Genomic DNA, 56,313 nt, shown 5'->3' with positions numbered 1-56,313 from the left:
GCGTGGATGTTCGTCGACACGAACGGCTCGGGCCCCACCACCTCGAACTTGTGCGGCGTGAAGGCCGGCACCACGAGGACCTGACCGCCGGATGCCTCGAGCCGTTCGTCGCCGACGGTGAACACCGCGCGGCCGCGTCGCACCACGAACGTCTCGGTGTACGGATGCCGGTGGAGCCGCGGTCCCGCGCCAGCCCGCGACTGGTACACCAGGATCACCGAGACCTGCGAGCCGATCGGCTCGCCCTCGATGGACTCGTTCCAGTCCACGTCGTCGGTCGCGGCATCCGCTCGCCCGTGCATGAGCACCATGAAATCCCTCCCGTCGTCCTGCCGGATGCGCGACACGATACGCCGATGCCGCGCGCCGTCGTAGTGTCGAGCCCATGACCCTCGGCGTGCGACGAATCTCGGCCTGGCTGATCGACTGGGCGTGCATCCTCGGTTGGGTGGCGCTCACGGCGGCGATCGGGGTTCCGCTGTATCTGGCCGGGGTGACCTCGCCGATGGGCGTCGGCACCCTGAACGTGATCAGCGCCCTGGTGGTCGTGGTGCCGGTGGTCGTCGGTGCGGCCTGGTTCGAGTCGCGACCGCGCTCGGCGACGCCCGGCAAGCGGGTGCTGGGACTCGAGGTGCGCACGGATGCCGGGCGCCCACGGTTTCCGCTCGCGCTGCTGCGGAACGCGCTGAAGATCGGGGTGCCGTGGCTCATCGGCCACGCCGCCGTCTTCGCCATCACGACGAGCAGCGCCGACGGCGGTTCGGTTGCGGTCGGAGTCTGGGTGCTCGTGGCCGCTGCCTACGTCATCCCGATCGTCTGGATCGTGTCGCTGTTCGTCGCCGGTGGACGCACGCCCTACGACCGGTTGAGCGGCACGACCGTCGAGCGTCACGAGGAGCCGCCTGTGCAATAATCTGCGTATGAATGCAGATATGCATGGAGACCTGACGCCCGAGAGCCAGTACGTGGAGCTTGCGGTCGAGGTGTTCTCGATGCTCGCGGATTCGACGAGGGTGCGCATCATCCTCGCCCTGCGTGATGACGAGCTCTCGGTGAACCACCTGGCGGGTCTCGTGCACAAGTCCCCGGCTGCGGTGTCGCAGCACCTGGCGAAGTTGCGCCTGGCGCGCATCGTCGCCACCCGCCAGGAGGGGACGAGGGTGTTCTACCGTCTCGCGAACGAGCACGCCCGCCAACTCGTGACGGACGCGATCTTCCAGGCGCAGCACGCGCTGGATGCCCATCCGGCGCATCACCGGGGCCGGGATTCCATGACGGACACCATGACGGACCCCATCAGGGGCGCCGGCGGTGCGTGAGGTCCTCCGGAACCGGTCGTACGCGAAGCTGTTCGCCGCGCAGGTCGTGGCGCTGCTCGGCACGGGGTTGCTGACCGTCGCGCTCGGGTTGCTGGCGTTCGATCTCGCCGGCGGCGACGCGGGGCTGGTGCTCGGTACGGCCCTCACGATCAAGATGCTCGCCTACGTGGGGGTGGCCCCCGTCATCGCGGCGGTGACCGGCCGCGTTCCCCGCAAGCTCCTCCTGGTCTCGTCGGACGCACTGCGCGCGGCGGTGGCGATCAGCTTGCCGTTCGTCACCGAGGCGTGGCAGATCTACCTGCTGATCTTCGCGTTGCAGGCGGCGTCGGCGACGTTCACTCCGGCGTTCCAGGCCGTGATCCCCGAGGTGCTGCCGGACGAACGGCAGTACACCAGGGCGCTGTCGCTGTCGAGACTCGCGTACGACCTCGAGTCACTGGTCAGCCCGGCGATCGCCGCGGCGCTGCTCACCGTGATCGGCTACCACGACCTGTTCGTGGGCACCTTCGTCGGATTCGTCGGGTCTGCTCTGCTGGTGCTCTCGACCGCGTTCCCGAAGATGGTGATCGCCCCACCGGCGCCGTTCGTCGAACGGCTCACCCGGGGCGCGCGAGTGTTCCTGCGGACGCCGGAGTTGCGCAGCCTGCTGGCATTGAACCTGGTCGTCGCGACGTCGACCGCGATGGTCGTCGTGAACACGGTGGTGCTGGTGCAGGGCGAACTCGGCCGCCCGCAGGCGGATGTCGCGCTGCTGCTGGCCGCGTACGGTGCCGGGTCGATGCTCGTCGCGCTGGTCCTGCCGAAGCTGCTGGACCGGTGGCCGGACCGGCCATTCATGCTCGCCGGTGCGTCGGTGCTGCCGGTCGGGCTCGTGGCTTCGGGGCTGCTGATCGCGCAGCCGCCCCTTCCCGCCACGTGGCCGGGGTTCCTGGCGCTCTGGTTCCTGCTCGGGGCGGCGACCTCGCTGATCCTGACCCCCTCGGCACGGCTGCTTCGACGCTCCTCCGATGCGCCCGACCGGCCGGCGGTGTTCGCGGCGCAGTTCTCGCTCTCGCACGCGTGCTTCATCGTCACGTACCCGGCCGCCGGAACGCTCGGCGCCCTGCTCGGCCTCCCGGCCGCGGCGACGATCCTCGCCGCGGTCGGCCTGCTCGCCGCGGTGGTCGCCCGCTTCGCATGGCGGACCCGGGTGTCGAGCCCTGATCCGGTCGCGAGCGCCCGGAACTGACACCATGGTGCTATGTCCCCGACCGCGCTCGGCCCGGAGCACAACCGATGAACGAGTTCTGGATCAACATCGTCCTCGTCGCGCTGTTCATCGTGATCGGCGGCGTGTTCGCCGCGACGGAACTCGCCCTCGTCTCCCTCCGCGAGAGCCAGCTCACCGAACTCGAACGACGTAGCGTTCGCGGCGCGAAGGTCGCCGCTCTCGCACGGGACCCGAACACGTTCCTCGCCGCGGTGCAGATCGGCGTCACGGTATCGGGATTCCTCTCGGCGGCCTACGGCGCCACCACGCTGGCCCCCTACCTCTCTCGCGGGCTGCAATCGCTCGGCCTCGACGAGCCCGTCGCGGCCACCATCGCGGTCATCACCATGACGCTCCTGGTCGCCTACGCCTCGCTCGTCTTCGGCGAAATCGCGCCCAAGCGACTGGCGCTCCAACGGGCGGAGGCCTTCGCGCTGGTCGTCGCACCGCCGCTCGCGGCCTTCTCCCGACTCCTTCGACCGGTCATCTGGTTGCTCGGAAAATCCACCGACCTGGTGGTCCGCCTGCTCGGCGGCGACCCCGCACGCCGCGGCGAGACGATGAGCGAAGAGGAACTCCGCGCCCTCGTCGAGTCCCACGAAGCTCTCGGCGACGAGGAACGCGAGATCGTCAGCGACGTCATGCACGCCGCCGACCGCACCGTCGTGGAGGTGATGCGACCGCGCGGCGACATCGTCAGCCTCCGTGCCGACATGACCGTGGCCGAAGCACACGCGTTCGTACGATCCCAGCCGTTCTCCCGCTACCCCGTCATCCACGAAAGCGCCGACGACATCGAGGGTTTCGTCCATGTCCGCGATCTCGCATGGGAAGACGACGTTCGCCGCCTCGTGCACGAGCTGCAGCGACCGATCGCGCTGGTGCCCGGATCGGCGCGGATACTGCCGACGCTCGCATCGATGCGCGGCCGCGGCGCCCACGTCGCGCTCGTCGTCGACGAGTACGGCGGCACGGACGGCCTCGTCACGCTCGAGGACCTCGTCGAGGAACTCATCGGCGAGGTGTACGACGAATACGACCCCGCCGATCGGTTCCTCGCTCGGGCGGCTCGAGTGTCGAGTCCGACGACGATCCCCGGCGACACGACGATCGAGCGCTTCACGGAACTGACCGGCATCGAGATCGAAGACGGTCCCTACGAGACCGTCGCAGGGTACGTCAACGCCCGCCTCGGGCGGCTCGCCGCCGAGGGCGACGCCATCGGCGTCGGCGACGCACACCTGACCGTGCGACTCGTGCGTCGACGACGCATCCTCGAGCTTCGAGTGGAGCCCGGGTCGGATGTCGCTCCCGACGCGCACGGGCGACCACCGACCTGAGCGGGCCGCGGCTCGACCCTCCGAACGGCCGCTTGCGACGGGAAGACGGCGACCCGATCGGGCTCCCTCCGCTACGCTGAGCGACACCGCCCATCGCCCAACCCCGCCGCGCGGGCCTCCGCCGCGCTCCCGATCCGAAGGATGAGCCGTGCCCCGTTTCGATCTGCCCGTCGATGAGCTTCGCGTCTACCGGCCCGACGTCGCCGAGCCGGCCGATTTCGATGCGTTCTGGGCCGACACCCTCGCCGAGTCCCGCGCGCTCGCGCAGCCGCCGAAGCTCACCCGGGTGGATTCGCCGATCACGGCGTTCGAGGTCTTCGACGTGTCGTTCAGCGGCTTCGCCGGCGATCCGATCGGTGGCTGGTTCGTCGTGCCGGCCGGCACGGATGGTCCGCTCCCGACGATCGTCGAGTACAACGGCTACGGCGGCGGACGCGGCCTCCCGCACGAGCGACTCGCGTGGGCGGCATCCGGGTACGCGTACTTCTTCATGGACACGCGCGGCCAGGGCGGCGGCTGGGGGACCGGCGGCACGACGCCCGACCCGCACGGCACCGGGCCGTCGGCGCCCGGCTTCATGACGCGCGGCATCGAATCGCCCGCGACGTACTACTACCGACGCGTCTTCACCGACGCGGTGCTCGCGGTCGATGCGGTGCGCACGCTCGAGCGGGTCGACGCCGCCCGCGTCACGGTGTGCGGCGGCAGCCAGGGCGGCGGCATCGCGATCGCCGCGGCGGGGCTCTCGGAGGGGCTCGTGGCGGCGATGCCCGAGGTGCCGTTCCTCTGCCATTTCGAGCGGTCGGTCGGCCTCACCGACAAGTTCCCCTACCAGGAGATCGTCAAGTTCCTGAGCGTGCAGCGGGATGCCGCGACGCGCGTGTTCGAGACGCTCGCGTACTTCGACGGCGTGAACCTCGCCAAGCGGGCCACGGCGCCCGCGTTGTTCTCGGTAGGGCTCCTCGACCCCGTGTGCCCGCCGTCGACGGTGTATGCCGCGCGCAACCACTGGGGCGCGGCATCCGGATCCTCGGCCGCCCCGACCGCCGACATCGTCGAGTACGCGTTCAACGAGCACGAGGGCGGCGCCGCCGCGCACTGGTCGCGGCAGTCGGCCTGGCTCGCCGAGCGCCTCGCCTGAGGCGCCCGGCTCGGCTGAGGTGCTGGGCGCCGCTCAGGCGGGCGGCTCGGGCCTCCGAATGCACGAAACGGCGGATATACGATCCGACACCCCGACCGATCCGGTGGCCGGGCCGGTGCGTCGGATCGTATATCCGCAGGAATGGACCGGAACGGATGTCGCGGCTCCACGCCGGGCTGAGCCGCCGCGCGGCGCTCAGGCGGGCGGCGGGATCTCGCCCGACCCGCGCTGCACGAGACGGGTCGGGATCTCGACGAGGCGCGTGAACCCCGTCGGGTCGTCGAGGCGCTCGAGCGCGAGGCGCGCCGCGGCGCGCCCGAGCTCCATGGTGTCGTAGGCGACCACCGAGATGCCGAGCATGTCGGCGAGCTCGAAGTCGTCGAAGCCGATGAGCGCGACGTCGATGCCGAGCTCGCGGATGACGCGCATCGCGCCCGTGGTCGCGCGGTTGTTGCCGGCGACGATCGCCGTCGGGGGATCATCGCCCTCGAGGAGGGCGCGCACGGCCTCCTCGGCCGAGATCGACGGGTCGTTGTCGAGTCGCTCCCATCGTGCGGTGTCGTCGACCCCGACCTCGCGGAGGGCCTCGCGGTACCCCGCGAGCCGCTCCTGCAGCGTGTACATCTCCGACGGGTTGCTCACGAAGCCGATCCGGCGATGCCCGATCGCGGTGAGCGAGCGGACGGCCTCCGCCATGCCGGAGCGGTTCGCGAGCACCACGGCATCGGCGACGAGGTCGCGGGCCGGGCGATCGACGCTGATCACGGGGGTGCCCAGTTGTCGCTCGCCCTCCAGGTACGACTGGTCGTCGGCGATGGGGATGAGCAGCAGCGCCCGCACGCGCTGCGAGATGAGCGCGTCGACGACCACGGCCTCGCTGTCGGGGGTGTCGTCGGTCGTGGCGAGGATCATCGTGAGCCCGCGTTCGGCCAACTCGCGCTCGATGCCGGCGGCGACGTGGAAGTAGAACGGGTTCTGCAGGTCGCCGATCACGAACGCGACGGTGTTCGTGACGCCGCCGCGACGGAGGCTCCGCGCGAGCGTGTTCGGCCGGAACCGGAGACGCTTGGCGGCGCTCAGCACGCGCTCCCGGGTCTCGGGGGAGACGCTCGCGCCGCCGCCGAACACCCGCGACACCGTCTTCGAGCTCACGCCGGCGAGGCGCCCGACGTCCTCGAGGGTGGCTCTGGTCTGCAGGGTCATCGGCGATCGACTCCTTCGAGCTCGTCCAACGGGGTTGAAATGTCAGCGTAGGACATCTCGCGGACATCAGGATTACAGTGTGGGTGATCTGTCGGGAGATATGCCAGATCAAGCACGAGAAATCGATACCGCGGTCGACGTGGACATGACCGGACAACGTTGACATCCCTCGTTTGACGCAGATACTCGCGCGCTCCTAGCATGGCCCGGACGTCGCACCGGCACCCCGCCCGCGTAACCGCGACCTGACCTCCGGAGCCACCAAGTGACCCGCACCACCCGCATCACCCGCCGCGCTCGCGGCATCCGCACCCCCCTCGCCGACGGCTGGACCCTCTCGCTGCTCGCCGGGCCGGCGCCCGAGCACCTGCGCTCCGCGACGGTGCCGGCCACCGTGCCCGGCTCGGTGCACACCGACCTGCTCGCGGCGGGCCTCATCCCCGACCCGTACCTCGACGACCACGAGGCGCTGCTCGCCTGGATCGGCCGCTGCGACTGGCGGTACGCGACGAGCTTCGAGTGGCGGTCGTCGAACGCATCGGATGCCGCGGAGCTGGTGTTCGAGGGCCTCGACACCGTCGCCACGGTGCGCCTCAACGGCACCGTCATCGCCGAGACCCGCAACATGCACCGCTCCTACCGCCTCGACGTGCGGGCACTGCTGCGCGACGGACGCAACGACCTCGAGGTCGACTTCGCGTCGGCGATCCGGGCGGCGGATGCGGCGAGCGTCGAGCTCGGCTACCGGCCGCACGTGAACCACCACCCCTTCAACGCGCTGCGCAAGATGGCGTGCAGCTTCGGCTGGGACTGGGGCATCGACACGTCGACCGCGGGCCTGTGGAAGCCCGCCGCGCTCGAGGAGTGGTCGGTCGCACGGCTCGCGTCGGTGCGTCCGGTCGCGACCGTCGAGGGCGCCGACGGGGTCGTGGCCGTGCACGTCGAGGTCGCGCGGGCGGCGGCGGCGACGGATGCCCCGCTCGAGGTCGTCGCCCGCATCGGCGACGTCGAGGCATCCGCCCGGCTCGGTGCAGGCGCGACCGCCGCCGTGCTCGAACTGCGGGTTCCCGACGCGGCGGTCTGGTGGCCGCGCGGGTACGGCGAGCCGGCCCTGCACGAGCTCGTCGTGACGCTCGCCGACGAGCACGGCGAGCTCGAGGCATCCGTCGACCGCGTCGGCTTCCGCACGGTGACCATCGACACGACACCGGATGCCGCGGGCACGCCGTTCACCCTCGTCGTCAACGGTCGGCCGGTGTTCGTGAAGGGCGCCAACTGGATCCCCGACGACGCGTTCCCGCACCGCGTCGACCGCGCCCGCTACGCGCGCCGCCTCGACCAGGCGGAGTTCGCGGGGCTCAACCTCATCCGGGTGTGGGGCGGCGGCATCTACGAGTCCGACGACTTCTACGACCTCTGCGACGAGCGCGGCCTCCTCACCTGGCAGGACTTCCTGCTCGCCTGCGCCGCGTACGCGGAGGAGGAGCCGCTGCGCGGCGAGATCGAGGCCGAGGCGCGGGAGGCAGTGGCCCGGCTCGGGCGGCATCCGTCGCTCGTCGTGTTCAACGGCAACAACGAGAACCTCTGGGGCCACGAGGACTGGAACTGGAAGCTGCGCCTCGACGGCGCGACCTGGGGCGCCGGCTACTACGACGAGCTGTTCCCGCGGATCGTCGACGAGCTCGCGCCGCACGTGCCGTACACGCCGGGCAGCCCCTTCGCGCCCGTCGGCGGGGCGCTCGCGCGCGATGCGTCGGCGCACCCGAACGACCCCGCCCGCGGCACCATGCACATCTGGGACCTGTGGAACCAGAAGGACCACCCGCACTACCGCGAGTACCGCCCCCGGTTCGTCGCCGAGTTCGGATGGCAGGCGCCGCCCACGTGGTCGACGCTCACCCGGGCGATCTCCGACGACCCGCTCACGCCCGAATCTCCCGGCATGCTCGTGCACCAGAAGGCCATGGAGGGCAACGTCAAGCTCACCGACGGACTGCTGCCCCACCTGCGCCTGCCCGGCGACATGCGCGACTGGCACTGGGCGATGCAGCTCAACCAGGCGAACGCGATCACGACCGCGGTCGAGTGGTTCCGTTCGCTCGCCCCGCACTGCATGGGCTCGATCGTGTGGCAGCTCAACGACTGCTGGCCGGTCACCTCGTGGGCCGCGGTCGACGGCGACGAGCGCGCCAAGCCGCTGCTGTACGCACTGCGGAACGCCCACGCCGACCGGGTCGTGACGGTGCAGCCCGCCGACCCGGCCGACGCAGCCGACGCCGCGGCCGCCGCGGCCGGGCTCGTCGTCGCGGTCGTGAACGACACGGATTCCGCCTGGACCGGCTCGCTCGAACTCTCGCGGCTCGGGTACGACGGCGCCGCGCTCGCCGCGTCGTCGACCGTCGTCACGGTCGGGCCGCGGTCGGTGGCGACGGTGTCGGTGCCCGCGTCGGTGGCGTCGGCGACGGATGCCGCGAGCGAGCTGCTGCGCGCCGAGCTCGACGGCGTGCGCGGCCTGTGGTTCTTCGCCGAGTACCGGGACAGCGCGCTCGACACCGGGCGGTTCACGGCGTCGCTCGTGGAGCGTCCCGGGGGAGTGGGCCTGCGCGTCAGCGCCGAGACGCTGCTGCGCGACGTCACGCTGCTCGTCGATGTCGTCGACCCCGGGGCATCCGTCGACCGCGCCCTCGTGACCCTGCTGCCCGGCGAGTCCGCCGTGTTCGACGTGACGACGGATGCCGCCGCGGCGTTCACGCTCGAACGGCTCACCGCACCCGAGGTGCTGCGCACCGCGAACCAGCTGGTGGCGACGTGACGTCGGACGCGGGTGCCGCGTCGCCGTCACCGCGCGCGACGCTCGCGATCGACGCGGGCCAGAGCGGCGTCAAGCTGCGGCACGCGGATGCCTCCGGCGCGCGCGACTGGGCGGCACCCGGCATCCGCACCGACCTGCCGTTGCTGCCGCAGCTCGCCGGCGTCATCGAGCGGGCGTCGGCGGGCGGGCGACGGGCCGATGTCGTGGGCATCGGGGTCTCGGGGCTCACGGCCGACCAGGCCGACGCGCGGTTCCTGCTCGCGGCGGCGGCGCCGCTCGGGGCGACCGCGCTGCACCTCGCGCACGACTCCATCACCGCGTACCTGGGAGCGCTCGGCGACGAACGCGGTGTCGTGGTCGCCGCCGGCACCGGCGTGGTCACGCTCGCCGTCGGGGCCACGGAGGTCGCGCGCGTCGACGGGTGGGGGAACCTCATCGGCGACGCCGGGAGCGGCTACTGGCTCGGACGGGCGGCGCTCGACGCGGTGATGCGCCACCACGACGGCCGCGGCCGGGCGACGGTGCTCTCGGGCATCGTGCGTGCCGACTTCCCCGATCTCGAGTCGGCGTACATCGAACTGCAGGGCGACCCCGCGCGTGTGCGGCGCATCGCGTCGTACGCCCGGCCCGTGATCGCGGCGGCTGACGACGACGCAGTCGCCGGGGCGATCGTGTCGGCGGCCGGGCGCGAGCTCGCGGCATCCGCCCTCGCAGGGCTGCGACGCGTGGGTCAGGCCGATGTCGCCAGCCCGCGTGTGCGCGGAGTGGGTGGACTCTTCGGCGGCGCCGCGCTCGGACGCGCCTTCGAGCCGGCGGTGCGGGCGAGCCTCCCCGATGCCGACGTGCGCATCGGGGAGGCGCACCCGCTCGACGGGGCCGCCGCGCTCTCGGGCGTCGCGCCCTCGAGCGCGCTCGCGGCGCACATCGCGTCGGCCCACGCCCGGCTGTCGTCGTCCTGACGGTCAGAAACGGCGGATATACGATCCGACACCCCGACCGATCGGGTGCCCGGTCGGCGCGCCGGATCGTATATCCGCAGAATGCGACGGTTGAGGACCGCGGATGTCGCGGCTCACGCCCCCGCGGAGCGCACGAGGTACGCCTCGATGCGGTCGAACGCGCCCACCCAGACCATCGACTCGAAGAAGTCGCGCACCTCTGGCGTCGGGAAGCCGGTCTGCTCCACCGTCATCAGGGTGCCGCCGTCGTTGGGCTCGAAGGTGACGACCACGTGCGTGGTCATCTCCTGGCCGCTCGGGTCGCTGCCCGTCGATTCCGTGACGAGCCGGTGCGGGCGATCGATCTCGAGGAAGGTCTGCGTCTCACGGAACAGCGTGTCGCGGTCGGGGCCCCACACGGCGGTCTGCGTGCCGCCGACCCGCAGGTCGACCTCGATCTCGACCACGCCGGGCTCCTCGTCGAGGATCGAGAACCAGATCTTCTGCTTCTCGGCGTCGGTGTAGGCGTCGAAGGCCTCCTCGGGCGTCGCGGGCAACTGCCGCGACATCCGCAGGCCGATGGTCTCGGTGGTCTCGCTCATGATTCCGTTCCTTTCGTGCCGTTCGTTCCGGTCGTGTCGTTCGCTCCGCCCCGGAGGGTGAAGTAGGCCTCGAGACCGTCGAATCGACGCTCCCAGAGGCGCTGGTAGAAGGTGATCCATGCCATCGCGTCGTCCAAACGCTCGGTGCCGAGCCGGACCTGCCGCACGCGGCCGACCTTCTCGGTGGTGACGAGGCCCGCGGCCTCGAGCACGTCGACGTGCTTCCGGATGCCGGTGAGGGTGATGCCCGCCGGATCCGCGAGCTCGGTGATCGTCGCCGGTCCGTCGCCGAGGCGGGTCAGGATGTTCCGTCGCGTCTCGTCGGCGAGGGCGCCGAACGCCCGATCGAGTGCCTGTTGCTGAACCATGTGGTTCAGTGTAGAACACTGAACCGAAAAGTTCAATGATCAATGCGGATGTCGCGTGCGCGACCTCCGACGATCGACGCTTGACCTTGACGCAACGTCAAGGCTCAGACTCGTCGCATGACCACGCTCAGCTCACCAGTGCCGGTGCCCCGAATGGGCGCCCGAGCCCCCGAGATCACGCGCGACATCTACGGCATGCCCGTGTTCGCGACCATCCTCGCGGCCGACCTCGACGCCACCGTGTCCTGGTACACCGACGGCCTCGGATTCATCAGCCTCTTCGCGATACCCGGACCAGGCGGAGCCCCGATGCTGGTGCACCTGCGCAGGTGGCAGTTCCAGGACGTGCTGGTGCGGCCGACGTCGGGCCCGGTCGAGCCCGGAACCGGTCTCACGCTCAGCTTCGCCGCCGTCTACGACGAGCTCGACGAGTTGGCGGACCGGGCCCGTGCCCACGGCGGGGGCACCGTCGAGGGACCGATGGAGACGCCCTGGAACACCCGCGACCTGACGACGACGGACCCAGACGGGAATGTGGTGATCTTCACCGCCGGTCGCCCGCCCGAACTCGCCGATGCCGGGTTCTCCGAGCAGATGGAGACCTGGAATCGCGAGCAGGGCCTGCGCTGATCAGCGTGCGCGTGGCGCGGAGCGAGGGTCCCCGGCCGGCCGGCGGCATCCGCTCGGCTCACGCCATCGTGTCGAGGATCCCCACGAGCTGCTCGAACGTCGTCATCGGGTTCACGATCGCGAACCGCGTGTTGGGCCGGCCGGCGTGCGAGCTCGGCGTCACGAACGCGCGCTGCTCGTCGAGGAGTCGCGCCGACCACGTTGCGTAGTCCTCCCGCGACCAGCCCTCGCGCTCGAACACCACGACCGACAGCTGCGGTTCACGAACGAGCCGAAGCGACTCGCGCGACGTGATCTCACGCGCGATGTCGCGCGCCAGCTGGATCGAACTCGAGATCGCGTCGCGGTACGCGGCCCCGCCGTACGTCGCGAGCGAGAACCACAACGGCAGGCCGCGGGCCCGGCGGGTGAGATGCGCCGCGTAGTCCGACGGGCTCCACTCGCTCGTCTCGGTGAGCGTGTCGAGGTACTCGGCGTGCTGGGTGTGCGCACGACGCCCGGCCTCGGGGTCGCGGTAGATGAGCGCGCACGCGTCGAACGGCGCGAACAGCCACTTGTGCGGGTCGACGATGAGCGAGTCGGCGAGCTCGACCCCCGCGAACCGGTCGCGCGCGAGCGGCGAGAGCATCGCGGCGAGGCCGTAGGCGCCGTCGACGTGCAGCCAGAAGTCGAACTCGTCCTTGAGGGCGGCGATCGAGGCGACGTCGTCGACGATGCCGAAGTTCGTCGAGCCGGCAGTGGCCACCACGGCGAAGACGGATGCCCCGTGCTGGGCGAGCGCAGCACGCACGGCGTCGCCCCGCAGCACGCCGTCGGGGCCCGGGTCCACCGGCACCACCTCGATGTCCATGACGCGCGCGGCCGAGGCGATCGAGGAGTGCGCCTCGGCGCTGCAGACCACCTTCCATCGGCCCGGGGCATCCCCTCCGCGCTCGCTCGACCTGAGGCGCGCCTCCTCGCGGGCGGCGACGAGCGCCGAGAGGTTGCCGAGCGTGCCGCCCTGCACGAACACGCCACCGGCCGTGGCCGGCAGCCCGAACTCGCCCGCGAGCCAGGCGAGCACCTCGTTCTCGGCGTGCACCGCGCCGGCGCCCTCGAGCCACGAGCCGCCGTAGAGCGCGCTCGCCGAGACGACGAGGTCGAAGGCGATCGCGGCCTTCGTCGGCGCGGTCGGGATGAAGGAGAGGTACTGCGGGTGATCGGTCGTGATGCACGCGGGGGCGAGCACGTGCTCGAAGAGCGCCAGGGCGCGCCGGGCGCCGATGCCGCGCTCGTCGATCGTTCGGCCGGCGAGCCGGTCGAGCTCGAACTCCGAGATCGGCTTGTCGAGCGGGGTGTCGCTCGCGAGGATGCGGCGGCGCGAGTAGTCGAGCACGAGGTCGACGATCTTCGCGGTCTCGTCGGTGACCGCGTGCATGCGGGTGGCCTGCGATTCCATGGGGTGATCCTCTCGTGGCGGCGGGGCGGGGGCGCCCGCGGGCCCAGAGAAGGGTCGCACGAGGGATGCCGCAGCCGCAAAATCGGGCAACGGATGCGGCATCCGACGCGCTGATCGTGCGTACGGTGGCTCCGACCTGCCGGATTCCTGCGTCGAACGGCGACACCGGCACGGCGCCTCGTCGTTGCCGGGGGATCGAGGGTGTCGGCGGTCCGTGGTCGAGTGTGGACATGGGCTTCGACGCGCAGTTCCTGGGGGTCGTCGCGGCGATGCCGCGGGTGGGGGAGGCGGATGCCGCGACATCCGTCGAGCTCGACTACCTGCACTTCACGGTGCTGCTCGACTGCGCCAGGCGGCTCGCGCGGGTCACGGGCGTGAACGTCGACGGTGCGCGGCTCGTGGAGGTCGAACGCGGCGACCGCTGGCAACTCGACGATCGCATTCCGGCCGACTGGCAGGCCGGACCCGAGGTCTATGCCGCCAACGACCTCGATCGCGGCCACCTCGTGCGCCGGCGCGACCCGGTGTGGGGCAGCCCCGAGGTGGCGGCGCGCGCGAACGCCGACACCTTCCGCTACCCCAACGCGGCGCCGCAGGCATCGGGCTTCAACCAGTCGAAGGAGCTGTGGCTCGGCCTCGAAGACCACGTGCTCGAGCACGCCCGGGCGCACGAGCTGAAGCTCAGCGTGTTCACGGCCCCGGTGCTCGCCGCCGGGGATCCGTCGTACCGCGGCATCCGCGTGCCCCTGCGGTTCTGGAAGGTCGCCGCGTGGTCGACGGGCACCGGACGCACCGGCGACGAGCTCGCCGCCGTCGGGTTCGTGGTCGACCAGGCCCCGCTCGTCGACACGGCCGAGGTGCGGGAGCCCGAGCCGGGCGAGGCGCCGCCGCTCGGCCCGTTCCGCACGTTCCAGGTGCCGATCGCCGACATCGCCGCGCTCACGGGGCTCGTGATGCGCGACCTCGTCGCTGCCGACCGGATGCCGCCCGCCATCGCCGGAGTCGGTTGGCGGCGCATCGAGCAGCCCGGCGACATCATGCTCTGAGCCCTGACGCGGCGGCCCGCGGTCACCCCTCGCCAGGCGGCGCTCGCCGGTCAGCCCTCGCCGGGCGGCGCTTGGCCCGCCGGCCGTGGCCCAGCCGGCGGTCGCCCAGCCGGCCGTCGCCCGGCCTTCCGCGCCCTGCGGGCGGCCTTCAACTCCGCGTCCGACTCGGCCATGATCACCTTCGTCTCGTCGAGATCGCCGAGCACCGGTCGCATCCAGGACATCGACGGATGGGAGTCGACCAGCAGCATCCGCACGAGCAGGGTGAGCGGAATCGCGAGGATCGCGCCGATCGGGCCGATGACGATCGCCCAGAACAGCACCGAGAAGAAGGTGATGCTCTGGCTCAACGCGACGGCGTTTCCGACGACCCGCGGCTGCACGACCGACTGCACACCCGCGTTCACGATGCCGTAGACGACGATGATGGCGATGACCGTGGGCCAACCGCCCTCGAGCGCGCCGAAGACGAGGGGCGGGATGATCGCGATGAAGTACCCGATGTTGGGGATGAAGCTGCAGAGGAACGACAGCAACCCCCAGAGGAATGCGCCGGGCACGCTGAGCAGCACGAGCGCGAACCAGTTGATGAGTCCCTGGGCGAGCCCGAGCAGGGTCGTCACGACCATGTAGCGGCGCACGTTCGTCGCGTAGTTCGAGAGCGCCGTCACGGTGAGCGGACGATACGGCCGCATCTGCCGCAGCAGGGTCGGCAGGAACGCGGCATCCATGGCCATCAGCAGCAGCATCGTGAAGATGATCACGAGCACCGAGACCAGGCCGGCGAGGCTCCCGAAGAGGTCGCCCACGAATCCGACGACGGCGACCGGATCGAAGTTCGCCGCCGCCTCCGCGACCGGATCGGCGTTGATGCCGATCGACTCGAGCCAGACGGCGAAGGCCTCGGCGGCCGCCTGGAGCTGCGGCCCGTACTGCGGCAGCAGCTCGCCGAACTGGCCGAAGGCCACGAGGGCCGCGTAGCCGAAGACGAGCAGCAGCAGGAACACCGCCGTGATGACCGACCCGGTGGCCAGTCCGCGTGGGACGCCACGCTGCTCGAGTGCCACGCGCAGGGGGTGCACGCAGATCGTCAACACGAGGGCGAAGAACACCGGCGCGAAGATCGAGCCGATGGCGGCGATCCCGAACGTCGCGAGCACCGCGCCGCCGAGGCCCGCGAGGATGAACGCGTTGCGATGCTCCCGACCCTCGGACTCGAGGGGTACGGCCTCGTCCGCGGCCTCCGTCGCGGGCGACGCCTTCGATGATCGCCTTCTGGTCCACCACATGAGGACTCCGCTCCGCGAGCCGCCCCCCGACCCGCGCTCGTGCCCACCATAGCGAGCGGATGCCACGTGGTGCGAGAGTTGAGGCATGGCCGATGCGGCGGGTGAGGAGCTCCGGACCGACGTGCTCGTGGTGGGCGCCGGCCCGAGCGGGCTCATGCTCGCGGCCTGCCTCGCGAAGCTCGGCGTCGACGCGATCATCGTCGACGGCAAGGACGGCCCGACGCGCGAGTCGCGCGCGCTGGGCGTGCAGGCGAGGTCGATGGAGATCTACGAGCAGCTCGGGCTCGTCGACCGGGTGCTCGCCGAGCGGTCGCCCGCGACGGGGATCGTGCCGGGCGCCGGGCGCCGCGCGTTCGGCCGGGTCGAGTTCCGCGGCATCGGCGCGGGCCTCTCGCCGTACACCGAGATCACCGTGTTCGAGCAGAGCGCGAACGAGCGGCTGCTCGTCGACGTACTCGCCGAGGCAGGACGCGAGGTGCTCTGGCGGCACCGGGTCGAGCGGCTCGACGTCGTCGACGGCGACGCCGGCGGTGCGGCATCCGTCACCGCGACCCTCGACGGACCCGACGGCGCGACCATCGTGCGTGCCCGCTACTGCGTCGGGGCCGACGGCTCGCATTCCGTCGTGCGCGAGTCGCTCGGCATTCCGTTCGAGGGCGTGACGAATGCGAACACGTTCTACATCGCGGATGCCGCCGACGTGACCGGGCTCGTCGACGGCTCGATCAACGTGCGGTTCACCGAACGCCACGTGTTGCTCGCGTTCCCGATGCGCGGCGGGCGGATGCGGCTCCTCGGCGTGGTGCGCGACGTCGACCTCGACGGCGACGGCCTGCTCCCGGAGCCGAACGTGCGCGCGCTCCTGCGCCGCGAGTTCGGCGTCGAGTACGCGGATGCCTCGTGGTTCACCACCTACCGGGTGCACCACCGGCTGGCGGCGCGATTCCGCGACGGACCCTGCTTCATCGTCGGCGATGCGGCGCACATCCACTCGCCGGTGGGCGCCCAGGGCATGAACACCGGACTGCAGGAGGCCCACAACCTCGCGTGCGCGCTCGCCGACGTGATCGTCGGCGGCATGCCCGATCGTCGACTCGACCGGTACGAGATCGAGCGGCGCCCCGTCGGCCGGACACTGGTCGCCACGACCGATCGGCTCTTCAGCGAGGCGACATCGGAGTCCCGGTTCGCCCGGTTCCTGCGTGCGCAGGCACTGCCGCGGCTGGGGCCGGTGGTGCTGTGGCTGCTGCCGCGGGTGCTGGGCGGGCGCATCTTCGGCTTCATCTCGCAGACCCGCGTGCATTACCGGATGTCGGCTCGCGACGACGACCGCACAACCCGGCGCGACCCGGTCGTGGGCCGCCGTCTGCAGTGGACGGGCTCCAACTTCGGCGTGCTCCGCTCGATGACGTGGCAGGTGCACGGTTACGGGGTGCATGAGCGCGAGGTGCGCTCGATCGCCGAGTCGCTCGGCCTCGAGTGGCATGCGTTCCCATCCGACCCGTTCGGCCGGCTCGACCCGTCGCTCGTCTACCTTGTGCGTCCCGACGGATTCGTCGCGGCCGCGGCATCCGCCATCGCCGTGCCCGGTGGTCCTCCGGCGTTCCGGGAGCAACTCGCGGGCTGACCGTAGATGCCGCGTCCTGCGCCCGGGGCGCGTATCGTCATCTGGTGCGACCTGACGACCACGACCAGACGGATGCCGCGATCCGTCGCCGGCGGTTCACGGGCGCCGCGACGCAGTTGGGCACCGAGGTGTCGATCAACCTCGGGTCGTCGCTCGCGGGCCTCGTCATCCCGATCGTCGGATCGTTCGTCGTCGTCGCCGTGCGCCAACTCGTCATGGTCGTGGCGGTGCTGCCGTTCTACCGGCCGAAGCGCGCCGAGCTCACGTGGCGGAGGCTCTGGCCGGCGGTGCTCCTGGGCGTGGTGCTCGCGGCCATGAACCTGAGCTTCTACGAGTCGGTGCACCTGCTCGGACTCGGCATCGCCGCGACGATCGAGTTCCTCGGTCCGCTCGCGCTGGCGCTCGCGACGTCGCGACGGCTGCTCGACGTGGCGTGCGCGCTCGCCGCGGGTGCGGGCGTCGTGCTGCTCATCGGACCCGGATCGTCGGATGCCTCGGCGATCGACCCGTGGGGCGTGGCACTCGCCCTGACGGCCGCGGCGAGCTGGGCCGCCTACATCGTGCTCACCCGACGCGTGGCGGTGGGACTGCCCGGCCTCGAGGGACTCACGGTCGCGAGCATCGTGAGCCTCGCGCTGCTGCTGCCGTTCGCGATCGCGACGTTCGACCCGGCGGCGATCGACTGGCGGGTCGCGGGCCTGCTCGTCGGCGTGGGCGTGCTCTCGTCGGCGCTGCCGTACAGCCTCGACACGTTCATCCTGCGGCGTATCACCTCGCGGCTCTACGCGATCATCACGAGCTTCGGGCCGGTGATCGCGGCGGTGTTCGGCTGGCTGGTGCTGTCGGAGACGTTCACCCTCCTGGAGGTGATCGCCATCGGCGTGGTGTGCGGTGCGGCGGGCACGGCGATCGCGACCCAGCGCGAGCGCCCGAAGAGCGACCTCGAGCAGACCGCGGAGGGCATGGCGTAGCCCGCCACCGCTCCGCTGCGCCACTTCGGCGCCCTCTGCGCCAGCCAGAATGGCGCAGAGCGCGCACTCGTGGCGCAGCGGACGCGACATCCCGCGTAGAGTCGATGCTCTCGACGGGATCGCGCGGCTTCCGCGGTCGGGTGTACCGTGCGCCCATGGATGCCTCGCAGGACCCGACGGTCACGAATGCCGATCTCTACCGGGTGGTCTTCGAGAACGACCGCGTGCGCGTGCTCGAATACCGGGACGCGCCCGGCGCGAAGACCACGCCGCACCGCCACCCCGACAGCGTCATGGTCACGCTGAGCTCCTTCCGCCGCCGACTCACCGTCGACGATCGCGTCGCCGAGGTCGAGCTGCCGGTTGGCGCGGCGAGGTGGCTCGGCGCGCAGGAGCACAGCGGCGAGAACATCGGCGACACCGAGACGCACGTCATCTTCGTCGAGCTCAGGGAGCCCGCAGCGACCGGTGGCGAGGCGGCGGGCCCCGGGCCGCTCGGCCCGTCGAGCTGAGTCCGGTTCTGATGCAGGCCTCGCGCATCCGTCATCGTTCCGTCATCCGGTTCCGTTGCCCGCCCGTTGACGCGTCCGTATCGTGGGAGGCGCGGGCACCGGTCGGTCCCGTAGCGCACGCGCTTCGCGTCGACGACGTCGGGAGGGGCCATGGCGACCATCGCCTGGATCGGGTTGGGCAACATGGGCGGGCCGATGTCGGGGCACCTCGTCGATGCCGGGCACACCGTGCGCGGCGTCGACCCGGTCGCCGAGGCGCGCACCGCGGCCGCCGAGCGCGGCGTGCAGCTCACCGACTCGGTCGCCGAGGCGGTGCGGGGCGTCGATGCGGTCTTCACCTCGTTGCCGCGCAACGAGCACGTGCGGGCGGTGTACGGCGGCGACGACGGCATCTGGGCGAGCGCGCCCACCTCGGCGCTGCTGCTCGACACCTCGACGGTGGATGTCGCGACGTCCCGTTGGTGCCACGAGGGCGCGGCCGAGCGGGGCTTCCGGTTCGTCGACTCGCCGATCTCGGGCGGCATCGCGGGGGCGCACGCCGGTTCCCTCACCTTCATGCTCGGCGGCGACGAGGCGTCGGTGGCCGAGGCGGCCGGGCTCGTCGAGCCGATGGCCGGGCACGTGTTCCAGGTCGGCGGGCCGACCATGGGCATCGCGGCGAAGCTCGCGAACAACCTCATGCTCTTCGTCTCGCTCCTCGGCGTCGCCGAGGGCACGCAACTCGCGGCCCGTCTCGGGCTCGACCCCGAGACGTTCTTCAAGGTCGCCTCGGTCTCGTCGGGCGACTCGTGGCCGCTGCGCACGTGGTACCCCGTGCCCGGCGTGGTACCGACGAGTCCGGCGAACCGCAACTTCGACGCGACGTTCACGACGCAGCTCGCCGACAAGGACCTCGCATTCGCCGTCGCCGCGGGTGAGCAGGCGGGGCTGAACATGCCCGCGGCGCGGCTCGCCCTGCAGGAGTTCGACCAGCTCATCGACGAGGGCTATGGCGACAAGGACTGCAGCCTGGTCGTGAAGTTCGTGCCGGGCGACGGTCACGTCGCCGGGTTCGATCCCGGAATCTGAGGAGCGACGATGACGGATGCCCCGGGCTCGCGTCGCCGCCTCTGGTGGTGGATCGGCGGCGGCGCGGTCGTCGCGCTGGCCATCGCCGCAGCGCTCGTGTTCCAGCCGTGGTTGCTGTTCGTGGACGTGCGCGTCGACGACGACATCCCGCTCGCGTCGGCGGCCCCCACGTCGGAGCCGAGCGCAGGCGCGACCGCGTCGCCGGCCGCGGGCGAGTCCCCCTCGCCGTCGACGCCGCCACCGCCCGCCGGTCCCGTGGAGCTGTCGCGAGGCACGCTGATCAGCCACGAGCACGAGACCACCGGCACGGTGCGCGTGATCCGACTGCCCGACGGCTCGCGCCAGCTCGCGATCGAGAACCTCGACACCACGAACGGCCCCGACGTGCACGTATGGCTGAGCGCGGGTCCCGTGGTCGAGGGCTTCGACGGCTGGTTCACCGCGGGCGGGCACCCGTACGTCGACCTCGGGCTGATCAAGGGCAACCAGGGCAACCAGGTCTACGACATCCCGGCCGACGTCGACCTGTCGGCGTACCCCACGGTCGACCTGTGGTGCGTGCAGTTCGCGGTGTCGTTCGGCGCCGCGGCGCTGACCGCGAGCTGACCGGCCGCACTCGCCGGCGCGCGTCGGCAAGCGGGCGGCGCTACGCCCCGCCCCGCGCGAGCGCCCGGCTCAGCCAACGGCCGTACTGCGACCACGGGTCGTCGACGCCCTCACGCAACTCGTCGACGTGCGCGAGCAGTGCGTCGTGCACGGCGAACCACTCGGTGCCCGCGTATCGGTGAGCGGCGAACTGCGCGTGCCGGCGCTGTTCGAGGGCCCGCCCGCCGCGCTCGAACGCGAGCACCTCGTCGTGGGGGAGCGTCGCGAGGCGCAGGCGCGGGTTCATCGACGTACCGATCTTCACCTGGTCGCGATACCGGATGTAGTAGACCACCTCGACCACCGGCCGCACGAGTTCGTCGTCGGGCCGGTCGCCGACCCGCCACTCGCACTCGGCGCAGACCCATCCCGACGGGTACCGCACGCCGACCGGGGAGCCGCACGCCGCGCAGGGTGCCGGCAGCAGGTCGGTGACTCCTGCTTCACGTGCGACCCAGTCGTGGGCGACGAGCAGGTGCTCGGTGCAGAGGCTCACGGGAGCGCCGGCCTCGACGGGCTGCGCACAGGCGCGACCGTCGGCCAGGACGACGACGCAGCGGCATCCGTCGACTCCGACCTCACCCATGGGGGCAGGCTACGCGCGTCCGCTGACAGGGCCTCCCGGCCGGGCCTCGCGATAGGCTCGATCTCCGACCGCACGGCGGCGGCGGACACGGACGTTCGAGGCGAGAGGCGAGCAGCGGATGCCCATCTGGCAGTGGCGGCGCAAGCGCAGGGGCGCCAAGTTCGCGCCGTTCGACCGCGCGAAGCTGCCCGAGCCCGAACCCCTCACGTTCGAGGAGTCCTTCGCCGAGGGGTTGCTCGTCGCGGAGTCGGCGGCCCGCATGGCGCTGAAGAACCGCATCATCGTGATGGCGTTGCGCGGCGAGGAACCGTACGACGCCGACCGGGCCGCCGCGGCGGCCCGCGAGGTGCTGCACGAACTCGTGCAGGAGATGGACGAGGTCGCCGAGTGGTCGGCGCACGAGCGCGAGGAGGCCGCCCGGCGCGAGGGCCGCGCGCGCCATCAGCACGACTACCACCGCACCGACTCGTGGAACCTGCGGCTCCGCGAACGCGTGAACGAGGCCGTCGCCGCGCGCCTTTCGGAACTGCGGGGCGATCCCGACTACCTCGCCGAGTTCGCCGAACGTGCCCGTGACGACGCGTGGAGCGAGCTCGCGGGGGTGATCGAGCAGCGGCTCGCCCGGGAGTGGCCCGAGATCGAGATCGACGAGGCCTATCTGCGCGAGCGCGACGAGCGCATGCGCGAGGTGTCGCTCGACCTCGAGCGCGACCTCCGCGAAGTGGTGCGCCGGCGCGAGGAGCGCGACGAGCTCGACGACTCGTTCGGGGCGTGGTGAGGCCGGTTCCGCGCTGCGTTTGACCCGCGGATGCCTCGGCCGTAGCATTCCCATAGATAACCATCTATGATTTGGAGCGGGATGATGGCCGTTTGCACGCCTCGGCTAGACTCCGGCGCATGGCGGCAGCAGCGAGCGATGTGCCCGGAGTCTCCCGAGAACCCGCCGGACCTCGGCTCGACCGCGCGGCGGCCGAGTCGCTCGCCCGCACGCTGCGCGCCGTCGCGGACCCGACCCGGCTGCAGTTGCTCAGCATCATCCGCAGCTCGCCCGATGGCGAAGCCACCAGCGGCGAGCTCGCGGAGCGCATCGGACTTCGCCAGCCGACGATCAGCCACCACCTCCGGCTCATGTCCGACGACGGACTCGTGGTGCGGGAACAGCGTGGCAAGTTCGCGTGGTACTCGGTCGCACCCGACCGCATCGCGGAGATCGACGACCTCCTGGGCTGAACGGTGACCGCGCCGTCCGACCGGCCGGCGCCCCTCGACGCCGCGGGCGCCCTCGAACGCGCCACCCAGGTGGCGGCGCTCGCCGACCCCGACCGGCTTCGCATCATGAGCGTGCTCGCCAACCGGCCCGATGCTGAGAACACCGTGCCGTCGATCGCCGCGCTCGTCGAGCTGGACGTGCCCGTGGTGGCCGCGCACCTCGAGGCTCTGGCTGCGGCGGTCCTCGTCGTCAGCCTGCCCGGCGGCACCGACGTGCGGTTCACGCCATCGCCCGACGCGTGGGTGCGGTTCGGGCGGCTGCTCGCGGGCAAGTCCGCCTACGTGAAGCCGTCGACGTCCTCGCCGGCGTCGGCGACCGCCATCGCCGACGTGCCCGTGCCCATTCGGCGCACGGCCGACCGGTTGGCGTATCGCTTCAGCGCCCATTTCTCCCACGAGACGGTGGAGCGGTACGTCGCCGAGAGCTACGACCTGCTGCGAGCCCGCGCCAAGACCACGCGGCACCTGCCGTCGCTCACCAGCCGGTTCGCGAGCGAGCGTCTGGCTGCGCTCGCCGCCGCGCAGGGGTTCGACCTCACCGGCACACCGGAAGTGCTCTTCGTGTGCGTGCAGAACTCTGGACGCTCGCAGCTCGCCGCGGGCCTGCTACGACGAAGGGCGGGCGATCGCGTGCACGTGCGCACCGCCGGCTCACAGCCCGCCGCGACCATCGACGATCTCGTCGTGCGCGTGCTCGACGAGATCGACGTGCCAATCGTGAGCGAGTTCCCGAAGCCGCTCACCGACGAAGTCGTGCAGGCCGCCGACGTCGTGGTCACCATGGGGTGCGGCGACGCGTGTCCCGTGTACCCCGGTCGTCGCTACCTGGACTGGAAGATCGGCGACCCGGCCGGCCGCTCGATCGAAGAGGTGCGAGCGATCCGCGACCAGATCGCGCGCCACGTGGAGGAGCTCGTCGACGGACTCGGGCTCGCGGCATCCGCTCGCTCGTAGCCGTCAGTCCCCGTCGGGCCGCTCCTGCTCGCCGAGCGCCTCCAGCACCTCGAGCGGCGACTCGACGTCGCCGCGCCACGCCTCGACGCCCTCGCGGATCGCGAGTCCGGCGACGACCAGTGCGGCCACCGAGTCGGCCCACATCCAGCCGAACAGCGAGTTGAGCAGCAGACCGACGAGCACCGTGCCCGAGAGGTACATGCAGAGCAACAGCTGCTTCGAATCGGCCATGACGCTGCGCGAGCCGAGCTCGCGCCCCGTGTGGAACTCGATCCACGCGAGCGCCGGCATGACGAGCAGGCTGACGGTCGCGATGCCGATGCCCAGCGGGCTGTGTTCGACCTGCTGCACGCCCGCGAGCGTGAGCAGCGCGTCGACGATCACGTAGGCGGCCAGTGCGAAGAACGCGATGCCGATCGCACGCACGGTCGGCTTCTCCCAGCGCTCGGGATCCCTGCGCGTGAACTGCCAGGCGACCGCGATCGCCGAGAGCACCTCGATCACCGAGTCCAGGCCGAAGCCGATGAGCGCGGCGGAGGACGCCACGGCGCCGGCCGAGAGGGCGACGATCGCCTCGATGACGTTGTAGCCGATCGTGAACGCGACGATGAGGCGCACGCGGCGGTGCAGCGTCGCGCGGCGCTCGTCGGAGATGGCGGCGGTCATCATTCCCGATGCTAACCCGCCCGCCTGGTCGCCGGATGTCGGGGCCACAGGTCCGGCGCGGGGCTCTCGATCAGTCGGTGCTGATGCGGTAGCCGATGCTGCGTACCGTCTCGATGACGTGGCCGGCGCCGGGCGCGGCTCGTTCGAGCTTCTTGCGCACCCGGGTCACGAGCACGCGAGTCGCCGAGATGCTGCCGTCGTCGTACGTCGCGAGTGCCCGCGCGAGTTCCTCGACCGAGACCACGCGCGGGCTCTCGAGCATGAGGTGCTGCACCATCAGGAACTCGCGCGGCGTGAGCTCGACGACGTGCCCCGCGACCGTGGCGCGGAACGACTGCGGATCGAGCCGGAGCTCGCCGATCTCGAGCATCCGGCCCGCGGCCACGGCCCGGATGCCGCACGACCGCACCGCCGACAGCAGCTGCTCCGACGTGCTCGGCAGGGCGAGGATGGAACGGGCACCGCGCTGCAGGGCCTGGAAGGCGAGCTCGTGCGCGGCGTCGTGGCTTCCGAGGCCGACGATGACCGCGACATCCGTCATCGCCGTCACGCCCTCGACGAAGCTGAGGAAGTCGACGTGAGCCAGATCAGTGGGCGCCACCAGCGCGACCGGGTCCTCCTCGGCCAGCGCGAGGAGCGCGCCGATGCCGTCGTCGTACCCGCGCACCTCGAGCCCGTGCGGAGCGAGGCCGTCGCCCGGATGCCCCGGGGCCGACGGCGACTCGATGAACAGAAGTCGCGCCGGCCACCTCGGCACCGCGCCGGCCACGCGGGTCGCGCCGAGGTGGGCGTAGGCGAGCTCCCCCGGCGTCGAGCCGAGCACGCCCGGGCGCCCGGTGGTCATCCGAAGCGTCCCGAGATGTAATCCTCGGTGCGCTGGTCCTGCGGGTCCTCGAAGATCTGCGCGGTCGTGCCGTACTCGACGAGCACGCCCGTGCGGGCGCCCGTGCCCTCCGAGACCTGCGCGGTGAAGAACGCCGTGCGATCGGCGACTCGGGCAGCCTGCTGCATGTTGTGGGTCACGATCACGATCGTGTACTGCTCGCGCAGCTCCTGCATGAGGTCCTCGATGCGCATGGTCGCGATCGGGTCGAGCGAGGCGCAGGGCTCGTCCATCAGGATGACGTCGGGGCGCACCGAGATCGCCCGGGCGATGCAGAGGCGCTGCTGCTGACCGCCCGACAGGCCGAGGGCGGACTGCTTGAGCTTGTCCTTCACTTCGTCCCAGAGCGCCGCGCGCGTGAGCGACTCCTCGACGAGGTCGTCCATCGAGTCGACCCTCATGCCCGTCACCCGCGGCCCGTAGGCGATGTTGTCGTAGATCGACTTCGGGAACGGGTTCGGCTTCTGGAAGACCATGCCGATGCGCCGCCGCACCTCGATCGGGTCGACGCCCTTGCCGTAGATGTTCTCGCCGTGGAAGAGGATCTCGCCCTCGACCCGGGCGCCGTCGATGAGGTCGTTCATGCGGTTCAGCGACCGGAGCAGCGTCGACTTGCCGCAACCCGAAGGGCCGATGAGCGCGGTGATCTCATTCAGGCCGAACTCGAGGTTCACGTCGGTCACAGCGCGGAAGTCGCCGTAGTACACGTCGACGCCCTCGACGCGCATCACCGGCCGCGTCACGACCGGCCCGACGGCGCCGGACTGGGTCGCGCGCAGGTGCATGGGCGCGGAGTCTGCGGAGCTGGACATGGGAGTTACCACCGTTTCTGGTATCGGTTGCGGATGTAGATGGCCAGCCCGTTCATGAGCAGCAGGAGCCCGAGCAGGATGATGCTCGCGGCGGCGGCGAGTTCGTGGAAGCCCTCCTGTGGGCGGCCGGTCCAGTTGAAGATCTGGATGGGCAGCGTCGTGAAGCCGCTGAGCAGTCCGTTGGGGTCGAAGCTCACGAACACCAGCGCGCCGAGGAGCAGCAGGGGTGCCGCCTCGCCGAGCGCGCGGGAGAGCGCGATGATCGAGCCGGTCGCGATGCCGGGAACGGAAGCGGGGAGCACCTGTCGCCACGTGGTCTGCCACTTCGTGGCGCCGAGAGCGAGCGAGCCGTCGCGGATCTCCGACGGCACCGCGCGGATCGCCTCCCGCGTGGCGATGATGATCACCGGCAGGATGAGCAAGCTCAGCGCGAGCGCGCCGCCGATGACGATGTTCTTGTCGCGCACGCCGAGGAGCGAGAGGAACGCGAGCGCCAGGAGGCCGTACACGATCGACGGCACCGCCGCGAGGTTCTGCACGTTGAGCTCGATGGCGCGGTTGAACCAGTGCCGTTTGTCGGCGAACTCCTCGAGGTGCACCGCGGCGGCGACGCCGACCGGGATCGTGAGGACGGCCGTCGTGCCGATGACCCACATCGACCCGAGGATCGCCGGTCGGGCACCCGCCCGATCGGGTGACGACGCCGGGTACTCGGTGAACAGGGCGAGGCCGAACCGGCTGCCGCCCTCGAGCACGATGTTCACGATGAGGGTGACCAGGAAGACGACCGCGATGAGGAGGCTCAGCCACAGGAGGACGAGGAAGATGAGTGGGCCCGGTCGCCGTTCGCGCGGCGCCTCGCCGGTCTTCAGCGGCATCGTGGGGGCGCCGGCGAGGGAGTCCTGGAGTGAACGCATCATCAGTAGGCCTGTCGGAAGCGGCGGACGAGTCGGATCGAGATGAAGTTCACGAGCAGGGTGATCGCGAACAGCAACAGGCCGACGGCGTAGAGGGTGTCGTACTCGAGTGAGCCGACGCGCGAGTCGCCGAGGGCGGCGCTCGCGATGAATCCGGTCATCGTCTGGCCCTGCTCGAGCGGGCCCGTGACGATGCGTGCCTGGTTGCCGGCGGCGATGGCGACGATCATGGTCTCGCCGACCGCCCTGGAGATGCCGAGCACGACGGCGGCCATGACGCCCGAGAGCGCGGCGGGGAACACGACGCGAAGGCTCGTCTGCATGCGGTTCGCGCCGAGCGCGGCCGAACCCTGTCTCAGCGACATAGGCACTGCCGACATCGCGTCCTCGGAGATCGACGCGATCGTCGGGATGATCATGATGCCCATCACGAGGCCGGCGGCGAGCACGCTGAACGCGCCGGTGTCGAGTTGGAGCCATTCACGGAACACCGTCGCCTGGATGAACTGCAGGGCGAAGAAGCCGTAGACCACGGTCGGCACGCCCGCGAGGACCTCGAGGATCGGCTTCAAGACCTTTCGCAGTCCCGGACGTGCGTACTCGGAGAGGAGGATCGCGGCGCCCAGGCCGAGCGGCACCGCCACCAGCAGCGCGATGGCGGTGGTCCACGCCGTCGCGGTGACGAGCGGGATGACACCGAACGAGGCATCCGCGAACCGCGGGGCCCAGCGGTCGCCGAAGAGGAAGTCGACCACCGGAACCTCGCGGAAGAAGCCGATCGCCGGGATGAGCAGGGCGATCAGGATGCCGATCGTCGTGACGATCGCGACCCCGGCCGCGAGCCGGAGCACGAGCCTGATGACGGCTTCGCCGGGACGAGGTCGTCCGGCGAACAACGACCGAGGCGGGCGGCCCGACGATGTCGTCGGGCCGCCCGTGCTGGCGGTCGTGGAGGCCTCGGTACCCGGGGCCGTGGTGTCAGCCAGCATCAGCGTCGTCAGCCGAGGGTCGCGAGCTCGTCCTGAGCCGTGGCCTTCTGCTCCTCGGTCAGCCCGATCACGAGCGCCGCCTCGGCGACCTCGGCCTCGTTCTCCACGTAGAAGTCGATGAAGGCCTTCACCTGCGGCTTGTCGGTGTAGGACGCGTTGTTCACGTAGATGAACAGCGGACGGCCGAGCGGCGAGTAGCTGCCGTCCCGCACGGTCTCCTCGCTCGGGGCGACGCAGCCCTCGCCGCCGTCGACCTGGAGGGCCTTCATCGAGTCGGGGTTCTCCTCGACGTACGAGAGACCGAGGAAGCCCATGGCGCCCTCGTCGCCCGCGACGCCCTGGACGATGATGTTGTCGTCCTCCGAGGGGCTGTAGTCGGCGCGGATGGCGCCCTCCTCACCGTTGATCTCGTCGGTGAAGTAGTCGAACGTGCCCGAGTCGGTGCCGGCGCCGAAGAGCGCGAGCGGGAGGTCGGGGAACGAGGGGTCGACCTGGTTCCAGTTCGTGATCGTGCCCTCCGCCTCGGGTGCCCAGATCGTGTTGAGCTGCTCGACCGTGAGGCACTGCGCGAAGTCGTTCTCGGGGTTCACCACGACCGAGAGGCCGTCGTTCGCGATGACGATCTCGGTGAACTCCACGCCGGCCTCGGCGCAGAGCGCGGCCTCCTCGTCCTTGATGGGGCGGGAGGCGTCGGAGATGTCGGTCTCGTCGGCGCAGAACTTCTTGAAGCCGCCGCCGGTGCCCGAGGTGGCGACCGTGACGTTGACGCCGGGTTCGACGTCGCGGAAGAGGTCGGCGGCCGCTTCGGTGAGGGGGGCGACGGTCGACGAGCCGTCGGCGACGACCGAGCCGCTGAGTCCGTCGCCGTCAGCGACGCCGGTGCCGTCGGCGGGCTGGCCGCCGCACGCGGTGAGGACGAGGGCGGCGGCAGCGATGGTGGCGCTGAGCCCTGCGAGTTTCAGAGAACGGTAAGACACGGTGATCCTTCCGGGGGAGGCGGGGGCCTCGGTTGAATGTGATGCCGACGTCCGGCTCAACACATAGAAGATCGTCTAAGTGAACTCGGGGTGAACAGTGCGGCACAGCTCGGTGTCACAGAGACGTACGTCTCATCAAGGGCCTCCGGATCGCAATATCGACAATCATCGATGCAGCCGCTACGTTGGATCGGGTGAGCCGGCTCGTCGATCCCGTCGTGACCGCGCGGCATCCCGTGCGGCTGGCTGCGTTGTCGCTCGGCCAGGTCGTGAGCTGGGGCATCCTCTACTACGCCCTCATCGTCGCTGCGCCCGCGGTCGCCGACGACACCGGCTGGTCGCTCGTCGCCGTGACCGCGGCCTTCTCTGGCGGGCTGGTCGTCTCGGCCGTCTCGGGCGTCGTCGTCGGGCGCCTGCTCGACGAGCGGGGACCGAGGATCGTCATGACGGTCGGTGCGCTCACCGGCACCGCCGGTCTCGTCGTCGTCGCGCTCGCGCCCGATCCGCTGGTGTTCGCCGCCGGCTGGGTCGTCTGCGGCGTCGCGCAGTCATCGGTGCTCTACCAAGCGGCGTTCACGGTCATCACGCGCCGGCACGGCGACCGGCGGCACACGCCGTTGACCGTCGTCACCCTGGCCGGCGGACTCGCCTCCACCGTCTTCGCGCCCGTGACCGCGCTGCTGCTCGGGGTGCTCGACTGGCGCGGCACGTTCGTGGTGCTCGCGGGGGTTCTCGCCGTGACCACGGTGCCGCTGCACTGGTTCTCGCTCGAGCGCTCGTGGGCGCACCTGCCGCGTGCACACGACGATGCTCCCTCGCACACGCTCGTCGGGGTCATCCGTACGCGCAGGTTCTGGTTCCTCGAGGTCGCCATGATCGTGCTCACCGTGTCGCTCCTCAGTGCCACGCTCGCCGCCGTGCCGCTGTTCACGGAGAAGGGCCTCACGTTCGAGTCGGCCGCGCTCGGCCTGGGCCTCATCGGTGCCGGCCAGCTCATCGGCCGGCTGCTCTTCCTCGTGCGGCCGCACCGCGCACCGGCGTGGGCGCTCGTCGCGAGCGTGGCCGCGCTCGCGGCGGCCGCGCTCGCCACGCTCGCGCTCGTGCCCGGACCGGCGTGGCTCCTCATCACGATCGGCGTCGTCGCCGGCGCCGTCCGAGGCGCGTACACGCTCGTGCAGGCCTCGGCCGTGGCCGACCGGTGGGGCACTCGCAACTACGGCGCGATCAACGGCGCCTTCGCCGCGCCCATCACGATCGCGGCCGCGCTCACGCCGGCCATCGGGCCGGCCGTCGCGGCGGGTGTCGGATCGTTCTCGGGCATGGTCGCGCTGATGGCGGGCGCGGCGGTGGTCGCCGTGGTGACGGCGCGGTTCAGCTGACGCGCTAGCATTCCATAGACTCACGTCTATGGAATGGAGTCGCCGAGATGAGCGCCGACCGCCCTGAGATCCGCCCCGCGTCATCCGTCGCGCCGTCCGTCGCGCCGCCCGTCGCCGCAGATTGGCTGCCGCGGCGGCTCCTCGCCGAGTTCCTCGGCACGGGACTGCTCGTGACCGTGGTGGTGGGATCGGGCATCGCGGCATCGCGGCTCTCGCCCGACGACGCCGGGCTGCAGCTCCTCGAGAACAGCCTCGCGACCGCGCTCGGCCTCGCCGTGCTCATCGCGATGTTCGCGCCGGTGTCGGGCGCCCACTTCAACCCGGTGGTCTCGGCCGCCGACCATGTGCTCGGCCGCCGCCGGGGGGCGGGCCTCGTGCTGCACGACCTCGGGCCGTACGTCCTCGCGCAGGTGGCCGGCGGGATCTCGGGCGCCGTGCTCGCGAACGTCATGTTCGGTGTCGAAACCTCGATCGCCACGACCGAGCGGGTGAGCGCCGGCAGCCTCGTGGCCGAGGTCGTCGCGACGGCCGGGCTCGTCGCGGCGATCTTCTCGCTCGTGCGCACGGGTCGCGCGGCGATCGTCGCGCCCGTGGTCGGCGCGTACATCGGGGCCGCCTACTGGTTCACGAGCTCCACGTCGTTCGCCAACCCGGCCGTGACCGTCGGGCGGATCTTCTCCGACACCTTCGCCGGGATCTCGCCGGCCTCGGCCGCCGCGTTCCTCGGCGCGCAGCTGGTCGGCGCGGCCGTCGGGGTCGTGCTCGTGAGCGCGCTGTTCCCCGCGCCGGCCGGCGCGCCGGTCGAGGAACTCGCCGACACCTCGTCCGTTCGGTAGCGCGGCGGGGTCGAGTCGGGCGGGGGTGGCTCGGCCGGGTCGGTTCGCGCCACCTCGATCGCAGCGCCTCGATCGATCGGTCGAGGCCCGGCTCAGCGGCCGTCGATCCCCAGCTCGGCGAGCAGCGCCTCGACGTGCGCCCGCACCTCGTCGCGCACCCGCCGCACCTCATCGAGCGACAGGGACTCGGGGTCGTCGAGCTTCCAGTCGAGGTATCGCTTGCCCGGATAGACGGGGCACGCGTCGCCGCAACCCATGGTGACCACGACGTCGGCCGCCTGCACGACGTCATCGGTGAGCGGCTTCGGGAACGCCTGCGTGACGTCGAGTCCGACCTCCTGCAGGGCGACGACGACGGCGTGGTTCAGGTCGGCGGCGGGCATCGACCCGGCCGACCGCACGTGCACGCGGTCGCCGGCGAGCGCGTGCGTGAGCACCGCCGCCATCTGCGAGCGTCCGGCGTTCTGCTCGCACACGAAGAGCACTTCGGGCACGTCGTGCGCGATCGCGCCCTTGGCTTGGGCCAGCGCCGTGAGCCGGTCGGTCGCGAAGCGGATGACCCGGTTCGCGAGGTGCGCCCTCACCGTGGCGGTGCGCAGCAGCGCGGTGTACGACTCGAGCACGTACCGCTCGACGGTCTCGGCGTTGAACGTGCCGTCGTATCGCGCGGTGAGGTCGAGCGCCAGGTCGTGCAGGTAGCGCTCGGGGTAGGCGAGGCCCGGGAGCCCGCGGCGTCCCGCCGTGGCGAGCTCGCTCACGGTCAGGCCGCCGGGGCGATCTCGGCGAGGAGCGACTCGACGCGACCGCGGATGTCGTCGCGCACGCGACGCACGGTCTCGAGGTCCTTGCCCGCCGGATCCTCGAGCTCCCAGTCCTCGTAGCGCTTGCCCGGGAAGACCGGGCAGGCGTCGCCGCAGCCCATGGTGATCACGACGTCGGACTCCTTGACGGCCTCGGTGGTGAGGATCTTCGGTGTGTTGCCGGCGATGTCGATGCCCTCCTCGGCCATGGCCTCGATCGCGACCGGGTTGATCCGGTCCTTCGGCTCCGAGCCGGCGGAGAGCACCTCGACGCGGTCGCCGCCGAGCTCGCGCAGGTAGCCGGCGGCCATCTGCGAGCGGCCGGCGTTGTGCACGCAGACGAACAGGACGGTGGGCTTGGTGGCGACGGTCATTGGTCCCTCACTTTCGACATTAAAAGCATAGACCGTGATCTATCAATTAGCCAACGAGCGGATGCCGCGGCCGCACGTCGTCACCGAGGGTTCGCGTCACTCCCACCCGCGCCCACGCCGAGCTCGCCGAGCAGTGCCCGCACGCGCGCCTCGATGTCGTCGCGGATCTCGCGCACCCGGGCGAGCGGGAGTCCCGCCGGATCGTCGAGCTCCCAGTCGAGATACCGCCGGCCCGGGTAGATCGGGCAGGCGTCGCCGCAGCCCATCGTGATCACGACGTCGGAGGCGCGCACCACCTCGTCGGTGAGCGGCTTCGGGAACTCGCCGCCGATCGGCACGCCGATCTCGTCGAGCGCCTGCACGATGGTCGACTTCACGGCGCTCGCGGGCTCCGATCCGGCCGTGCGCACGCGCACCCGGTCGCCCGCGAGCTGCCGCAGGATCGCCGCCGCGATCTGCGAGCGTCCGGCGTTCTGCACGCAGACGAACAGCACCTCGGGCGGCTCCTCGCCCTGCGGCACCGCGTCCTGCCGTGCGATGGCCGCGAGCGCCGCCAGCCGGTCGGCCGCGAACGCCGACGTGAGCGACGGGAGGTGCCGGGTGATGTGCGCGCGCTCCGCGAGCAGGTCGTGGCTCTCGCGTACGTAGCGCTCGACGGTCTCGCGCGAGAAGACGCCCGCGAACCGCGCGGCCAGGTCGGATGCCACGCGCTCGAGCACCTCGTCGGACGCCGTCGTCGCGGCATCCGTCGTCACCAGCTCGTCGACCCGCGGCGCGGCGTCGGGCGCGATCGAGTACCAGACCTGGCGGCCCTCCGGTTCGCGCTCGAGCACGCCCTCGTCGAGGAGCGTCTTCACGTGATGGCTCACGGTGGGTTGGCGCAGGCCGAGCTCGGTGGCGAGCCGACCCACGAGGGCGCGGCCGTCGGGGCTCTCGCGGATGAGCTCGAGGATGCGCAGCCGGGTGGGGTCGGTGAGCACCCGGATGCCGCGTGCCGAGTCGATCCCATCCATAGACCGAAGTCTATTCGCGAACCGTGGTCGACCCGTCGGAGGTCCCCCGTTCGGAGGATGGCGAGCCGCCCGTGATCGGCAAGGCTTGACGTTGCGCCGATCAGGCGCATCGCCCGACCGACCGACCGACCGACGATGTGAGGAGACGTCGATGACCACCGAACGACGCACGCCCACCGTGACCTACTACACCGCCACCACTCTGGACGGCTTCCTCGCCGACCAGAACGACTCCCTCGACTGGCTCCTGCGCCAGGACCAGGACAAGCGCGGCCCGCAGAACTACGACGACTTCATCGAGAAGATCGGCGCGATCGTGATGGGCTCGACGACCTACGCCTGGATCCTCGCCCACTTGGAGCGAACGGGAGAGCCGTGGTTCTACTCCCAGCCGTCATGGGTCATGAGCACTCGTGACCTTCCTCGCTTCCCCGGCGCCGACATCCGATTCGCCGCCGGATCGGTGGCCGACGTCTACGCGGACCTGCGTGCCGCAGCGGGCGAGTCGGGCATCTGGGTGATCGGGGGCGGAGACCTCGCCGGGCAGTTCGCCGACGCCGGACTTCTCGACGAGGTGATCGTCTCCATCGCGCCGGTCACGCTCGGCGCTGGTCGCCCGCTGCTGCCTCGGCGGTTGGACCTGCGGTTGGTGGAGACCGCGGCCAGCGGGGCGTTCGTCACCGCGCGCTTCGACGTCGTCGGACCGCTGCAGGAGGACCGAGCGCCGACCGGCGACTGATCGTCGCGATGGCGGAGGCATCCGCCACACTGGGTGCATGACCAGGCACTGGAGCCCGCTCGCCGTCGTCTACCTGCTGCTGGCCGTCGCCGGCCTCGTCGGCACGTGGTGGTTCAACATCCGAGCGATCGCGGAGTCGCGCAATTACCTGGGCGACCTGTTCACGAGCGGGCCGGCCGTCTCGTCGATCACGGTCGACCTGCTCGTCGCCGCCGCGGCCGGGAGCGTGTTCATCATCGTCGAGGCGCGCCGCCTCGGCATGCGCCTGGGCTGGCTCTACGTCGTCGGGGCGGGCGTCACGGCGTTCGCCTTCACGTTCCCGCTGTTCCTCGCGATGCGGCAGCGCGCACTGAACGCACGGTCCGTCGAGGTGACGGATGTCGCGGGCCGACCGGATGCCGCGGGCCGACCGGACTCGACCGGCTCCGCGGCATCCGGTGGCTCGTCCTAGTCCGGCTCGGTCGACCGGGAGCGACTCTCGAGGACGCTCCTGCCGAGGTCCGTGGGCTCCCAGCCGTGCTCGCCTTCGGTGATCCATCCGAGGATCTCCAGTCGCCAGAGCAGGTGCCGGATCATCCGGGGCAGCGCCCCGACATGGCGCGGCGACATGCCGGGTCGGCTCGCACGCCACGCGTCCCGGATACCGGCCTCGTCGATCGGCCCCGCTGCGGTGAGGATCCGGAGAGCGGCGAGTCGGGGCGCCGTGATGTGCCGCGCGGGGTCGTCGGTTGGGCTCGTCACCAGGGGAGCTTCGTTCACGACCACGCCACTCAGCTGCAGCAGCTCGACGCCGCTGATCCCTCCGCTGTGCTCGCCGCCCCACTCGAGCACACGCCTGTCGCGGGCAGCGAGAGTTCGACGTTGCGCGCGGCGGCCGCGTCACCCGCGAGCCAGGCCGTCACCGAGCGCACCTGCTCGTAGCCCGTCGCGAGGAGGAAGGTCGGCGCCCGGCCGTAGCTCTTCATGCCGACGATGAAGAAGTCGCGCTCGGGCTGGGTGAGCTCGGCGAAGCCGTGAGGTGCGACCGTGCCGCAGCTGTGCACGTTGGGGTCGATGAGGGGCGCGAGGCGCCTGGGCGCCTCGACGATGTCGTCGAGTTCGAGGCGGATCTCGCGGAGCATCCCGAGGTTCGGGCGGAAGCCGGTGGCGTTCACCACTCGGTCGGCCTCGAGGGTCTCGAGTCCGTCGCCGCGACGGCCGGTGATGCGCAGGCCGGATGCCTCGCCCTCGCCCGTGCGCGCGAGGCGCACGATCTCGAACCGGTCGACGACCTCGATGCGACCCGATGCGACGAGCGCGTCGACGCGAGCGCCGATGGACGCACGCGCCTGCAGCTCGTCGTCGGGCGACGTGGTCACGCGCACCGCCTTGGCATTGCGGATGACCCAGGAGATGCGGGTGCCCGGCGCCTCGTCGGCGAGAGCTGCGAGGTTCAGCAGCGTGTTGGCGGCGGAGTGACCGGCGCCCACGACGACCGTGTGGCGGCCTGCGAACGTGTCGCGCTCACGCCCGAGCACGTCGGGCATGGCCGGGCTCACGAGGTCGGCGACCTCGGCGAGCCCGAGCGGGTCGAGGCCCGACGAGCCGAGGCTGTTCGGCGTGCGGTAGGTGCCCGAGGCATCGATGACGGCGCGCGCGGTGAGCTCCTCGACGCCGTCGGCGGTGCTCACGCGGAGGAGGAACGGCGCCTGCGCCCGGCCCTTCGTGCGCGTGCGGTCCATGCCCTCGCGGGAGACGTCGGTGACGGTGACGCCGAGTCGGGTGCGCGCGGCGATCGCGGGGAGGTCGGCGAGCGGGATCAGGAAGTCGCGCACGAGCTCGGCGCCGGTGGGCAGCGAGTCGGCGGGCGGCTCCTGCCACCCCGTCTCGGCGAGCAGGCGCTTCGACACCGGGTCGACGAGGTGCTTCCACGGCGAGAAGAGCCGGATGTGGCCCCAGTGCTCGATGCTGTCGGCGATGCGGTCGCCGGCTTCGAGCAGCACGAAGTCGATGCCGCGATCGGCGAGGTTCGCCGCGGTCGCGAGCCCGATGGGGCCGGCGCCGATGATCGCGACGGGCAGGCCCTGCAGGCGGGAGGCCAGCTGCTTCGGGGGAGTGAGGTCGAGGAGGGTCATCCGTCATCCTTACATTGCCGTGGAACGCACTGTATTGACGTTCATCGATGTTCCGAGTTTGGCGCGTCCATCGAAGTTTGTCAATGTTCAGGGTAGAGTGGACGTCATGACCGTGACCGATCTGACGCTCGTGCCTCGCGTCGAGGCGATCGCTCTCGACGCATCAGCTCCCGTCGCGTGCTGCGGACCGCTCACGCGCGAGACCATCAGCGCCGACGACGCCGAGGTGTTCGCGCGTCGGCTGAAGGCGCTCGCCGACCCGGCGCGGCTGCGGCTGGTGTCGATCGTCGCGGCATCCGAGGGGCAGGAGGCGTGCGTGTGCGACCTCATCGAGCCCGTCGGCCTCAGCCAGCCCACCGTGTCGCATCACCTGAAGATCCTCATGGACGCGGGGTTCCTCACCCGCTCGAAGCGCGGCACCTGGGCGTACTACAAGCTCGTGCCGGGTTCGCTCGATGCCGCGGCGGCGCCGCTCGTCACGGTCTGACTCGCGGCGGCGTGGCTCTTCGAAGAATGTCGCGGCGGCCCGTTCTCGCGACGGCGGCCCTAGTTCGAGCCGCCGTCGCGAGGGGAAGCCGCCGTCCCGGCGACTCCTGCCGCTAGCGTGGAACGCATGCATGGGCGGCGCGTGGATTGGGCGGCAGGAGTCTGGACGCGGGAGCCCGCGACCACTCGACTCGACGGCGACGACCTCGTGGTCGGGGCATCCGAGGGCAGCGACTACTGGCGCACCACGCACTACGGGTTCGTGCACGACGACGGACACGCCCTCCTCGGCGAGTGGCCCGCGGATGCCGCGGCCGAGGTGACGGTGGACACGTCGACCCTCACCGGGCTCTACGACCAGGCCGGCCTCATGCTCTTCGCCGACGGCGAGCACTGGGTGAAGTCCGGACTCGAGGTGTCCGACGGGGTGTTGCACCTCGGCGCGGTCGTCACCGACGGCGTCTCGGACTGGTCGCTCGCGCCCGTGCCCGACTGGGCGGGGCAGCTCGTGACCATCCGCGCGAGCCGGAGCGGCGTCGCGGGCGCCGATGCCGTGACGCTGCGCGCCCGCACCGAGACGAGCGGATGGCGCACGCTTCGCGTCGCGCCGTTCGCGTCGGCCGCGGCATCCGCCGGCCCCATGGTCTGCGCGCCGATGCGCGGCGACCTCGAGGTGCGATTCACGCGGTGGGCGCTCGCGCCGGCCGACGTCGACCTGCACGAGGACCCGGAGATCCCGTGAGGCTTCGGCCCCTGACCGACGACGATCGCGCGATGCTGCGCGAGGCGTGCCTGGTCAACATGAACTGGGTCGAGCCGCGGTTCTCGCTGCAGGATCTCGACGACCGTCCCGACCTCGCGCACTACTACTCGGCATTCGACGCGTCGCGCGACTTCGGCTTCGCCGCCGTCGAGGGCGATGCGGTGCTGGCGGTCGCGTGGGTCGTGTTCCTGCCGGCGGATGACCCGGGCTACGGCTTCGTCGACGCGTCGACGCCCGAGCTCAGCATCACCGCGTTCGAGGGCCATCGCGGTCGCGGGCTCGGATCTTCCGTGCTCGACGCGGTGGTCGACGAGGCACGTCGTCGCGGCATCCCGGGAATCAGTCTCAGCGTCGAAGACGGCAACCGTGCGCGACACCTCTACGAGCGGGCGGGATTCCGCGTCGTCGGTCGCAACGGCAACGCCGACACGATGCGGCTCGAGCTCGGCTGAGCGCGGCGGGCCGCGCCCGCGGTCCCCACGCCCGCGCGGCGGCGGCCGATCCTCGCGACGGCGGCCCGAGTTCGGGCCGCCGCCGCGAGGGAGGGCCGCCGTCGCGAGGGGGAGTTGACGTGGACGGGCGTCGCGGCCCGACGCCGCCGGGTCAGCGCGTGGGCGCGATGTGGTGCGCCGGGCGGAACACGTCGCCGGGATCGACCTCGGACTTCACCCGCCGGAGTCGCTCGAGCGTCGACGGCGGGTAGATCGTGGCCGTCACGTCGTCGCCGAACTCCTGCGTGAAGTTCGCGTACGGTCCGCTCGTGAATCCGAGCGCCTCGTCGAGCGCCGGGCGAATGGCCGCCGCGTCGGCGTCGGTCGCGTCGGCGGGGAGCAGCGTGTTCACGACGAACAGCGCCTGCGCATCGCGGAACGCGATGGGCGTGGCATCCGCCGCGACCCGCGAGAACGCCCCGCCGAGGGCTCGCAGCATGAGCATCGTGGGTGCGGCCGTGCCGAGGGCTCGCTCGCACGCGGCGAGGAACTCGTCGGACAGGTCGGGTGCGAACCCGTTGCCACCGACGAAGCGGAACGGCGGACGGCCGGGCGGCGCCGCCTCGAGCAGCTCGCCGTAGGCTACCGGCCCCAGCTTCACCTCGGTGACCGAGGGCAGCGACAGGAGCGGATCGAGGACGCGCCGCAGCTCCTCCTCGGTGCCGCGAAGTGCGACCGCGAGCTGCGGGCCCGCCGGCATCTCGGCCATCAGCTGCGGCATGACCAGGAGCGTCGAGTTGAGCTCGTCGGGGGAGGCGACCGTGATGTCGCGCCAGGTGCGCAGCACCGCGCCGACGTCCGACTGATCGAACTGCAGGTGACCGCCGACGATCCCGTCGACGGGCGCGGCCTGCAGGATGAAGCGCGTCGCGATGCCGAAGTTGCCGCCGCCGCCCCTGAGTGCCCAGAACAGGTCGGGATGCGACTCGGCGTTCACCGTGAGCACCTCGCCGGTCGCCGTGACGAGCTCGATCTCGCGCATCAGGTCGACCGTGAGGCCGTGCGTGCGGACGAGCCATCCGATGCCGCCGCCGAGCGCCAGCCCGCCGACGCCGACGTCGAGCGTGTCGCCGGAGGTGATACCCAGGCCGTGGGGGGCGAGGGCGGCGGCGACATCGCCCCAGTGGGCGCCGGCCCCGACGGTGACGAGGCCATCGTCGCCGACCTCGATGGCGTTGAACTCGGCGAGGTCGATGACCACGCCGTCGGTGGCGGGCAGGCTGCCGTGTCCGCCGCTGCGGACGGAGATCGGCACGTTCGCGTCGACGGCGGCGCGCACGGCGGCGGCCAGCTCGTCGACGGTGGAGGGACGGATGACGGCCTCGGGTTCGCCGGGGCCGTAGAACACGGTACGACCGTCGTCGTACTCGGTGGAGCCGGGTCCGAATGTACGGCCGGGCACGCGCTCGCTCAGGTCAGAGAGAATCGACATGGATCGCAGTCTGGCAGCGGCCCCCGACATCCGCCAACGATGCTCGCTGAGCGCGGAATTGCTGCGTTCGCATACGTCGCAACCCGGCCCGGCCGAAGCTTGTGCAGGAGAACTGCACTGAACCCGCCTGTGGGCGGGGATGGGTCCCATTCTCCTGCGCGAGCTTTCGACGCGCCGCGGGCGCCTACTCGCCGCTCGGGTGCGCCTTCGCCCGGTCGATGACCCACGCGTACGCGAACGCCCGCTCGCGCCACGCCGAGTACCGCCCCGAGACGCCGCCGTGCCCGGCCGCCATCTCGATCTTCAGCAGCGCGTCGGCTCCCGCATCGCGGAGGCGCGCCACCCACTTCGCGGGCTCCACGTAGAGCACGCGCGTGTCGTTCAGCGAGGTCACCGCCAGGATCGGCGGGTAGTGGTTCTCGTGCACGTTCTCGTACGGCGCATACGTCTTCATGTACGCGTACACCTCGGCGTCGTCGAGCGGATTGCCCCACTCGTCCCACTCGATGACGGTGAGCGGCAGCGTCGGGTCGAGGATCGAGGTCAGCGGGTCGACGAACGGCACCTCGGCGAGGATGCCCGAGAAGTACTTCGGCGCCATGTTCGCGACGGCGCCCATGAGCAGTCCGCCGGCGCTGCCGCCCTGCGCCACGAGCCGGTCGGGAGCGGTGATGTCGTTGTCGACGAGATGCTGCGCCACCGCCACGAAGTCGGTGAACGTGTTGCGCTTGTGGAGCTTCTTGCCGTGCTCGTACCAGAGCCGGCCCAGCTCCCCGCCGCCGCGCACGTGGGCGACGGCGAAGATCATGCCGCGGTCGAGGAGCGACAGCCGGGGGATCCCGAACCCGGGGTCGATCGAGTGCTCGTACGAGCCGTAGCCGTAGAGCAGCGTGGGCGCGGGCGTGCCGAACTCCACCAGATCGGGCCGGTACACGAGCGACACGGGGATCCGGGTGCCGTCGTCGGCGACCGCCCACTCGCGACGCTGGGCGTATCGGGCCGGGTCGTAGTCGCCCAGCACGGGCTGCCGCTTGCGGAGCCGCCGCTCGCCCGTGGCGATGACGACGTCGTACACGGTCGCGGGCGTGATGAAACTCGTGTAGCCGATCCGCAGGGTCGGCTGCTCCCAGGCTGGGTTGCCGCCGACGCCCACCGAGAACAGGGCCTCGTCGAACGGCAGCTCGTGCAGGGTGTCGTCGGGCGTGGCGTCTGTCGGGATCCCCGTCGGCGGCACCTTGGCGATCGCGACCCGCGACAGGCCCTCTCGGCGGTACTCGACGGCGACGAAGTTCCGGAACGCCTCGACGCCCTCGAGGCGCACGGCGGGGTTGTGCGGCAGCAGCATCCGTCGCGGTCCCTGCGGGTCGGATGCCGCGACGCTCACGAGCTCGAAGTTCACGGCACCGTCGTTGTGCACGATGAGCAGACGGTCGCGTCCACCGGCGACCACGTGGTCGACGTCGTACTCGACGCCCTCCTTGCGCGGCCACACGACGCGGAACTCGCCGGTCGGGTCGTCGGCGTCGAGCAGCCACGTCTCGCTCGTGACGTTCGAGCCGGCCTCGATGAGCATGAACCGGCGGCTGCGGGTCAGGCCGACGCCGAGCCAGAAGCGCTCGTCGTCCTCCTTGAAGACCGGGACGTCGTCGGACGTCGCGGTGCCGACCTCGTGCCGCCAGATCGTGTCGGGGCGCCACGACTCGTCGACCGTGGCGTAGAAGACGTAGCGGCCGCTGGGGTCGAACACGGCGCCGGCGGCGGTGCCCTCGATGAGGTCGTCGTACTCGCGGCCGGAGCCGTCGATCGAGCGCAGGCGCAGCGTGTATCGCTCGTCGCCGTCGGTGTCGATCGCGTAGAGGAGCGTCGAGCCGTCGGCGGTGACGTCGAAGCTGCCGAGCGCGTAGAAGTCGTGGCCCTCGGCCTCGACGTTGTCGTCGAGGAGCACCTGCTCGCCGGGCAGCGGCTCGTACGCGGCATCCGTCGCGGTTTCGACAGGCTCAACCGACGACGGCGCTTCGGGCAGCACCGGGGGTTCCCAGTCGTCGGATGCCGCGATGGGCGCTCGGCAGCGGATGCCGTACTGCTTCCCCTCGACCGTGCGGGTGTAGTACCACCAGTCGCCCTCGCGGGTCGGCACCGAGAGGTCGGTCTCCTTGGTCCGGTTCCTTATCTCCTCGAAGATCTGTTCCTGGAGGAGCATGAGGTGCTCGGTGCGCGCCTTCGTGTAGGCGTTCTCCTCGTGCAGGTGCGCGATGACGGCGGGGTCGTCCTTGGCGCGAAGCCACTCGTAGTCGTCGTGCACCACGTCGCCGTGGTGCACGCGTTCGGTCGGTCGCTTCTCGGGGGCGGGTGGGGTGAGCACGCATCCACGCTACGCCTCCGCCCGAGGTTTCCGGTCGCGGAGTCCGCGCGAGCGTCGTCCGGTCGGATGCCGCGCCACGTCGCCGCCCGCTGCGCCCGTTCGTGTGGCGCGGCGGGCGCACAAGTGGCGCAGGGCCGGTCAGCCGCCCGTCTCGCGGATCTCCCACCGGTCGCCGCCGAGGGGTCGCAGCACGCCGCGCACGCGTTCGCCGTCGCGGACGGCCTGCCACGCGAGCGGGGGCAGTTCGCCGGCCGATACGTCGGTGCTGCCCGAGAAGGTCGGCGACTCGTAGCCCGCGGCGGCGAACGCCTCCCGCCGCGCACCGGTATCCCAGATGCCCGACAGCGACCACGTCATCCAGACGATCGCGAGGGCGCCGACGACGAACCCGGTGTACCCGGCCTCCCGCATCGGCCGGGATCGGAAGCGAGTGCCGACGACCGAGGCCATGGTCGATGCGATGACGACGACCGCCGGGATGGCGAGCGGCCAGGGGCTCCAGGGCTCGATGGTGACGATCGTGGTCGCGGCATCCATGCGGCCTAGCCCGTCTTCGTCCAGTCGAGGTTGATGACGTCGCCGATGTAGACCGTCTCGCCGAAGTCGTGCACCTGCGGGTTCATGCGCAGGAGCTGCTGCTGCGGCAGCTCGAAGCGCTGCGCGATGTCGAAGAAGCTGTCGCCCTCGACGACCGTGTAGCTCGCGGGCACCCCGTCGGCGTCGAGCACGGGGGTGCCGGTGGCGCCGGGCCGCGCACCCGTGTCGAAGGCCGGACCCCACTCGACGACCGGCGCCGGCGCGTTCGGCACGGGCTCGGGCGCCGGCGCCGCCGGGGGAGGCGGTGGCGGCGCCGCCTCGGGCGTTGGGGTGGGCGTGGGCGTCGCCGTGACCGTTGCGGTGACGGTGATCGTCGCCGGCGTGGGCGGGGGAGCCGCGGTGCATCCGCTCAGCAGCAGGGCCGTGAGTCCAGCGGATGCCGCCACCATGCTCGAGCCACGCTCCATCGAGCCTCCCCATCGATGTGCCGGCACCCGTCGGAGCGCCGGTCGCGCCAGCCTAGCGATCCGGCGGCCCCGGGGCATCCGGTGTCCACAGGAGTGTCAGGTCACGGATCACCGCCCGGATGAGCGCGAGCGCCTCCGCCAGCTGCGTGTCGCTCGCGCCGGCGTATCCGAACACGATTCCCGGCTCGGTCTCGCCGGGCACGGCGGAGTATTCCGCGAGGGTGGCGACCGCGACCCCCGCGTCGGTGAGTCGCGCCAGCACGGCCTCGACCGCGCCGTGATCGGGGAGCCGGACCACGGCGTGCAGCCCGCCGTCGAGTCCCGAGAGCGGCGCGTGCGGGATGCCGTCGAGCGCCTCGATGACGAGCCGGCGGCGATGCGCGTACTCGCGTCGCGTCGCCGCGATGTGCCGGCGCACGGCTCCGCTCGCGAGCAGGGCGGCCGCGGCATCCTGCACCACTCCGGCGACCGGTCCGGGCTCGTCGTCCCGGAGTTCGGCGACGGCGTCGCGGAACGCCGCGCTCGCGGGCAGCACGAGGTACCCGAGTCGCAGCCAGGGCGTGAGGATCTTCGAGAAGCTGCCGACGAGCACGACGTTCGCGCCGTCGAGCGACGCGAGCGCCGGCAGCGGCGGACCCAGATGGCGGAACTCGCTGTCGTAGTCGTCCTCGATGACGATGGCGCCGTGCTCGTGCGCCCACTCGACCAGCGCGAGCCGTGCCGAGACGGGAAGGCGTCCGCCGAGGGGGTACTGGTGGCTCGGCGTGACCATGACCGCCTGCGGCGCCCGTGGCATCCGTCGCAGCACGTCGACGCGGAGCCCATCGGCGTCGACGGGCACGGGTACGGTGCGCGCGCCGTGCCGTTCGATCGTGCGCCGCGCCGACGGGTAGCCGGGGTGCTCGACCGCCACGGTGACGCCGTCGCAGTCGTCGCAGTCGTCGCGGTCGCCGTCGCGGTCGCGGTCGCCGAGCATGAGCAGCGCGGATGCCACGAGCGCGACCGCCTCGCTGGTGCCCGCCGTGACGACCACGTCGTCGGCGTCGCAGGCGACCCCGCGGGCCTGGCGCAGGTGGTCGGCGATCTCCTCGCGGAGGCGTCGTACGCCCAGCAGCGGCGGGGAGTCGGACGGGATCTCGAGCGTCGCGGCGTGGCGCCAGGCCGACCGCCACGCCCGGGTGTCGATGCGGGCGGTGGAGGGCCTGCCGGGCACCAGGTCGATGCGCGGTTCCGCCGGTGCCGCTTCCGGCCGCCGAGTCGTCACGGGTGGCCGGGTCGCCCGGCCCGGTGGCCGCCATCCGTGACGACTCGATGCGTCGACGTCGGCGTCGAGGTCGGCGTCGGCGTCGATCTCGGCGAGTTCGGCGACGCGGGTCGGCGCGCCCTGTCGCAGTTCGAGGTAGCCCTCGCCCGCGAGCTGTTCGTAGGCGGCGACGACCGCGCTGCGCGAGACGCCGAGCTCCGACGCGAGCGAGCGCGTCGACGGCACCGCGTCTCCGGGGCGCAGTGCACCGCCGAGGATGCCGCGCCGGAGCCCCTCGACGAGTTGCACGCCCAATGGCAGGTCGGCGCTGCGATCGATGGCGAGGATGGTGCCGTCCATGTGCCCTCCGAGTGATCGACTGGACTGCCAGAACTTGCAGGAACTGGACTCCTCGGCGAACCAGTGTGTTCGTGAGACTAGCAGCGTGACCACGACGAACACCACTGCCCCCCGACGCGTCCGCCGAATGCCCGAGCGGCAGACCACCGACCGCTTCGACCTCTTCGCGCTGCTCGACGACGAGCTCGTCGGCCACCTCGCCGCGGTCGTGGACGGCGAGCCCGTCATCGTGCCGATGGCCTATGCGCACGTCGGCCACCACGTGCTCATGCACGGCTCGACGGGCGGCGGATTCGCGCTGCGCGCCGCCGCGACCCGCGCGACCGTCGCCTTCTCCGTCACGGCCCTCGACGGGCTCGTCTACGCCCGCTCCCTCTTCGACAGCTCGATGAACTACCGCAGCGCGGTCGTCTACGGCGTGCTCGAGACGGTCCCCGCCGACGAGACGGATGCCGCGCTGATCGCGCTGTCCGACCGGCTCATGCCCGGCCGGCCCGCCGAGGTGCGCGGCACGACCCGCAAGGAGACCGCGGCGACGCGCGTGCTCCGGCTCGCCCTCGACGACGTGGTCATGAAGGCCCGCGCGGGCGGGGCATCCGAAGAACCCGACGACGGCGAGGACCACACGGCCTGGGCCGGGGTGGTGCCGCTCGTGCGCAGTTGGGGCCCGCCCAGTGCGTCGGCGCTCACGCCCGAGGGGACACCGATCCCCGACTCCGTGGTCGCACTCATGACCCGTTCCTCGGGCGGGCCGACCCCGACCCGGAATTCCGTGGTCGCACTGACGACCGGCGCCCCGGGCGGGGACAGACTTCCCTGATGGAAAGGAGGTGCGAGATGTTCGCGACCATGCTCGTGCTCGGACTGCTCGCCGCCACGGCGATCACGACCGCGCTCGTGCAGTTCCGGCGTGACGGCTACGGCCGTACGCCCACCGTGCTGCGCTGAGCCCACACGACCCGACGAACGACCGCGCCTCCCGATCGACGAATCCGTCGTTCGGCACGCCCGGGCCCCTGCCGCCCGGGCGGATCAGGGCACCTCAGGTGCTCGAGACGAGATCTGCCCGAAATAGGGCGATCGCCCGATGAACGCCGGGTGCCTTAGCGAGCACGCTCGAGGTATCCGGTCGGACGTATCGGACAACTCAGGAGGAACCATGCAGTACTCGGCCGACTTCATCGCACTCGGGACGTACAAGACCGACGTGCGCGCCGCCGAGCACGAGATCGGCCTGCGGATGCGCGCCGACGAGCGCGCCGTGGACGACGCCGGGACGTCGTCCACGGCGACTCCGGAGCGCCACCGCAGCCATCGCCGCGCCCCGCGCCTCGCCCTCCTCCGGTGAGTTCCGCGGTCGCGGCGGGCGCACCCGTGCGGGGTGTCGGCGGTGAGTGGCACCATGGGATGGTGACCACGTCAGCGCCGGCCATGATCGGTCGGGACGCCGACCTCGCGATGCTGCACGAGCGACTCGGCGAGGTTCGTGCGGGTGCGCCCTTCACCGTCATCATCGGCGGTGAGGCGGGCATCGGCAAGACGCGGCTCATCCGCGAGTTCGAAGCCGGCCTTCCGTCCGACGTGCGCCTGCTCGCCGGGCAGTGCGTCGACCTCGGCGACGTGGCGGCGCCGTACGCGCCCGTGAAGGCCGCCCTCCGTGCGCTCGTCGCCGAGGAGGGCGCCGAGCGCGTGCTCGATGCCGTCGGTCCCGGCCGTGCCGCCTTCATCGCGCTGCTGCCCGAACTCGGACCGCCCGACGCCGCGTCCGTGCCGCCCGTCGCGAAGGCCGACGCGGGCGCCGCCACCGGCCAGCTGCACGAAGCCATCGCCGTGCTCCTCGAGACCTTCTCACGCGAGCGACCGATCGTCTTCGTCATCGAGGACGTGCACTGGATCGATGCGGCGACGCTCGCCCTGCTCCGCTTCCTCATGCGCGCCCTCGGCTCGAGCAGGGTGCTGACGGTGCTCAGCTATCGCACCGAGGACGTGACCAGGGGGCATCCGGTCCGCGCCTTCCTCTCCGAGGCCGAGCGCGACCGATGGGTCGAGCGCCGTGATCTCGGTCGGCTCTCGCGCGCCCAGGTGCGAAAGCTGGCGAAGTCGCTCATCGTCGACGCTGTCCCCAGCGAGAGCGTGCTCGACGCGGTGTTCCGCCGCAGCGACGGCGTGCCCTTCTTCGTCGAGGAGCTCGTCGGCATCGACGGGTGCCGCGACGAGGGCGACGTGCCCGACACGCTGCGCGAACTGCTGCTCGCCCGCTACGAGCGGCTGTCCGAGCCGGCGCAGGAGATGCTCCGCCTCATCTCCATCGGCGGCGTGCGCGTCTCGCACTCGATGCTCTCCGCCGTGTACGCCGGCACCGCCGACGAGCTCGACCAGTCCGCGCGCGAGAGTGTGCTCACCGGAGTCCTCGTGATCGACGGCGACGACTACGCGTTCCGGCACGCGCTCGTGCGCGAGGCCATCCTCGCCGACCTGCTGCCCGGGGAACGTGCGCGGTTCCACGCCCGTTACGCCGAGGCGTACGAGGCCGCGGCGGCCGCCGGCACACGGCGGCTCGCCGCCGAGATCTCGTTCCACTGGCTCGGCGCGCACGATTCCGCGCGCGCCTTCCCGGCCACGATGCAGGCGATGCGCGAGGCACGCGCCTCGGCCGCGTACGCGACCGCGGCGCAGCTCGGCGAACGCGCACTCGGCCTGTGGGACGTCGTCCCCGACCCGGTCGCGGCTGCGGGCATGAGCAAGCTCGAGCTCATGGGCCGCACCGCCTCCCACCTCCGCAACGCCGGCGAGGGCGAGCGCGGCCTCGCGCTCGTGAAGGCCGCGCTCGCGGAGTGCCCGCACGACGATCCGAGCTACCCACGTCTGCTTCGAGACAAGGGCATCTACCTGGCGAACGTCGGCAGGCCCGGGTCGATCGAGGTGCTCGAGCAGGCGCTCGCCGCGCTCGACGCGAGGGGCGACGTCGGTCCGAGCGACTTGCGCGCCACGATGCTCGCGGCCCTGGCGGGCCGTCTCATGATCGACGGCCGCATGGAGGAATCCCTCGAGATCGCGGAGCGTGGCCTCGAGGTCGCAACCGCGATCGGGTCGGCACGGTACATGTCGATCACGCAGAACATCGCGGCGGGCAGCCGCGCCACGCTCGGCGAGATCGAGCACGGCCTCGAGCTCCTCGAGCATGCCCGGGTGCTCGCCGACGGCGACGGCAACGCACTGCTCAAGTACTGGGTCAACGCGTCCGACCTGCACCACCTGATCGGCAACCACCACGAGGCGGTGCGCCTCGCCGAGGAGGGCCTCGCCCAGTCGCGCCTGCGGGGCCTCGAGCGCACCTCGGGCGTCATCCTCGCCTCCAACGCCGTCGAACCGTTGCTCGCGCTCGGCGAGTGGGAGCGTGCCAGGGAGCTCGGCGATCGCGCGCTCGCGCTCGATCCACCCACGCCGTTCGCGGTCTACCTGCTGCGCAGCAAGATCTGGTCCCTGCTCTGGCAGGGCGATACGGCCGCGGCCACCGAGCTCTACCGCAGCGTCCGCACGACGATCGTGAACGTCATGAAGGTCGAGATGCAGGCGCGACTCGGTTCGGGTCGCCTCGCGATCGAGCTCGCGCTCGCCAACGACGACCTGCCCGGCGCGTGGCGGGAGGCGCGGGCCATTCTCGACGAGGAGCAGCTTCCGTTGCCCGGCTACGCGGAACCGTTCCTCTGGGCGGCGGCTCGGGTCGTGGCCGCCGTGCGCGCCCGCCCCGGCGCCGTGACCGAAGTCGTCGGCGACGACGTCGAGGCCGCCGTGCCCGAGTTCCGCGCGCTGCTCGAGCGGCTCGCGTTCTGGCCGACGGCCCCGATGTGGACGGCCATGTTCGAAGCCGAGCTCGCCGAGGCATCCGAGGGTGCGGGCGCCGGTGTCGCGGGCACCGGCGTCGAGGCCTGGCGAAACGCCGTGGCGGCCACGGCGGCGCCGAGCGCGCCGGGCTTCCTCGCCCCCTATGCGCTGCTGCGGCAGGGCGAAGCCGAGCTCGCCGCGGCCGACCGCTCGGGCGCGCGAGCCTCGCTGCAGGCGGCGTTCGACGTCGCCGAGTCGGGCGGAGTGAAGGCCGTGCGCGACCGCATCCTCCGGGTCGCGTCGGCGGCCGGCATCGCCATCGACGGCGTCGGCGGCGGCGCCGGACTCGTCGCCCCGGCGGGCGGCATCGCGGACTCCGTGGCCTCCGACGACGCCGCGGCCGCCGCCGAGCTCACCGCGCGCGAGCGGCAGGTGCTCGAGCTCATCGCCGAGGGTCTCAGCAACCGGCAGATCGGCGAGCGCCTCTTCATCAGCGGCAAGACCGCGAGCGTGCACGTGTCGGCGATCCTGCGCAAGCTCGGTGCGGCCACGCGCACCGAGGCGGCGTACCGCGCGGGCGCGTTGCGCTGACGGCACCGGTCGGCCGAACCTCGTAGGCCGATGGTCCCGGTTCCGGCCCCGGAACCGCCGCCATGCTTGGCGCATGAGTCCCCTCGTGAAAGGCGCCTGACATGCGAACTCGCCGGATCATCGCGATCGTGCTGGCCTTCATCACCCTGCCGTTCCTGGTGTTCGGGCTCATCGATCCGCTCGAGGGCGGCATCGCGCTGCTCGCCGCGATCGCGCTCGGCGTGGTCGTCTGGGCGCTTGCACGGGTGCCGCTTCCCAAGCTGCTGTGGATCCCGCTCATCGTGACCGCTGCCATCGGGGCGCTCACGCTCGGGATCGCGATGCTCAACCTCGAAGAGGCCACCGGCGACGGTACCGCGACCAACCCCATCCTTTCGGTGGTCGCCCTCGTCTGGGTCTGGCGGGTCGGCGTGCTCGTGGTGCTGGCCGGGGCGGTGCTCTACATCGTGCGGCTGTTCCGGAGCCTGCGGTCGGCGGAAGCCGCGCGGTGAGCGCGCCGGGCCTGCCGGCCGATCGTGATCGGCGAGGGAATCGGCGGGGCCTCAAGGGTGACCGGATCCGACGGATAGCCTGAACGCATGCTCGACCAGGGGGACTGGCTCTCGTGGACGATCGCCGCGGGGGTGCTCACCGTGTGCGCGGTGCTGCTCCTCGCGCTCCGGCCGCGCGCCGAGCGCGACCTCACCGCGAGCGCGAAGGCCGCCGCCCACACGGGCGCCGTCCCGGTCTCGGCCGAGGGCGGCCCCGACTCCGCCGCGACGCTCGCCGCCACCGAGGCGGTCGGCGACGCGATGATCCGGGCCGGCTACTCGGTCATGACGGTGCGGAGCGCCCTCGAGGACATCGCCCGCGTCAACCACCTTCCGGCCAGCCAAGTCGTCGTCTTCCCGACCGCGCTGCTCGTCTCCGCACGCGGCGAGGGCGAGCACGTCGGCGAGCACCGCACGGGCGCCGTGACGAGCGGCGAGGGGCGCCTGCTCCTCGCGCAGGTGGATGAACTGCAGCGCACCGTCGACGCCGCCCGGCTGGGCGTGCTCGATCCGGCATCCACGATCGACCGCATCAGACGAATCCGGAGGATGCCGCCCACGTACGGCCGGGTCGTGCGGGTCATCGGCTACACGCTCCTCAGCGGCGCCCTCGCGGTGATGCTCGGCACGACGTGGACCGGCGTCATGGTCGCCGTGGGGCTCGGCGCGCTCGTCGGCGCGGCCCTCCTCGTGAGCGAGCGCGTGCCGAGTCGGTACGGCGCCCTCATCACCGTGGGCATGGCCCTGGCCGTGTCGCTCGTGGTGTTCCTGCTCCTCGACGCGGGGTTCGGTCCCCGCATCCTCGCCGCGCTCATCGCCCCGCTCGTCGTGCTGCTGCCCGGCACGCTCCTCACCACCGCCGTGCTCGAGCTGTCGACCGGGCAGATGATCTCGGGCGCCGGGCGCCTGGCCGCGGGCGGGATGCAGCTCGTGCTCCTCGCCGCCGGCATCCTGACGGCGGGCGCCCTCGTCGGCGTGCCCGACTTCGACTTCGCGGAGCATCCCGAGGCACTCGGGCCGTTCGCGCCCTGGATCGCCGTCGCCGTGTTCGGCGTGGGGATCGCCGTGCACCAGTGCGCGCCGCCCCGATCGATCCCGTGGATCCTGCTCGTGCTCTACGTCGCCTACGGGGCGCAGGTCATCGGCGACGTCTTCCTCGGCGGCGTGCTCTCCGCCTTCGTCGGCGCCGTCGTCGTCATCCCCGTCACGGCGCTCGTCGCCAGGCAACCGTCGGGACCGGCGGCGCTCGTGAGCTTCGTGCCGGCGTTCTGGCTGCTCGTGCCCGGCGCGCTCGGTCTGCTCGGGGTCGCGGACGTGCTCGGCGGCGACACGGGTGGCACGAACTCGCTCGTCGCCACGATCTCCACGATGGTGGCCATCGCGCTCGGCGTGCTCGCCGGGTCGGTGGTGTCGAACCGGATGCAGCGGCCCGCCCTCTGAGGCCGGCGGGCGTCAGACCGAGTAGCCGCCGTCATCGCCCGCGCCGCCCGCCGCCGCGAGGGCATCGACGAACCGGATGAACACCGCGATCCAGCCGAAGATGAGCGAGAACGCGAGCAGCTCGAACGCCGTGAGGTTCCAGTACGCGACCGGCTCGAAGAGCAGCGCACCGCCGAGGAGGACGGCGACGGTCACGCCGCAGAACACGAAGAACCGACGGGGCATCCCGCGCAGCACCCACGGCGACGCGATGAGCAGGCCCAGGAACGACAGGGACATGCCGATGGCCGACGAATTGTGCAGCAGCATGCTGACGTTCAGGGGGAACAGGCCCACGCAGGCGAGCATCACGCCCATGACGATGAACACGATCGAGACGACGCGCGGCGCCCAGGCGTGCTCGAGCACGCCCTGGTGCACGAGCGTCGAGAGATCGCGGTCGACGTAGAGGGCGAACGTCGTGACGAACGCGCCCGCGATGATCAGCGTGATGTTGAAGAGCGTGCTCGAGAAGTCGTCGGCGGTGCCGAGCTGGCTGAAGTGGTACTCCCACCACTGGGGGTCCTGCGAGGTGGCCATGCTCGCGAGGGTCGAGGTCGCCATGAACACGACGAGCAGGGTGGCGAGCTTGTTGGTGGTGATCGACGAGACCGACAGGTAGGTCCAGTACCCGAGGAGGCCTGCGGCAGCAGCCGTCCCGCCCATGCCGATCCATGCATCCACGACCAGGCCCTCGAAGCTGCGCTGGAGGAGCACGAACGTGCTGATGGTGAGGATCGTGCCGATGATCGCGTGCACGGCCGAGACCGTGGCGACGTCGATCGTGAACTTCCACGGCCGGAGGGCGTGCCGCCACTCCTGGCCGGGCAGGTTGCGAGCCCGCCAGTACCCGGTCACGCCCAGCGCGACGCCGGTGACGAGCACGGCGACCGCGGCGACGATGCCGACCGAGAGCCCGCCCCACAGCGGCCAGAGCCCTCCGGCGAAGACGAATGCCGCGACGATGCCGCTCGTGGCGGCGGCGATGGCGCCCGCGACCAGGGCCTCGGTCTCGACGGCGATCCTGCGTTGCGGCGGTGCTTCGTGAGGTTCGGCGGTGAGGACCGCCGCCGTCGATGCTGACATGCGCTCATCGTACGGCCGAGGGGTTCCTTCGCCGGGGAATGAAGCAACAGATCCCCACGCATCCGCTCGGCTACCAGCGGTTCGTGACGTGCTCGGCCCAGCCGAGCAGCGACTCGACCGCCACGACCTCGCCCGAATCGTCGGTCACGGTGCCGCGGTAGTGGCCGAAGCACTGGTGCGTCTCGGAGTGGATGACGCCGAGCGCGGTGCGCGCGACGCGATCGTGGAACGGCTGGAACCTCAGGTCGACGCGCGGGCCGCTGATCGACCACGACGCGAGCCAGTCGGCGGCGTCGAAACGCCATTCCAGTTCGTCGCCGAGCCTGTGCAGTCGCCCGTCGATCGAGATCGCGTTCTCGGTCGAGCCGGTGCCGCGGGTCCAGAGACCACCGAGCTGCAGGCCGAGTCGGCGTCCGCGCTCGATGCCGGACGCCGCGCCCCAGTGCCAGCGCATCGAGTACGGCCACCGGCCGCGACCGTGGTCGAGCACCGCCCAGCTCTGCCCCGGCAGCAGTTCTTCGGCGACCCCGTCGACGGTGACCACGCCGCTCGCCGGGCGAGCGACATCCTTCACCGTGTACTGGAACCGCCGTTCGCTCCACGGCACCACGACGCCGAGCGACTCGTGCCCGGCGGGCCTCGCCGCCAGCACGTCGATCGAGACGCGCGCCGTCGTGGCGCGGATGCGGGTGCCGCCCGCCTCCTCCTCGATGCGCACGTCGAGGCCCGGCACGCGCGCGGTCGCCGGGCCGCCGCCGAGCGTATCGGGGAGCGAGACGCCGCGGGAGAGCGGCGTGACGGCGCTCCGGTCGATCTCCTCGCCGGTGCGGCGGTCGAGCACCCAGACCTGGCTCATCGTCGCGTAGTCGAGCGTCGCCACGGTGACGGCGGCGATGAGGTCAGGTGAGGTGAACGCCCAGTACTCCCAGCGCTTGTTGCGCCCCCACGAGGTCGCACCGCGGCCGATGCCCGCGGTGTCGTGCAGCGGATGCCGCGTCCAGCCCACCGCGGCGGGATTCAGCCGTCCGTTCGGCCGGGTGAGCGCCACGGGTTCGGTGAGCTCGCGCTCGTGCGTCTTCGTGCCGGGATCGGCCACGTCGCCTCCTCGGGTTCCCGCCCGAATCATGGCAGAGCGGGGACTGCTCGCGCCACCGGCGCTCACCCTCCGCCGTGCTCGTGCCCGCCGAACCGGTACGGTGGGGAGGACCGCGAGGAGCAGGATTTGAGACCCGGACCGAGGCGCAGCGTCAGCCAGGCCGACATCGTCGACGCCGCGTTCGAGATCCTCGAGCAGAAGGGCTTCGCGGCCGCGTCGGTGCGCGGGGTCGCGGCATCCCTCGGCCTCACGCCGACGGCGCTCTACACGTACTTCCCGTCGAAGAACGCGCTGCTGCGGGCCATGGTCGAACAGCTCCTGTCGACGGTCGCCGTCGACACGGAACGCCGGGCGGATGCCACGTGGCGCGACCAGGTGCACGCGCACGCCGCGGCGCTGCGGGCACGGCTCGCCGAGCACGTCGGCGCGATCGTGCTGGTGACGAGCGGCCCCCTCGACGGTCCGCACGCGCTCGGCCTCAACGAGGCGCTCGTCGCGGGGTTCGTCGCCGACGGGATGCCGCACGCCGACGCCGCGCGCGCGGCGCACGCGGTGCGGGCCTACGTGCTCGGTGTCGCCGCCCTCGACGCGGCCGAGCGGGCAGGCGATCCGGCGGGGGCGCCGCCCGCGGCGACCGGCGACACGCTGTGGTCGGATGCCGCGGCGTACCCGCTCACCGAGGCGACCACGAGCCTCGCGGGCGACGGCTTCGGCTGGGGACTCGACCGGCTGCTCGACGGCTTCGAGCGCCTCGCCGCCTGAGCGAGTCGACGGGTGCGGGCCCGACTTCCCACGGCCGGCGCTGCGTGTCGTGCGTCCACCTAGGACGCGGCGAGGCGCCGACCCCGTGAGGGGCCGGCGCCTCGCCGATGGAGCGGGGTGCGGTCAGCTCATCCCGCGGTGGGCGGGGTGATCTGGATGATCGCCGCGCGGTTGCCGTCGAGGGCCTGCAGGACCTCGACGACCGTGCCGTAGCCGACACCCGCGTCGGCGGGGTTGCCCGAACCGAGCACCGTGAACCCGAGGTCGAAGCCGTACAGATCCTGGACCGGGTCGCCGTTCGGGTCGACGATACGCGTCGAGTACGGCGCGTTGCCGACGGACGGCAGCACGACCGAGCCGCCGCGGTAGCGGTGGAAGAAGCTGCCGTCGCGGAACTCCAGGCCGGGGACCCAGCCCAGGTCGTCGGTGAAGGTGCCCACCGCGGCCCGCGCCGGAATGTCGGTGCAGTGCTCGTCGGTCGGGTCGGCGAGTACGAAGCACTCCGTGAACGCGTGCGTCGTCTCCAGGCCGAACGCGACGTCCGAGGACTGCGCGCGGCTCGGCAGGTTCTTCAGCGTCGACGGGTCGGCGTCCGCCGCATCGCCGGTGCGGCGCAGCGGGTCGAAGTGGCTGTCGACCAGGAGCAGGCCGCCCTTGGCGCCGAAGCTCGGCAGCGCGGTCTCGTTCGAGGTCACGTGGTTGGTGTTGCCGTACGTGGTGTCCCGGTACCAGACCAGGGCACCGGGTGCGTTGTACGCCAGCTTCTCGACCTTCCACGCCCCATCGCTGTACACCGAGTTGTAGGCGTACTTCAGGCCCTCGTCGAAGCCGTCGAAGTTGCGCCACTCGACGAGGTAGTACTGCGCCTTCGTCGAGGTGCCGGTGTCGATGCGCCAGCCGGGGCCGGTCGTCGTCGTGAACGAGGAGACCTCGCTGGTCCAGCCGTTGTCACCGCTCTCGACGTCGTCCGCCCAGACCTCGGCGCCCGCGCTCGTCAGCGAGAAGTCGTCGCTGAACCATCCGCGCTCGAGGAACGCGGCATCGGTCGCCTGGCGCAGACGCAGGTCGACGGTCAGGCCGGCGTACGCGGTCAGGTCGACGTAGTGGTGTGCCCAGCCGTGCGTGTCACCCGTGAGGCCGTACTTCTTGCCGCCGTAGTCGGCCAGACGGCCGTTCGGGTCGGCGTAGCCGTCGGGCGTGGAAACCTCGGTGCCGTCCTCGGCGTAGACCTTCAGCTCGGCCCACGTGGATCCGCCGTCGGTCGAGACCTCGACGAAGCCGTAGTCCCAGTCCTCCTCGATCACGTAGTCGTTCCACATCCAGAACTTCGCGTCGGCGGGGACGTTCTCGATGGTGCGGCTGAGACGGATGTCGGCCCAGTCCTGGTCCGCCCCCGTGTACCACATGTTCTCGCCGCTGTGCGCCTGCGTGAGCGTGATGACCTTGTCGGGGAGGTTGATCTTGACGCCGTCCTGCGTGCCCTTCTTGGGGCGCGAGGTCTGGCCGACCTTCACGTCGCGGGTGTCGCCGCCCGGGTTCATGACGACCGGGTCGGCCCAGCCGAGCACCCACTTGTCCCAGAGGCCCATGTGCGTGGGCATCGACTGGAAGATCGGGCCCGAGTGCGAGCCCGAGGACATGAGGTCCCAGAAGTCGACGTCGGAGTTGCCGGCGCCCGAGGTGTCGTAGAGGTCGGGCAGGCCGAGGTCGTGGCCGTACTCGTGTGCGAACACGCCGACGCCCGAGTCCTCGGGCTGCACGATGTAGTTCGACAGCATGAGGTCGGTGCCGGGGATCGGCGCGCCGCCGGCGACCGCCGACGAGTGCGCCCAGATGGCGTAGGTGCCCTCCGCGCCGCCGCCGCCGGACTTGTCCTCGCCGGCGTGCACGAGCACGACGTGGTCGATGACGCCGTCGGGCTCGAGGAAGTCCCCGTCGCCGTCACGGTCGCCCTGGTCCTCGACGTCGTAGTCGGCCCACGGGAAGTCGGGGTCCGCATCGGCGAGGGCCGCGACCGCGTCGATGGGCAGCTGGCCCGGGCCGAGCGGATTGGCGGGGTGACCCTGCATGTCCTGGATGGCGCCGGACTCGTACTCGCCCTCCTCGTTCTGGAAGCAGAGGCTCGCGCCGTAGTACGCCTCGGAGTGCGGCACCGTGACCCACGGCGTCGCCGCGCCGGTGACGGTGTAGGCGCCACGCGACATCTCCTCGTACATGGACTTCATCGTGTAGCCCGAGATGTCGATGCCCGGCTGGCCGTCGGGACCGGTGAGGTCGGGACGCACGCGCTCGGTGATGCCTTCGTCGGTGAAGAGCATCTTGTTGAAGTGCTCCGACGAGAAGTCGTCCACCCACAGCGTGTTGTTGTCCTCGAGCGCGTAGTCGGCCGGGTTCGGGATGTTGTTGTGGAGCGGACCGTTCTGCACGTTGCCGGGCATGCAGGTCGAAGCGCCGAACTCCTCCGGCACGTACACGCCCGTGAAGTCGTCGTCCGCGCTGTCGTTGAACTCGACGAGGATCGTGAGGAGCTTCGCCTCCTGCGTCGACTTCGAGCTCTTCAGGTTCTTGAGTTCCTTCGGGCTCTTTCCGGTCTCGATCGACGTCGCCTCGAGCTTGGCCAGCCCGCGCGCCGCGACCGGGTTGCCCTGGCTGAACTTGCGGTCGAGCGCGTCGGCCTTCTCGAGGGCGGCGTTCCCGCCCGCCGTGCTCCGGCCGTTCGCGATGGACCCCACGAGCTCGTCGCTGCCGAAGGCGGCTTCGGCGCGCGGCGAGACGTAGTTCATGTAGTACTCCGAGTCGCTGATCACCGGTGAGGTGACCGGACCCGCTGCGACGGCGGCCCCGCTCGCACCCGCGGTCGCCAAACCGGCGGCGACGAGCGCGAACACTGGGATCGCCGCCACCGCGCGCCTGCGCGCGCGTGTGGTCGTTCCAGACATGCATCTCCCTTCGAGTGCCGACGCGGGATCACCCCGTCGGCACGAACGACGTCCGTCTGAATGAAGGCGGACGTACCCGGAATCCTGCCGTGCGGCGCGACGACTACGGAAGAGCTGGGTGGAATCTGGCTGCGACGACGCAAGTCCGTTGCGCGGACGCGCACGATTCCGTCGCAGAATGCCCCGCTGCCGCTCGTCCTCCGTTGCCGGGCGTGCCGGGCGGGTGTCGAGCGTGCACTCGTGGCCCGAGTGAGGGCTGTGACTGCACGCTCGGCGAATCCCGGGCCCGGGTGCCTGCGTCAGCCGAGGAGCAGGCCTACGACGCTCCTATGGGTGTCAAGCGGGGTGTTCGAGGAGT

56 protein-coding genes (1 of these 56 only partly in view) are annotated in these 56,313 nt (G+C 71.5%); 30 read left to right on the top strand and 26 right to left on the bottom strand.

The features are described from left to right. Window positions 1-311, bottom strand: partial view of a cupin domain-containing protein gene (locus EZM51_RS14895; RefSeq protein WP_136709105.1) — the 5' portion only. The gene continues 34 nt to the left of window position 1, outside the view; 311 of the gene's 345 nt are visible here — the first part of the coding sequence; the start codon lies at window positions 309-311; its stop codon lies off the left edge, out of view. Window positions 312-385: 74 nt separating this feature from the next. On the opposite strand from EZM51_RS14895, the gene EZM51_RS14890 reads away from it, so the two are divergent. The 5 genes from EZM51_RS14890 (at window position 386) to EZM51_RS14870 (ending at window position 5,049) form a co-directional block, all read left to right on the top strand. Next, window positions 386-913 (top strand): RDD family protein, encoded by a 528-nt coding sequence (locus EZM51_RS14890; protein WP_136709104.1) that lies wholly within the window; start codon window positions 386-388, stop codon window positions 911-913. Between the two features lie 19 nt (window positions 914-932). Beyond that, complete coding sequence (locus EZM51_RS14885) at window positions 933-1,319, top strand: metalloregulator ArsR/SmtB family transcription factor (protein ID WP_282568147.1); 387 nt, start codon at window positions 933-935, stop codon at window positions 1,317-1,319. Beyond that, window positions 1,312-2,547 (top strand): MFS transporter, encoded by a 1,236-nt coding sequence (locus tag EZM51_RS14880; RefSeq protein ID WP_136709102.1) that lies wholly within the window; start codon window positions 1,312-1,314, stop codon window positions 2,545-2,547. Before EZM51_RS14885 ends, EZM51_RS14880 begins: the two co-directional genes overlap by 8 nt. Before the next feature lie 47 nt (window positions 2,548-2,594). Next, complete coding sequence (locus EZM51_RS14875) at window positions 2,595-3,908, top strand: hemolysin family protein (protein WP_136709101.1); 1,314 nt, start codon at window positions 2,595-2,597, stop codon at window positions 3,906-3,908. Between the two features lie 148 nt (window positions 3,909-4,056). Continuing rightward, on the top strand, window positions 4,057-5,049 hold the full coding sequence (locus EZM51_RS14870; protein ID WP_136709100.1) for an acetylxylan esterase: 993 nt from the start codon (window positions 4,057-4,059) through the stop codon (window positions 5,047-5,049). A 195-nt stretch (window positions 5,050-5,244) separates the two neighbouring features. Here the strand turns inward: EZM51_RS14870 and EZM51_RS14865 are convergent, their stop codons facing one another. Beyond that, window positions 5,245-6,252 (bottom strand): LacI family DNA-binding transcriptional regulator, encoded by a 1,008-nt coding sequence (locus EZM51_RS14865; protein ID WP_136709099.1) that lies wholly within the window; start codon window positions 6,250-6,252, stop codon window positions 5,245-5,247. Window positions 6,253-6,517: 265 nt separating this feature from the next. Here EZM51_RS14865 and EZM51_RS14860 point away from each other — a divergent pair, with 265 nt between their 5' ends. Together EZM51_RS14860 and EZM51_RS14855 are read left to right on the top strand one after the other, a co-directional pair. Then, entirely contained in the window at window positions 6,518-9,064 is a 2,547-nt protein-coding gene (locus EZM51_RS14860) for a glycoside hydrolase family 2 protein (RefSeq protein WP_248305678.1), read from the top strand. Further along, window positions 9,061-10,023: a BadF/BadG/BcrA/BcrD ATPase family protein gene (locus EZM51_RS14855; RefSeq protein WP_136709098.1), complete on the top strand. Its 963-nt coding sequence runs from the start codon at window positions 9,061-9,063 to the stop codon at window positions 10,021-10,023. Before EZM51_RS14860 ends, EZM51_RS14855 begins: the two co-directional genes overlap by 4 nt. Window positions 10,024-10,136: 113 nt before the next feature. On the opposite strand, the gene EZM51_RS14850 is transcribed toward EZM51_RS14855, so the two are convergent. Further along, window positions 10,137-10,604 (bottom strand): SRPBCC domain-containing protein, encoded by a 468-nt coding sequence (locus EZM51_RS14850; RefSeq protein ID WP_136709097.1) that lies wholly within the window; start codon window positions 10,602-10,604, stop codon window positions 10,137-10,139. Beyond that, window positions 10,601-10,972, bottom strand: coding sequence for a metalloregulator ArsR/SmtB family transcription factor (locus EZM51_RS14845; RefSeq protein WP_136709096.1), 372 nt, complete (start codon window positions 10,970-10,972; stop codon window positions 10,601-10,603). Before EZM51_RS14845 ends, EZM51_RS14850 begins: the two co-directional genes overlap by 4 nt. Window positions 10,973-11,089: 117 nt before the next feature. On the opposite strand from EZM51_RS14845, the gene EZM51_RS14840 reads away from it, so the two are divergent. Then, window positions 11,090-11,602 (top strand): VOC family protein, encoded by a 513-nt coding sequence (locus tag EZM51_RS14840; protein WP_136709095.1) that lies wholly within the window; start codon window positions 11,090-11,092, stop codon window positions 11,600-11,602. Between the two features lie 58 nt (window positions 11,603-11,660). On the opposite strand, the gene EZM51_RS14835 is transcribed toward EZM51_RS14840, so the two are convergent. Next, a complete protein-coding gene (locus EZM51_RS14835; protein WP_136709094.1) occupies window positions 11,661-13,040 on the bottom strand; it encodes a pyridoxal-dependent decarboxylase in 1,380 nt (459 codons plus the stop codon). 230 nt (window positions 13,041-13,270) lie between these two features. Between EZM51_RS14835 and EZM51_RS14830 the strand changes: the two genes are divergently transcribed. Continuing rightward, a complete protein-coding gene (locus EZM51_RS14830; RefSeq protein ID WP_248305677.1) occupies window positions 13,271-14,086 on the top strand; it encodes a DNA/RNA non-specific endonuclease in 816 nt (271 codons plus the stop codon). 50 nt (window positions 14,087-14,136) lie between these two features. Here EZM51_RS14830 and EZM51_RS14825 read toward each other — a convergent pair whose 3' ends face one another. Further along, window positions 14,137-15,375: an AI-2E family transporter gene (locus EZM51_RS14825; protein ID WP_136709093.1), complete on the bottom strand. Its 1,239-nt coding sequence runs from the start codon at window positions 15,373-15,375 to the stop codon at window positions 14,137-14,139. Window positions 15,376-15,460: 85 nt separating this feature from the next. Between EZM51_RS14825 and EZM51_RS14820 the strand changes: the two genes are divergently transcribed. The 5 genes from EZM51_RS14820 (at window position 15,461) to EZM51_RS14800 (ending at window position 20,159) form a co-directional block, all read left to right on the top strand. Beyond that, entirely contained in the window at window positions 15,461-17,002 is a 1,542-nt protein-coding gene (locus EZM51_RS14820; RefSeq protein WP_136709092.1) for an FAD-dependent monooxygenase, read from the top strand. Between the two features lie 44 nt (window positions 17,003-17,046). Then, complete coding sequence (locus EZM51_RS14815) at window positions 17,047-17,973, top strand: EamA family transporter (protein WP_136709091.1); 927 nt, start codon at window positions 17,047-17,049, stop codon at window positions 17,971-17,973. Between the two features lie 155 nt (window positions 17,974-18,128). After that, window positions 18,129-18,485, top strand: coding sequence for a cytoplasmic protein (locus EZM51_RS14810; RefSeq protein WP_136709090.1), 357 nt, complete (start codon window positions 18,129-18,131; stop codon window positions 18,483-18,485). Window positions 18,486-18,635: 150 nt separating this feature from the next. Next, a complete protein-coding gene (locus EZM51_RS14805; protein WP_136709089.1) occupies window positions 18,636-19,553 on the top strand; it encodes an NAD(P)-binding domain-containing protein in 918 nt (305 codons plus the stop codon). A gap of 9 nt (window positions 19,554-19,562) precedes the next feature. Next, the gene (locus EZM51_RS14800) at window positions 19,563-20,159 is read left to right on the top strand and encodes a DM13 domain-containing protein (protein ID WP_136709088.1); all 597 of its coding nucleotides are present in this window, start codon (window positions 19,563-19,565) and stop codon (window positions 20,157-20,159) included. A 40-nt stretch (window positions 20,160-20,199) separates the two neighbouring features. Here the strand turns inward: EZM51_RS14800 and EZM51_RS14795 are convergent, their stop codons facing one another. Then, window positions 20,200-20,784, bottom strand: coding sequence for a GIY-YIG nuclease family protein (locus EZM51_RS14795; RefSeq protein WP_248305676.1), 585 nt, complete (start codon window positions 20,782-20,784; stop codon window positions 20,200-20,202). A gap of 118 nt (window positions 20,785-20,902) precedes the next feature. On the opposite strand from EZM51_RS14795, the gene EZM51_RS14790 reads away from it, so the two are divergent. From EZM51_RS14790 to EZM51_RS14780, 3 genes are all read left to right on the top strand, one after another. Beyond that, window positions 20,903-21,562, top strand: a complete 660-nt coding sequence (locus tag EZM51_RS14790; protein WP_136709087.1) for a hypothetical protein — start codon at window positions 20,903-20,905, stop codon at window positions 21,560-21,562. A 119-nt stretch (window positions 21,563-21,681) separates the two neighbouring features. Beyond that, window positions 21,682-22,014, top strand: coding sequence for a metalloregulator ArsR/SmtB family transcription factor (locus EZM51_RS14785; protein ID WP_136709086.1), 333 nt, complete (start codon window positions 21,682-21,684; stop codon window positions 22,012-22,014). A 3-nt stretch (window positions 22,015-22,017) separates the two neighbouring features. Next, entirely contained in the window at window positions 22,018-23,007 is a 990-nt protein-coding gene (locus tag EZM51_RS14780) for an arsenate reductase ArsC (protein WP_248305675.1), read from the top strand. A 3-nt stretch (window positions 23,008-23,010) separates the two neighbouring features. Here EZM51_RS14780 and EZM51_RS14775 read toward each other — a convergent pair whose 3' ends face one another. The 6 genes from EZM51_RS14775 to EZM51_RS14750 form a co-directional block, all read right to left on the bottom strand. Further along, window positions 23,011-23,673, bottom strand: a complete 663-nt coding sequence (locus EZM51_RS14775; RefSeq protein ID WP_136709085.1) for a cation transporter — start codon at window positions 23,671-23,673, stop codon at window positions 23,011-23,013. Window positions 23,674-23,743: 70 nt separating this feature from the next. Then, the gene (locus EZM51_RS14770) at window positions 23,744-24,517 is read right to left on the bottom strand and encodes a response regulator transcription factor (protein ID WP_136709084.1); all 774 of its coding nucleotides are present in this window, start codon (window positions 24,515-24,517) and stop codon (window positions 23,744-23,746) included. Next, complete coding sequence (gene pstB, locus EZM51_RS14765) at window positions 24,514-25,284, bottom strand: phosphate ABC transporter ATP-binding protein PstB (RefSeq protein ID WP_211195937.1); 771 nt, start codon at window positions 25,282-25,284, stop codon at window positions 24,514-24,516. The genes EZM51_RS14770 and pstB overlap by 4 nt, the downstream gene beginning before the upstream one ends. 89 nt (window positions 25,285-25,373) lie before the next feature. After that, entirely contained in the window at window positions 25,374-26,288 is a 915-nt protein-coding gene (pstA, locus tag EZM51_RS14760; RefSeq protein ID WP_211195933.1) for a phosphate ABC transporter permease PstA, read from the bottom strand. Next, a complete protein-coding gene (gene pstC / locus EZM51_RS14755) occupies window positions 26,288-27,181 on the bottom strand; it encodes a phosphate ABC transporter permease subunit PstC (RefSeq protein ID WP_248305674.1) in 894 nt (297 codons plus the stop codon). Before pstC ends, pstA begins: the two co-directional genes overlap by 1 nt. A 101-nt stretch (window positions 27,182-27,282) precedes the next feature. Further along, window positions 27,283-28,251 (bottom strand): PstS family phosphate ABC transporter substrate-binding protein, encoded by a 969-nt coding sequence (locus EZM51_RS14750; protein ID WP_136709081.1) that lies wholly within the window; start codon window positions 28,249-28,251, stop codon window positions 27,283-27,285. Between the two features lie 194 nt (window positions 28,252-28,445). On the opposite strand from EZM51_RS14750, the gene EZM51_RS14745 reads away from it, so the two are divergent. After that, the gene (locus tag EZM51_RS14745) at window positions 28,446-29,630 is read left to right on the top strand and encodes an MFS transporter (RefSeq protein WP_169053932.1); all 1,185 of its coding nucleotides are present in this window, start codon (window positions 28,446-28,448) and stop codon (window positions 29,628-29,630) included. Between the two features lie 47 nt (window positions 29,631-29,677). Beyond that, a complete protein-coding gene (locus EZM51_RS14740; RefSeq protein ID WP_136709079.1) occupies window positions 29,678-30,466 on the top strand; it encodes an MIP/aquaporin family protein in 789 nt (262 codons plus the stop codon). Window positions 30,467-30,558: 92 nt separating this feature from the next. Here the strand turns inward: EZM51_RS14740 and EZM51_RS14735 are convergent, their stop codons facing one another. From EZM51_RS14735 to EZM51_RS14725, 3 genes are all read right to left on the bottom strand, one after another. Then, window positions 30,559-31,224: an arsenate reductase ArsC gene (locus EZM51_RS14735; protein WP_211195932.1), complete on the bottom strand. Its 666-nt coding sequence runs from the start codon at window positions 31,222-31,224 to the stop codon at window positions 30,559-30,561. A gap of 2 nt (window positions 31,225-31,226) precedes the next feature. Further along, window positions 31,227-31,640, bottom strand: a complete 414-nt coding sequence (locus EZM51_RS14730; protein WP_136709077.1) for an arsenate reductase ArsC — start codon at window positions 31,638-31,640, stop codon at window positions 31,227-31,229. Window positions 31,641-31,720: 80 nt separating this feature from the next. Further along, the gene (locus EZM51_RS14725; RefSeq protein ID WP_136709076.1) at window positions 31,721-32,653 is read right to left on the bottom strand and encodes a metalloregulator ArsR/SmtB family transcription factor; all 933 of its coding nucleotides are present in this window, start codon (window positions 32,651-32,653) and stop codon (window positions 31,721-31,723) included. 151 nt (window positions 32,654-32,804) lie between these two features. Here EZM51_RS14725 and EZM51_RS14720 point away from each other — a divergent pair, with 151 nt between their 5' ends. After that, entirely contained in the window at window positions 32,805-33,392 is a 588-nt protein-coding gene (locus EZM51_RS14720) for a dihydrofolate reductase family protein (RefSeq protein WP_136709075.1), read from the top strand. A 37-nt stretch (window positions 33,393-33,429) separates the two neighbouring features. After that, on the top strand, window positions 33,430-33,843 hold the full coding sequence (locus EZM51_RS14715; protein ID WP_136709074.1) for a DUF2834 domain-containing protein: 414 nt from the start codon (window positions 33,430-33,432) through the stop codon (window positions 33,841-33,843). On the opposite strand, the gene EZM51_RS14710 is transcribed toward EZM51_RS14715, so the two are convergent. Together EZM51_RS14710 and EZM51_RS14705 are read right to left on the bottom strand one after the other, a co-directional pair. Continuing rightward, window positions 33,840-34,133 carry a hypothetical protein gene (locus EZM51_RS14710; RefSeq protein ID WP_136709073.1) on the bottom strand — a complete coding sequence of 98 codons (294 nt, stop codon included), beginning with the start codon at window positions 34,131-34,133 and terminating at the stop codon, window positions 33,840-33,842. The two genes, EZM51_RS14715 and EZM51_RS14710, sit on opposite strands and share 4 nt — an antisense overlap. A gap of 29 nt (window positions 34,134-34,162) precedes the next feature. Next, a complete protein-coding gene (locus tag EZM51_RS14705; protein WP_136709072.1) occupies window positions 34,163-35,506 on the bottom strand; it encodes an NAD(P)-binding domain-containing protein in 1,344 nt (447 codons plus the stop codon). A 106-nt stretch (window positions 35,507-35,612) separates the two neighbouring features. Here EZM51_RS14705 and EZM51_RS14700 point away from each other — a divergent pair, with 106 nt between their 5' ends. The 3 genes from EZM51_RS14700 to EZM51_RS14690 all read left to right on the top strand — a co-directional run bounded on the left by EZM51_RS14700 (window position 35,613) and on the right by EZM51_RS14690 (window position 37,207). Next, on the top strand, window positions 35,613-35,993 hold the full coding sequence (locus tag EZM51_RS14700) for a metalloregulator ArsR/SmtB family transcription factor (protein WP_136709071.1): 381 nt from the start codon (window positions 35,613-35,615) through the stop codon (window positions 35,991-35,993). 126 nt (window positions 35,994-36,119) lie between these two features. Then, window positions 36,120-36,734, top strand: a complete 615-nt coding sequence (locus EZM51_RS14695; protein WP_136709070.1) for a DUF1349 domain-containing protein — start codon at window positions 36,120-36,122, stop codon at window positions 36,732-36,734. Further along, window positions 36,731-37,207, top strand: a complete 477-nt coding sequence (locus tag EZM51_RS14690; RefSeq protein ID WP_211195931.1) for a GNAT family N-acetyltransferase — start codon at window positions 36,731-36,733, stop codon at window positions 37,205-37,207. Before EZM51_RS14695 ends, EZM51_RS14690 begins: the two co-directional genes overlap by 4 nt. Window positions 37,208-37,358: 151 nt before the next feature. Here EZM51_RS14690 and EZM51_RS14685 read toward each other — a convergent pair whose 3' ends face one another. From EZM51_RS14685 to EZM51_RS14665, 5 genes are all read right to left on the bottom strand, one after another. After that, complete coding sequence (locus EZM51_RS14685) at window positions 37,359-38,678, bottom strand: FAD-binding oxidoreductase (protein WP_169053931.1); 1,320 nt, start codon at window positions 38,676-38,678, stop codon at window positions 37,359-37,361. 184 nt (window positions 38,679-38,862) lie between these two features. Beyond that, window positions 38,863-41,040 (bottom strand): S9 family peptidase, encoded by a 2,178-nt coding sequence (locus EZM51_RS14680; RefSeq protein WP_136709068.1) that lies wholly within the window; start codon window positions 41,038-41,040, stop codon window positions 38,863-38,865. Window positions 41,041-41,178: 138 nt separating this feature from the next. Beyond that, window positions 41,179-41,577 (bottom strand): hypothetical protein, encoded by a 399-nt coding sequence (locus tag EZM51_RS14675; protein ID WP_136709067.1) that lies wholly within the window; start codon window positions 41,575-41,577, stop codon window positions 41,179-41,181. Between the two features lie 5 nt (window positions 41,578-41,582). After that, on the bottom strand, window positions 41,583-42,044 hold the full coding sequence (locus tag EZM51_RS14670) for a LysM domain-containing protein (RefSeq protein ID WP_136709066.1): 462 nt from the start codon (window positions 42,042-42,044) through the stop codon (window positions 41,583-41,585). 52 nt (window positions 42,045-42,096) lie between these two features. Then, window positions 42,097-43,647, bottom strand: coding sequence for a PLP-dependent aminotransferase family protein (locus EZM51_RS14665; protein WP_136709065.1), 1,551 nt, complete (start codon window positions 43,645-43,647; stop codon window positions 42,097-42,099). A gap of 85 nt (window positions 43,648-43,732) precedes the next feature. On the opposite strand from EZM51_RS14665, the gene EZM51_RS14660 reads away from it, so the two are divergent. The 5 genes from EZM51_RS14660 to EZM51_RS14640 all read left to right on the top strand — a co-directional run bounded on the left by EZM51_RS14660 (window position 43,733) and on the right by EZM51_RS14640 (window position 50,033). Next, window positions 43,733-44,467 (top strand): pyridoxamine 5'-phosphate oxidase family protein, encoded by a 735-nt coding sequence (locus tag EZM51_RS14660; RefSeq protein ID WP_211195930.1) that lies wholly within the window; start codon window positions 43,733-43,735, stop codon window positions 44,465-44,467. A gap of 339 nt (window positions 44,468-44,806) precedes the next feature. Next, window positions 44,807-44,995: a hypothetical protein gene (locus EZM51_RS14655; RefSeq protein ID WP_136709063.1), complete on the top strand. Its 189-nt coding sequence runs from the start codon at window positions 44,807-44,809 to the stop codon at window positions 44,993-44,995. A gap of 62 nt (window positions 44,996-45,057) precedes the next feature. Beyond that, window positions 45,058-48,063, top strand: a complete 3,006-nt coding sequence (locus EZM51_RS14650) for a LuxR family transcriptional regulator (RefSeq protein ID WP_169053930.1) — start codon at window positions 45,058-45,060, stop codon at window positions 48,061-48,063. A 101-nt stretch (window positions 48,064-48,164) separates the two neighbouring features. Continuing rightward, window positions 48,165-48,554 carry a hypothetical protein gene (locus tag EZM51_RS14645; RefSeq protein WP_136709061.1) on the top strand — a complete coding sequence of 130 codons (390 nt, stop codon included), beginning with the start codon at window positions 48,165-48,167 and terminating at the stop codon, window positions 48,552-48,554. An 87-nt stretch (window positions 48,555-48,641) separates the two neighbouring features. Beyond that, a complete protein-coding gene (locus tag EZM51_RS14640) occupies window positions 48,642-50,033 on the top strand; it encodes a threonine/serine exporter family protein (protein WP_136709060.1) in 1,392 nt (463 codons plus the stop codon). 12 nt (window positions 50,034-50,045) lie between these two features. On the opposite strand, the gene EZM51_RS14635 is transcribed toward EZM51_RS14640, so the two are convergent. Together EZM51_RS14635 and EZM51_RS14630 are read right to left on the bottom strand one after the other, a co-directional pair. After that, a complete protein-coding gene (locus tag EZM51_RS14635; RefSeq protein WP_136709059.1) occupies window positions 50,046-51,158 on the bottom strand; it encodes a DUF998 domain-containing protein in 1,113 nt (370 codons plus the stop codon). Window positions 51,159-51,228: 70 nt separating this feature from the next. After that, window positions 51,229-52,254, bottom strand: coding sequence for a DUF2804 domain-containing protein (locus EZM51_RS14630; RefSeq protein WP_248305673.1), 1,026 nt, complete (start codon window positions 52,252-52,254; stop codon window positions 51,229-51,231). Between the two features lie 126 nt (window positions 52,255-52,380). Between EZM51_RS14630 and EZM51_RS14625 the strand changes: the two genes are divergently transcribed. Then, complete coding sequence (locus tag EZM51_RS14625; protein WP_169053929.1) at window positions 52,381-53,016, top strand: TetR/AcrR family transcriptional regulator; 636 nt, start codon at window positions 52,381-52,383, stop codon at window positions 53,014-53,016. Window positions 53,017-53,144: 128 nt separating this feature from the next. On the opposite strand, the gene EZM51_RS14620 is transcribed toward EZM51_RS14625, so the two are convergent. Continuing rightward, a complete protein-coding gene (locus tag EZM51_RS14620) occupies window positions 53,145-55,955 on the bottom strand; it encodes an immune inhibitor A domain-containing protein (RefSeq protein WP_136709056.1) in 2,811 nt (936 codons plus the stop codon). Window positions 55,956-56,313: the final 358 nt, after the last annotated feature.

The organism is Agromyces sp. H66, from assembly GCF_004959775.1.
In the GTDB taxonomy this organism is placed as follows: Bacteria; Actinomycetota; Actinomycetes; order Actinomycetales; family Microbacteriaceae; genus Agromyces.
The sequence above is the reverse complement of the archived record's forward strand: the minus strand, read 5'-3'. Positions and strand labels throughout refer to the sequence as shown.

Coding starts and splice junctions, on each gene's coding strand:
- EZM51_RS14890 (WP_136709104.1), top strand. CDS start 386: ATGACCCTCGGCGTGCGACGAATCTCGGCCTGGCTGATCGACTGGGCG.
- EZM51_RS14885 (WP_282568147.1), top strand. CDS start 933: ATGCATGGAGACCTGACGCCCGAGAGCCAGTACGTGGAGCTTGCGGTC.
- EZM51_RS14875 (WP_136709101.1), top strand. CDS start 2,595: ATGAACGAGTTCTGGATCAACATCGTCCTCGTCGCGCTGTTCATCGTG.
- EZM51_RS14865 (WP_136709099.1), bottom strand. CDS start 6,252: ATGACCCTGCAGACCAGAGCCACCCTCGAGGACGTCGGGCGCCTCGCC.
- EZM51_RS14850 (WP_136709097.1), bottom strand. CDS start 10,604: ATGAGCGAGACCACCGAGACCATCGGCCTGCGGATGTCGCGGCAGTTG.
- EZM51_RS14845 (WP_136709096.1), bottom strand. CDS start 10,972: ATGGTTCAGCAACAGGCACTCGATCGGGCGTTCGGCGCCCTCGCCGAC.
- EZM51_RS14840 (WP_136709095.1), top strand. CDS start 11,090: ATGACCACGCTCAGCTCACCAGTGCCGGTGCCCCGAATGGGCGCCCGA.
- EZM51_RS14835 (WP_136709094.1), bottom strand. CDS start 13,040: ATGGAATCGCAGGCCACCCGCATGCACGCGGTCACCGACGAGACCGCG.
- EZM51_RS14830 (WP_248305677.1), top strand. CDS start 13,271: ATGGGCTTCGACGCGCAGTTCCTGGGGGTCGTCGCGGCGATGCCGCGG.
- EZM51_RS14825 (WP_136709093.1), bottom strand. CDS start 15,375: ATGTGGTGGACCAGAAGGCGATCATCGAAGGCGTCGCCCGCGACGGAG.
- EZM51_RS14820 (WP_136709092.1), top strand. CDS start 15,461: ATGGCCGATGCGGCGGGTGAGGAGCTCCGGACCGACGTGCTCGTGGTG.
- EZM51_RS14810 (WP_136709090.1), top strand. CDS start 18,129: ATGGATGCCTCGCAGGACCCGACGGTCACGAATGCCGATCTCTACCGG.
- EZM51_RS14805 (WP_136709089.1), top strand. CDS start 18,636: ATGGCGACCATCGCCTGGATCGGGTTGGGCAACATGGGCGGGCCGATG.
- EZM51_RS14800 (WP_136709088.1), top strand. CDS start 19,563: ATGACGGATGCCCCGGGCTCGCGTCGCCGCCTCTGGTGGTGGATCGGC.
- EZM51_RS14795 (WP_248305676.1), bottom strand. CDS start 20,784: ATGGGTGAGGTCGGAGTCGACGGATGCCGCTGCGTCGTCGTCCTGGCC.
- EZM51_RS14790 (WP_136709087.1), top strand. CDS start 20,903: ATGCCCATCTGGCAGTGGCGGCGCAAGCGCAGGGGCGCCAAGTTCGCG.
- EZM51_RS14785 (WP_136709086.1), top strand. CDS start 21,682: ATGGCGGCAGCAGCGAGCGATGTGCCCGGAGTCTCCCGAGAACCCGCC.
- EZM51_RS14775 (WP_136709085.1), bottom strand. CDS start 23,673: ATGACCGCCGCCATCTCCGACGAGCGCCGCGCGACGCTGCACCGCCGC.
- EZM51_RS14770 (WP_136709084.1), bottom strand. CDS start 24,517: ATGACCACCGGGCGCCCGGGCGTGCTCGGCTCGACGCCGGGGGAGCTC.
- pstB (WP_211195937.1), bottom strand. CDS start 25,284: ATGCGCGTCGAGGGCGTCGACGTGTACTACGGCGACTTCCGCGCTGTG.
- pstA (WP_211195933.1), bottom strand. CDS start 26,288: ATGATGCGTTCACTCCAGGACTCCCTCGCCGGCGCCCCCACGATGCCG.
- EZM51_RS14740 (WP_136709079.1), top strand. CDS start 29,678: ATGAGCGCCGACCGCCCTGAGATCCGCCCCGCGTCATCCGTCGCGCCG.
- EZM51_RS14730 (WP_136709077.1), bottom strand. CDS start 31,640: ATGACCGTCGCCACCAAGCCCACCGTCCTGTTCGTCTGCGTGCACAAC.
- EZM51_RS14725 (WP_136709076.1), bottom strand. CDS start 32,653: ATGGATGGGATCGACTCGGCACGCGGCATCCGGGTGCTCACCGACCCC.
- EZM51_RS14720 (WP_136709075.1), top strand. CDS start 32,805: ATGACCACCGAACGACGCACGCCCACCGTGACCTACTACACCGCCACC.
- EZM51_RS14715 (WP_136709074.1), top strand. CDS start 33,430: ATGACCAGGCACTGGAGCCCGCTCGCCGTCGTCTACCTGCTGCTGGCC.
- EZM51_RS14705 (WP_136709072.1), bottom strand. CDS start 35,506: ATGACCCTCCTCGACCTCACTCCCCCGAAGCAGCTGGCCTCCCGCCTG.
- EZM51_RS14700 (WP_136709071.1), top strand. CDS start 35,613: ATGACCGTGACCGATCTGACGCTCGTGCCTCGCGTCGAGGCGATCGCT.
- EZM51_RS14695 (WP_136709070.1), top strand. CDS start 36,120: ATGCATGGGCGGCGCGTGGATTGGGCGGCAGGAGTCTGGACGCGGGAG.
- EZM51_RS14685 (WP_169053931.1), bottom strand. CDS start 38,678: ATGTCGATTCTCTCTGACCTGAGCGAGCGCGTGCCCGGCCGTACATTC.
- EZM51_RS14675 (WP_136709067.1), bottom strand. CDS start 41,577: ATGGATGCCGCGACCACGATCGTCACCATCGAGCCCTGGAGCCCCTGG.
- EZM51_RS14670 (WP_136709066.1), bottom strand. CDS start 42,044: ATGGAGCGTGGCTCGAGCATGGTGGCGGCATCCGCTGGACTCACGGCC.
- EZM51_RS14665 (WP_136709065.1), bottom strand. CDS start 43,647: ATGGACGGCACCATCCTCGCCATCGATCGCAGCGCCGACCTGCCATTG.
- EZM51_RS14655 (WP_136709063.1), top strand. CDS start 44,807: ATGCAGTACTCGGCCGACTTCATCGCACTCGGGACGTACAAGACCGAC.
- EZM51_RS14645 (WP_136709061.1), top strand. CDS start 48,165: ATGCGAACTCGCCGGATCATCGCGATCGTGCTGGCCTTCATCACCCTG.
- EZM51_RS14640 (WP_136709060.1), top strand. CDS start 48,642: ATGCTCGACCAGGGGGACTGGCTCTCGTGGACGATCGCCGCGGGGGTG.
- EZM51_RS14635 (WP_136709059.1), bottom strand. CDS start 51,158: ATGTCAGCATCGACGGCGGCGGTCCTCACCGCCGAACCTCACGAAGCA.
- EZM51_RS14620 (WP_136709056.1), bottom strand. CDS start 55,955: ATGTCTGGAACGACCACACGCGCGCGCAGGCGCGCGGTGGCGGCGATC.